This window comes from Oerskovia merdavium, assembly GCF_014836755.1.
In the GTDB taxonomy this organism is placed as follows: Bacteria; Actinomycetota; Actinomycetes; order Actinomycetales; family Cellulomonadaceae; genus Oerskovia; species Oerskovia merdavium.
Genome location: NZ_JACSQF010000017.1, coordinates 1 through 57,671, shown reverse-complemented (window position 1 = coordinate 57,671; position 57,671 = coordinate 1). Strand labels below are relative to the sequence as shown.

Sequence of the window (57,671 nt, the reverse complement as noted above, 5' to 3'; positions counted from 1 at the left end):
GGACCGAGCGTCGTGCGGGCTCCGACGTGCACCGACCCGCCGTCGCTCGCGCTGATGCGGGTGCCCGGGTGGAGCACGGCGCCCTCGCTGACGGCCACGCTCGACATGCCGTCGCACTCCACGACGACCGTCGGGTGGAGTACTGCGCCGACGGCGACCCGAGCCCGAGCCGAGACCCAGACGGCGTCCGGGGCCGAGATGACCACGCCTGCCGCGACGAGTGCGTCGATACCGGCCCTGTCGAGGAAGGGGGCGGAGGGCGGCTGCGGGTCCGTCGGGTCGGTCATGACGAGGACTGTTGCACACCCGCCGGCGAGGCCGGTCGTGCGACCGGTCGCGTGGCGGCATCGCCGGGCCGAGGGGTGACCGAGTCGCTGTCCTCCGGAGGTCGTCGTCCGCACAGCCACCACAATTGTTGTGGCGGCAGAGAAAACACACCCGGGGGTAGGGCCGGGCGCGCCCGACACGCCTGCCCGGCGCACCCGTCCGGCGCACGCTACGCCGCGGCCCGCACCAGCTCCCCGCACGTCAGCTCGACCGCGAGCGTGTTCCCCGCCGGGGCGAGCGGGCACGCCCACGCCGGGTCGTACGCGCACGACGGGTTGTACGCGAAGTTGAGGTCGACGACCAGGGGCGCGTCGCCGTCGGGCACGGGACGGGACGAGGCGGACCCCAGGTCCGCGCCCTTGATCGTGTCCAGGAGGTACCGCCCCCCGCCGTACGTCGCTCGCGACCGGTCCTTGACCGGCACGAACAGACCGCCCCCGTACGACCGCAGCGCCCACACGTCCAGCGACCCCAGCCCGGGCAGGTCGAGGCTCCCGACGCGCTCGAACGGCACCACACCGTCGGTGCCCGTGGGGACGTCGAGCCGCACCGCTGCGGGAGTGCCGCGCGCCGGGTCAGGCACGAGCGGCACCTCGAAACGCATCGCGGCGTCGTACGGACCGACCGGGACCCCGGTGAACGCGGCCCGGTCCTCGGGCAGGAGCGGCGAGGCCGGGTGCTCGGCCAGGAGGTCGTCGCGCGACGCGACCCAGTACTCGTGCGCAGCCGCAGGGTCCTCGACAGCCACGTCGCGGACGCGCGCGTACAGGTGCTGGACGCGACGGCGCCAGTCGACGACGTGCAGCTCGGTGATCATCTGGCCAGCGTGTCAGCCCGGAAGCGCACCGGCACCTCGATCCGACCGCTCGGCCGGCCTAGAAGGTCGGCAAGACCCTCAACCACCCGAACGCGTACCGGAACGGCGAGCTCACCCCGGCCCACAGCACTCCCCACGCCCCCGCGCGGTGTCGGACGGCCTCCACGACGTCGAGGACGAGCGACGCCAGCAGTCCCACGACGAACAGGCCGGCGAACGTCCACACGACGGCGTCCGGGAGATCGAGGAAGAGGGCGACGACGAGCGCGACCGCGGTCGGCAGGCCGACCAGCATCCCCACGAAGGACGACACCGATCCCAGCTTCTCCGTCTCGGTCGGCTCCCGACGGGGCTTCCTGGCCATGACGTCCTCCCCCTGGCCCCGGGTGGCGCCGCGGAGCACAGCCTAGGGGAGCGGCTGCTTCCGGGGGGCAGCGCCAGGTGGGCGCTCAGTGGTGCAGCCGGTAGAACCGGAAGAAGCTGAACCCCTCGATCGGCAGGACCTCCACGCGCTCGAACCCGGCGTCGAACGCGTACCGCTCGAGCGTCGCGGGCCGCATGACCGTGCCCGTGCCGACCGACGGCGACGACGACAGCCCGTCGGGCAGGCACACGAACTGGCTGAACCCGTACATGAGCCGCTCCACCTCGTCCCCCGGCGCGGTGAACTCCTCGGCGACGGCCTCGTCCATGACGACCACGGCGCCGTCGGGCAGGACGGCCCGACGGACCGCCGACAGGACCTCGACCGGACGCGGCATGTCGTGCGTGCACTCGAACGCGAAGGCCGCGTCGAGCGCGATCGAGTCGGGGAGCGTCGCCGCGTCCGCGACCCGGAACGTCACACGGTCCGCGACCCCCGCGGCCTCGGCGTTCGCGCGGGCCATGTCGACCGACGGGGCGTCCACGTCGTACCCGTCGAACCGGGCCTGCGGGTACGCGCGCGCGAGCGCGACGGTCGACCACCCGGCGCCGCAGCCCACGTCCGCGACGCGCGCCGCCGGGCGCGACAGGATCGCGTGCAGGTCCGGTACCTGACCGAGCGCACCCGCGAGCTCGTGCTCGAACCACGGCCTGTTCAGGTCCGCCTGGGCCTCGCGCGCGTCCGCGCCGAGCCGGCCCCACGAGACCCCGCCGCCGTCGCGGTACGCGTCGAGCAGCTCGTCGAACGTGCGCCCCACGGCCGCGAACAACCGGGGCAGAGGTCCCAGGTACGCGAGGCTGTGCTCGTCGGTCAGGACCTCGGCCGGGCCGGGCGGCAGGGCGTAGCGGCGCGCCGAGGCGTCCTCCCCGCGCACACCCGACGGCACGCGCCCAGGAACGACAGCGAGGATCCCCGCGACCGCCTGCCCCTCGAGCCACTCGCGCGCATAGCGCTCCTGCGTGCCCGTCCGCGCGGCCAGCTCGGACGACGTCGCAGGACCGTCCGTCGCGAGCGACCGGTACCAGCCCAGCCGGTCCCCGAGATACACCCCGAAGACCTCGATCGCGCCGAGCGACGACGCGAACAGCCGCTCGGCGAACTCGTCGACCCCCGGGCCGGAGTCCGCAGGGGCGGGGGAGGGGAGCGAGCCGGGCGGTCCTCCGGGTCGTCCGTCGGGGACGCCGACCGGGACCTGCGGTGTCGTGGGCATGACTGCTCCGTCCGTCGAGGACACGGCGTCCACGGTCGTCGTCGACGCGCGGACGCACGGACCACCTCCAGCGTAAATCCGTTGCGCACCCGTGGGAGCATGCACAGCATGCTGGTCACCCTCACGACGACCGCCGGCGCGCCGGCCGGGACCGCCCTGCCCAGGACCGCCCCGCCCGGGGCGGAGACGCCTGCACCGGAGACGCCAGCACCAGAGACGCCCACGACAGCGATGACGGACGCGACCGACCTCGGGTACCTGCTGCACAAGCACCCCGCGCGGGCCCAGTCGTTCGACCTGCCCGTCGGCACGGCGCACGTCTTCTACCCCGAGGCCGAGCCCGCGCGCTGCACGGTCGCGCTGCTCCTCGAGGTCGACCCCGTGGGGATCGTGCGCAACAAGCGGTTCGGTGGCCGCGACGCGTTCTCGCTCGCCCAGTACGTCAACGACCGGCCCTACGCCGCCTCGTCGATGCTCGCGGTCGCGCTCGGCGCAGTGTTCCGCACCGCGATGACAGGCCGCTGCGACTCCCGGCAGGCGCTCGCGGACTCCCCGGTCCCGCTCGAGATCCACGTTCCCGCGCTGCCGTGCCGCGGTGGTGCGCGGCTCGCCGAGCGCCTGTTCGAGCCCCTGGGCTGGACCGTCGTCGCCACGCCCGAGCCGCTCGACCCGACCGTGCCCGAGTGGGGCGACTCGCGCTACGTCGACCTGCGCCTGACCGGGACCGTTCGGCTCGCCGACGCCCTGCACCACCTGTACGTCCTTCTGCCCGTGCTCGACGACGCCAAGCACTACTGGGTCACGGGCGACGAGGTCGACAAGCTGCTGCGCGCGGGCGAGGGGTGGCTCGCCGGTCACCCCGAGCGGGACCAGATCATGCACCGCTACCTCGCGCACCAGCACCGGTACGTCGAGGACGCGACCGACCGCCTCGTGACGCTCGACGGTGGTCCGCTGCCTGCGGACGCCGGGACGGACGCCGGCGCCGAGCCCGGTACCGACGAGACCCCGACCGAGGGCGACGTCCCCGCCGCGGGGAGCGACGCCGTCGGGCAGGAGAAGGCGCCCACGCTCGCCCGGCAGCGCGCCGAGGCCGTGATCGCGGCCCTGCACGAGGTCGGCGCGCGCAGCGTCGTCGACCTCGGGTGCGGCGAGGGCGCCCTCCTGCGTCTCCTCGCCGCCGACCGCCGCTTCACGCGGCTGCTCGGGACCGACGTGGCCGCGCGCGAGCTCGAACGGGCCGCGACGCGCCTCCGTCTCGAGGACGCGAGCGACGCCGAGCGCGAGCGCGTGCAGCTCGTGCAGTCCTCGCTCACGTACCGCGACGAGCGGATCGCGGGCTTCGACGCCGCGGTGCTCATGGAGGTGATCGAGCACGTCGACCCGCCGCGCCTGGGCGCGCTCGAACGGGTCGTGTTCGCCGAGGCCCGGCCGGCGACGGTCGTCGTGACGACGCCCAACGTCGAGTACAACGCGCTGTACCCGACGCTCGAGGAGCACGGCCACCGCCACACGGACCACCGGTTCGAGTGGACGCGCGCCGAGCTCCAGGCGTGGGCCGACGGCGTCGCGCACCGTCACGGGTACGCGGTCACCTTCCGCGACGTCGGACCCGAGGACGTGGGGCCGCGCGGGCTGGGGTCGCCGACGCAGATGGCGCTGTTCGTACGATCGACGGAGGCAGGGGCATGACCGAGGAGCAGCGCGTGACCGACGAGGGACCCCGCGTCCTGACCGTGCCCGAGCTCTCGCTCGTGGTCCTCGTCGGGGTGTCCGGGTCCGGGAAGTCGACGTTCGCGCGCGAACGGTTCGGGCCCTTCGAGGCCGTGTCCTCGGACTTCTGCCGCGGCCTCGTCTCGGGCGACGTCAACGACCAGTCGGCCACGGCCGCGGCGTTCGAGGTGCTCGGCACGATCGTGAGCAAGCGGCTCGAGGCGGGGCACCTGACGGTCGTCGACGCGACGAACGTGCAGTCCGCAGCGCGCAAGAACCTCGTGGCGCTCGCGCGGGCGCACGACGTCCTGCCCGTCGCGATCGTGCTCGACGTGCCCGAGACCGTCGCGATCGAGCGCAACCGCTCCCGCCCCGACCGCGACTTCGGCGACCACGTCGTCAAGCGTCAGCGCCAGGCGCTGCGCTCGTCGCTCAAGTCGCTGAACCGAGAGGGCTTCCGCAAGGTCCACGTGCTGCGCGGCGTCGACGAGATCGCGTCCGCCACGATCTCCCGCGAGCCGCTGCTGAACGACCTCCGCGACCAGACCGGGCCGTTCGACGCGATCGGTGACGTGCACGGCTGCCGCGCCGAGCTCGAGGCCCTGCTGACCACGCTCGGATACGTGATCGAGCGCGACGAGGCCGGCCGTGCGGTCGACGCCGCCCACCCTGAAGGCCGCCGCGCGGTGTTCCTGGGCGACCTCGTCGACCGCGGACCGGACTCGCCGGGCGTCCTGCGCCTCGTCATGGGCATGGTCCGGGCGGGGCACGCGCTCGCCGTACCCGGCAACCACGAGCACAAGCTCGTGCGCGCGCTCGCGGGGCGCAACGTGACCGTCAGCCACGGGCTGGAGACGACGCTCGCACAGCTCGCCGAGGAGCCCGAGGAGTTCCGCAAGGACGTCGAGACGTTCTGCCGTGACCTGGTCTCGCACCTCGTGCTCGACGGCGGGCGGCTCGTGGTCGCGCACGCGGGGCTCAAGGAGTCGTACCACGGGCGCGCGTCGGGGCGGGTGCGCAGCTTCGCGCTCTACGGCGACACCACGGGCGAGACCGACGAGTTCGGGCTGCCCGTGCGCTACCCCTGGGCGAACGAGTACCGCGGCCGGGCCATGGTGCTCTACGGGCACACGCCCACGCCCGAGGCCGAGTGGGTCAACAACACGATGTGCCTCGACACGGGCTGCGTGTTCGGCGGGAAGCTCTCGGCGCTGCGCTACCCCGAGAAGGAGCTCGTCTCGGTACCCGCGGCCGAGGTCTACTACGAGCCCGCGCGCCCGTTCCTGCTGGACGCCGGTACCGACGCGGCGGGCACCGAAGGGGCACAGCCGCAGCGCGATCCCGACGTGCTCGACGTGACAGACGTGCTCGGCCGACGCTCGGTCGTCACGGGCACGCGGGGCAGGATCACGATCCCCGAGGAGAACGCCGCGGGGGCCCTGGAGGTCATGAGCCGGTTCGCGGTCGACCCGCGGGCGCTGCTGTACCTGCCGCCGACCATGAGCCCGGTCGCGACGTCACGGCTCCCCGGCTACCTCGAGCACCCCGACGGCGCGTTCGCGGCGTACTCGGGCGACGGCGTCGGGCAGGTCGTGTGCGAGGAGAAGCACATGGGGTCGCGCGCCGTGGTGCTGGTGTGCCGCGAGGCGTACGGGGCCTCGGCGTGGCGCTTCGGCGTGGACGTCCAGCCGGGAGGGCGCGGGGTCGCGCACACGCGGACGGGACGTCCGCTCTTCTCCGGCCCGACGGCGGAGGCCCTCCTCGAGCGCGTCGCGAAGGCCCTCGACGGGGCCGGGGTGTGGGACGAGCTGGGGGCCGACTGGGTCCTGCTCGACGCCGAGATCCTGCCCTGGTCCGCCAAGGCCGACCAGCTCATCCGCGACCAGTACGCGAGCGTCGGGGCCGCAGCGCGCGCGGTCATGCCGCCCGCGCTCGCGGCGCTCGACGCGGCCGTCGCGCGCGGCGTCGACGTCGAGGGGCTGCGGGCGCGGACGGCGTCGCGCGCCGACGACGCCGAGAGGTACACCGAGGCGTACCGCCGCTACCGGTGGCCCATCGACGGGCTCGACGGCGTGCAGCTCGCCCCCTTCCAGGTGCTCGCGAGCGGGACGAGCGGATCCGGCGAACCGGTCGGTGCCCCCGGCCCGGCCACCCCGGGCGGGGCGACGTACGCGACGCGCGACCACCTGTGGCACCTGGGCATCGCCGACCGCCTGGTCGAGGCCGACCCGGTGCTCTTCCGGCCCACGCGCCGTCTCGTGGTCGACCTCGCGGACGACGCCTCGCGCGCCGAGGGGGTCCGCTGGTGGGAGGAGATGACCGAGGCGGGCGGCGAGGGGATGGTCGTCAAGCCGCTCGCGAACCTCGTGCGCGGGCCCAAGGGGCTCGTCCAGCCGGGGCTCAAGGTCCGCGGCCGCGAGTACCTGCGGATCATCTACGGACCCGAGTACACCCAGGAGCACCACCTGGAGCGGCTCCGGGTCCGGTCGCTGGGCCGCAAGCAGTCGCTCGCGCTGCGCGAGTACGCGCTGGGGCTCGAGGCCGTCGAGCGCGTGGTCGCGGGCGAGCCGCTGTGGCGCGTCCACGAGGTCGTCTTCGCGGTCCTGGCGCTCGAGTCGGAGCCGGTCGACCCGCGGCTCTGAGCAGCCTGGGGAGGGCCGTGACATGGCGGGACCCGCGTGACCTCGAGGTCACGCGGGTCCTGACGGGTCTGTGGGGTCGTGACAGGTCAGCCGGTCAGCCCAGCGTCGCGAACGAGCTGAGCGCGAGCGCGGAGAACAGCGCGATGGCCACGAGGACCGAGCCGGCCACGAGCCAGCCGTTCGCGCGGTCGGACGGGTCGCTCGCCGCGGCCGGGCGACGTGACTGCGGGACGGACGCGTCGTCGTCGGGCAGGGAGGTGGGGCGCGAGCCGTCCGGGCGCTGCGACGAGCGCGCACGGCGCGCGGTCGAGTCGTGGCCGCGGAGTGCGACGCGGATCGGCGTCGAGGTCGTGACCTGCGTGGTCATGCTTCCTCCCCAGGGAAAGTTGGCCGCCCTCGCTGTCGCGGGGCGTGCTACCAGTCTCTGCGGGGCGGGGGTGCGGGCACATCGGTCCTCCGAACCATCCTCGGAGAGGGTCCCGTCCTCCCGGAGGATGACGGGCGCCCGTCGGATGGGGGACATCCCCTCCGGGACGCCCCTGAGGGGCGGGCCCTGGGTGCGCAGCCGACCGGTGCGCGCCGGCCGGGGGCAGGTACCGAGACTACCGCGGGGCGTTTCGCTGGTGGTCGATCCGCTGGAGGTAGCGGATCTCGCGGAACCCCACCGCGACCGCGACGAGCAGCGGGAACCACGCCCACGTGCGGCCTCTGAGCAGCGAGAACAGGCTCACGAGCCCCACCACGGCGCACCCGAGCACGGTCAGGAGGCTCGCCCAGCGGATGTTCTTCATGCGGTCGTCCTCGGTTCGCTCGTGCGGGTCGTCGGTGCGGGCGGTCAGGCCGGGGGAGCGCTGCGCACCGCGAGGACCACGCCCTCGACGCTGCGGACCGCCATGCGCAGCGCGTCGCTGCGCGACGCACCGTCCTCGGTCATGACCGACCAGGCGTTGAACAGTGTCCACCACACGGTGCGCTGGTTCCAGGAGATGGTCAGTGTCGGGTCGAACGTGCCGTCGTCCTGGCCTCGTGCGAACAGCGCGCGCACGGGGGCCTCGGCCGCGTCGCTCTCGGCCCAGAACGCCTCGTCCTCGGCGAGCGAGGCCTCGTGGAACAGCAGCATGTACCAGGGCCCCAGGTCGAAGTACTCGATCACGAGCCGGCGCAGGGCCGCGGCCGGGTCACCGTCCTCGAGCCGGGCCGCGCGGATCGCGGCGCGCGTGCGGTCGAGGGCCTCGGCCCCGACGGCTCGGATGAGGTCCGCGCGCTCGGGGAAGTAGCGGTGCAGGGTGCTGCGGCCGACCTGCGCGGCCTGGGCGACCTCACCGAGCGAGGCCGAGGCGTTGGTGCTGAACACCTCGACGGCCGCGTCGAGGATCGCGCGCCGGGTGCGGGCACGGGCTCCGGTCGCGGGGGCCTCGGGGACCGCAGGCGTCGCGGCGGGAGGAGCGTCGGCGCTCGCCTCGCGCGGCACGGCGGCGGTGTCGCTGGCTGTCACGTGCTCAGCGTATCCGCGAAGCGACGGGACGTCTCTTGTCTGAAATGGGACATGCGTGTTCCACTGGGCGCATGGCCGCCACCGCCCCCGCGTCGACCGACCCGACCCTCGAGAACTCCGGGCCGCCTGAGCCCAAGGGGCCGCTCCTCCCACGCCTCAAGGTCCTGTGGACCTTCGTCAAGCCCCACCGACGCACGCTCGCGCTGGGCCTGGTCCTCGGGCTCGGCACCACGGCCGCGAGCCTCGCGACCCCCATGGTCACCAAGCGCGTCCTCGACACGCTCGGCACCGGGGCCTCGCTCGCGCCGGCCGTCGGGCTGCTGGTCGGGCTCCTGCTCGTGGGGCTCGTCCTGGGCCTGTGGCAGTGGATCCTGCTGGGCACGCTCGCGGAGCGCGTGGTGCTCGACGCCCGCACCTCGATGGTCCGCCGCTTCTTCCGCGCCAAGGTCGGGGCGCTCGGGTCGCGGCCCACCGGAGAGCTCGTCACGCGCGTCACCTCGGACACCGTGCTGCTGCGCGAGGCCGCGTCGTCGAGCATCGTCAACCTCGTCAACGCGGTCGTCGGGCTGGTGGGGACGATCGTCCTCATGGCCGTGCTCGACACGGTCCTGCTCGGCACGACGCTCCTCGCGATCGTCGTCATCGGCGTGCTCGTGGGGTCGCTCATGCCGCGCATCGCCAAGGCCCAGGAGCAGGCCCAGGAGTCGCTCGGACGGCTCGGCGGCGTGCTCGAGGGCGGGCTGCGCGCGCTGCGGACCATCAAGGCGAGCCGCGCCGAGCAGCGCCAGATCGACCGCGTGGTCGACGACGCGCGCGACGCGGCCCGGCACAGCGTCCGGTCGGTGCGCACCGAGGCCGTCGCCTGGACCATCGCGGGCGGCGGCATCCAGCTCGCGATCATCGTGATCCTCGCGCTCGGCGCGTGGCGCGTCGACCAGGGCCTGCTCGCGGTCTCGAGCCTGGTCGCGTTCCTGCTGTACGCGTTCCAGATCGTCGACCCCGTCACGAGCCTCACGCAGAACGTCAGCCAGCTCCAGGCCGGTATCGCGGCCGCGGGCCGCATCCGCGAGGTCGAGGCCATCGAGATCGAGGAGCCCGGGCGGGCCGGCGCCCCTGCCGAGGACGCACCCGGGCGAGGTGCGGCGGGAGGGGGCGTGCCGTCGTCGGGCCGGGGGAGCGCCCTGCCCGACGGCGCCGCGCACCCACCGCGTCTCGCCCACCCCTCCCCGGGCGAGGCGGGCGAGACGCCCGTGCTCGCGTTCCGGGACGTGACCGCGCGCTACCTGCCCGGCGGCGAGCCCGTGGTCCGCGACCTCACGTTCGAGGTGCCCCGGCGCGGTCAGGTCGCGATCGTCGGCCCGTCGGGAGCCGGCAAGACCACCACGTTCTCGCTGCTCCTGCGCTTCCTCCAGCCCGAGTCCGGCACGCTGCTGCTCGACGGTCGGCCCTACGACGGCTACACGTTCGACGAGGTGCGCTCGCGCATCGCGTACGTCGAGCAGGAGACGCCCGTCGTGCCCGGCACGATCCGTGAGAACCTGCGCCTGTCCGACCCCGACGCGACCGAGGACGCCATGTGGGACGCGCTGGCCAAGGTCCGTCTCGACGCCAAGGTCCGCTCGCTCGAGGACGGGCTCGACACCTCGCTCGTCGGGACCACGGTCTCGGGCGGAGAACGCCAGCGCGTGGCCCTCGCCCGGGCCGTGCTGCACGCGCCCGAGGTGCTGCTGCTCGACGAGGCCACCGCACAGGTCGACGGCCTCACCGAGGCCGCGGTCCACGCCGTGATCGAGGACCTGTCGCGCGACCGAGCCGTCGTGACGATCGCGCACCGGCTCTCGACCGTGATCGACGCCGACCAGATCCTCGTCATGGAGGACGGTCGCGTGCGGGCGCGGGACGCACGCCGAGCTGCTCGCCGCCGACGAGCTGTACCGCGACCTCGTGGCCGCGCTGCGGATCTCGACCGAGACGCGGAGCGAGGAACGGGGGACGCCCCGGGTCGAGGCGGGGGCCGGAGGGGTGGTCGAGGCCTGAGGGCGACCGACGCTGCCGGGAGGAGCCGCGCGGACGGACCCTCAGCCCGGCACCGGGCCTCAGCCGAGCTGGGCGAGCCCCTCGGTCGCGATCTTCTCGAACGTCACCTGGTCGGCAGCGAACTGCGAGTCCGCGATGGGCCAGTGCAGCACGATCTCCGTGATGCCCTGGTCGCGGTAGGCAGCCGCGGTCTCGACGAACGCGTCGACCGAGTCGAGCGGCCGGTCGGGCGTGAACCCCGTCAGGAGGATGCGCTCGATGCTGCCCGGGTCTCGCCCCGCCTCGGTGCACGTGGCCTCGAGCCGGGACACCTGGGCGCCGACGGCCCCGCGTGACGCGGCCGGCGTGCCGTCCGTGCCGACGCGGTCGTCGCCGGTCGTGACCCACGCCTGGCCGTACCGCGCCGCGAGGCGCAGGCCGCGAGGACCGGTCGCGGCGATCGCGAACGGGATGCGCGGCTCCTGGACGGGACCCGGGATCGTCCGGGCCTCGTGCGCGCGGTAGTGCCCCTCGTCGTGCGTCACGGCGGGCTCGGTCAGGAGGCGGTCGAGCAGCGCGGTGAAGTCCCGCAGCCGGTCCGCGCGCTCGCGGGCCGACCAGCCCTCGCCCCCCAGGACCGTGGCGTCGAACCCCGTGGTCCCCGCACCGAGACCGAGCGTGACCCGCCCGCCCGAGAGGTCGTCGAGGGTCATGAGGTCCTTGGCGAGCGTCACGGGCTCGCGGAAGTTCGGCGAGGTCACGAGGGTCCCGAGGCGGATCCGCTCCGTGACCCCGGCTGCCGCGGCGAGCGTGGGCAGCGCGCCGAACCACGGGCCGTCGCGGAAGTTGCGCCACGACAGGTGGTCGTACGTGTAGGCCGCGTGGAACCCCAGGTCCTCCGCGCGGCGCCACACGTCGCGCCCCTCGGCCCAGCGGTAGATCGGCAGGATCACGGTGCTCAGTCGCATGCCCCGACCCTACGGTGCCGCGGGCGGCCCGCGCGGTGCGGGGAAGACCGCCGAGGTGTGGTCTGCTGTCCTGAGTCCGATCCACGCATCACCGGAGGTTCCCATGGCCGTCGTCGTCAACGTCTCCCACCGCTACCCGCGCGCCGGGTCGCGCGACGAGCAGCTCGCGGTGGTCCGCGGCGACTGGCCCGTGCCCGAGGTCGACACCCCCGAGGCCTTCGCGGAGTCCGACGACGCCCAGGAGCTCCTCGACGCCGCCGACGTCCTGGTCGCCGCCGCGAGCAACGAGGTCGTCGACGTCCAGCGCATCACGGGGCTCCAGGTCGACGAGGGCGGGCACGTCCGCTTCGAGACCGCCGACGAGCCCGCGCTCGTCGGGCTCGTCGGTCGGCGCCTGCGCGCCGGGGCGGCCTGGGAGCCGGGCGAGAGCTGGCCCGTGAAGCTGGTCGAGGTGTCGCGCGACCTCACGGAGTACCTCGACCTCGCGGCCCCGGCCGAACCGGGCACCCCGGGCGCCGAGGGTGCTGCCGGTGAGGAATCGCGCGCGGCCTCCGACGCGCTGCCCGGTGCGTCCGACCCGACTCCCGCCGGCGTGTCCCGCGACCTCGGTGGCTTCCACCTCTCGCTGACCGACGACGGCGACCTCGTGGTCACCGCTCCGCCGGGCCGCTCGGTGACCGTGGTCGCCGCGCAGATCGGCTGAGTCGCGGCGGGCCCGCGCCCGCCCTCGGCACCCTCGGTGACGTGGCAAGGTGGAGGACATGACGATCGACCTCCGCATCTTCACCGAGCCCCAGCAGGGCGCCACCTACGACGACATCCTCGCGGTCGCACGCGCCTCGGAGGAGCTCGACTTCGACGCGTTCTTCCGTTCCGACCACTACCTCGTCATGGGGGACGGCGACGGGCTCCCGGGCCCGACCGACGCCTGGACCACGCTCGCGGGCCTGGCGCGCGAGACCAGCCGCATCCGCCTGGGCACGCTCGTCACCTCGGCGACCTTCCGCCACCCGGGCGTGCTCGCGATCCAGGTCGCGCAGGTCGACCAGATGTCGGGCGGGCGCATCGAGCTGGGCCTGGGGGCGGGCTGGTTCCCGCAGGAGCACACCGCGTACGGCATCCCGTTCCCGGCCAAGCGGTTCGGGATCCTCGAGGAGCAGCTCGCGGTCATCACGGGGCTGTGGGAGACGCCGGTGGGGGAGAAGTTCAGCTTCGCGGGCGAGCACTACACGCTCACGGACTCGCCGGCGCTGCCCAAGCCCGTCCAGAGCCGCGTCCCGGTGATCGTCGGTGGGCACGGCCCGCGCAGGACCCCGGCGCTCGCGGCGCGCTACGCGACCGAGTTCAACGTCGCGTTCCCCGACCCGGGTGTGCTGGGCGACCGCATCGAGAACGTGCGCGTGGTCTGCCAGGACGCGGGCCGCGACCCCGACGACCTGATCTACTCGGCGGCGTTCGTGGTGTGCGTGGGCAAGGACGAGGCGGACTTCCGTCGTCGCGCCGCGGCGATCGGTCGTGACCCGGAGGAGCTGCGGACCAACGGCATCGCGGGCACCGTGGCCGAGGCCGCGGACAAGCTCGCGGCCACGAGCGAGGACGGCGCGACCCGCTTCTACCTGCAGGTCCTGGACCTCGCGGACCTCGACCACCTCGAGCTCATCGCGCGGGAGGTCAGGCCGCAGCTGAGCTGAGCGCGCCACCCCGCCCGACGGCGGAGCGCACCTTCTCCGGGCAGGTGCGCTCCGCCGTCGGGCGTCCTGGGTGGTCGGTGACCCGAGCGAGGGGTGGTGGGACGGGGCTGTCCACGGCGTACCGGCCGTTCACGGAGCGTGCGTACCGGGCAGTACCCTTCCCTTCGGCACTTCACCAAAACTTCACGAACGGAGCCCCCCCCATGGCAGCACTCGGCTGGAAGATCCACGGAGACGGGAAGCGCGTCGAGCCCGGCGCCGTGGTCAGCACCGACGAGCGCCTGAGCTGGCCTCGCACGATCGGGATCGGCATGCAGCACGTCGTCGCGATGTTCGGCGCGACGTTCCTCGTCCCGCTCCTGACGGGCTTCTCTCCGGCGACCACGCTGTTCTTCTCGGCGATCGGGACCATCGGGTTCCTGCTCATCACGCGCAACCGGCTCCCCAGCTACCTCGGGTCGAGCTTCGCGTTCATCGCCCCGATCACCGCGGCGAGCTCGTCGGGTGGCCAGTCCGTCGCGGTCGGCGGGATCCTCGTCACGGGTCTGGTGCTCGCGCTCATCGGCGTCGTGGTGCACTTCGCGGGCCCGCGCTGGATCGACGTGACCATGCCGCCCATCGTGACCGGCACGATCGTCGCGCTCATCGGCCTCAACCTGGCACCCGCCGCGTGGAACAACTTCAAGGTGTTCCCCGTGACGGCGTTCGTCACCCTCGCCTCGATCATCCTCATCACGGTGCTCTTCAAGGGCATCATCGGTCGTCTCGCGATCCTGCTCGGCGTGATCATCGGCTACGTCGTCGCGACGATCCGCGGCGAGGTCGACTTCGCCCCGGTGTCCGACGCCACGTGGTTCGGTCTGCCCGAGTTCGTGACCCCGACGTTCGACGTCGCCGTCCTGGGGCTGTTCGTCCCGGTCGTGCTGGTGCTCGTGGCGGAGAACGTGGGCCACGTGAAGTCGGTCGCGGCCATGACGGGCAAGAACCTCGACGACCTCACGGGCCGTGCGCTCTTCGCCGACGGTCTCGCGACGACGTTCGCGGGGATCGGCGGCGGTTCGGGCACCACGACGTACGCCGAGAACATCGGGGTCATGGCCGCGACGCGCGTCTACTCGACCGCGGCCTACTGGGTCGCGGGCGCGACGGCCCTGGTCCTGAGCATGTCGCCCAAGTTCGGTGCGCTCATCGCGACCATCCCCGCGGGGGTCCTGGGCGGGGCGACGACCATGCTCTACGGCATGATCGGCATCCTGGGTGCGCGCATCTGGGTGCAGAACAAGGTCGACTTCTCCGACCCGGTCAACCTCACGACCGCGGCCGTCCCGCTGATCGTCGGCATCGCGAACTTCACCTGGGTCATCGGCGACGTGACGTTCGAGGGCATCGCCCTCGGTACGGCGTCGGCCCTCGTGATTTATCACGTGATGCGCAACATCGCGCGGTGGCGCGGGACGTCGCAGGAGCCCGCGAGCCCGGCCTCGGTGCCGGGCGGCGAGGAGATGGCAGACCGCTGACCGAGCGCTGACTGACCGCTGGGCGCCGCCGCTCGCGGTGGACCTGGTGCGCACGCGGGTGACCCGCCCGCGAGATGCGGCTGACGGGGGTCTGGGAGAGATCCTGACCCCCGTCAGCCGCATCTCGTGCGAGGCGGGTGGGACGGCGCCCGAGGAGTCTCGTACGGCCCCGGAGGTCACGGCGCTCGGCACCCCACGAGTCGGAGCGTCGAGGGGCTAGAGCTTGAGCCCCAGCACGTAGCCCTGCGGCACCACCAGTCGCTCGAAGCCGAGGTGCTCGTAGAACCCGATCGCCGACGCGTTGGTCTCCGAGACCCCCAGGTGCACGCCCTGGACACCGCGCTCGCGCAGCGCGTCGAACAAGGTCTCGAGGAGTCGCCGACCGTTGCCCCCTCCCTGCGCCTGCGGGAGGAGGTCCACGTGCAGGTGGGCCGGGTACAGGTCCACCACGTCCTGCTCCGCGGTCCCGGGCGAGTGGATCTGTGCGACGAGCCCGGCGTCCGGGGACTCGGCCGGGAAGGAGTCGAGCGGGTACCGCTCGCGAAGCGTCGGCCACCACTCGCGCTCGCAGCGTGCCTCGAACTCGCGGGTGTCCGCAGCGCCGATCACGTACCCGACCGCTCCCGTGCCGTCGTCGACCACGAACGCCAGGTCCGGCTCGAGCGCCAGGTACGCACCGAGGTAGACCTCACCGAGCAGACGCGGGTCGCGGTACCTCGCGGTCGCGTCGCCGCCGTCGGCCCCCGTCCGCAGGCAGATGTCGTACAGGCGGTCGACCTCGGCGAGGTCGGTGACGCGAGCGGGGCGCAGTGGGAGCGAGGCCATCGTGGGAGCGACCGTTCAGGAGCAGGGACGAATCAAAGACCGGGCCAGACAGTAGTGCCGAACCCTGTGCGGGGCCAGCGCATCGGCGGGGGCCGGCGCAGGGCCCGGCGTCAGCCTTCTGCCGGGGCTTCCTCGGCGGGGACCTCTTCGGCAGGGACGTCTGCGGCGGGCACGGGCGGCACGTAGGCAGCCCGCGGGGTGAGGGTCTCGACCGCCACGCAGTCCTTGCGGCTCTCGAGCGGGACCGCTCCGTCGAGACCGACGAGCTCTTCGTCGACCAGGTTCTCGAAGTTCTTGCCGAGGACCACGTCGACCGTGGCGTCGGCCCGGTCGTCGAGGACGAGGATCGGGGACGGGTAGTGGGCCGCGAGCGTGTAGGCCTGAGCCACCCCTGCCAGTCCGTACGAGATCTGCGTGGCGTCCTGCGTGATGTTCTTGCCGGCGGTGTCCTCGAGGTCTCCCAGCAGGACGACCGTGAAACCGCGGTTGGTGAGGATCTCCTGGTTCGCGGCGCCCAGGCCGCCCTTCCCGGTGCCGTTGAAGACGCGGACCTGGACGTCGGTGTACGCGACGGGCAGCGTGCCCTCCGGCAGGCAGGGAGGCTTGACGTCGGCGAGCTCGTCGTCGACCTGGATGGTGGTGAAGCCCTTGTCGAAGGGGGCGTCGACCGCGCCCGTGTACACGGCCAGCGCGCCGATGCCGGTGATGACCAGGAAGGCGACGAGCAACCCGAAGATCACGGCCTGGCGTTCGTGCATGCGCCGTCGTCGGACGGTACGGGAGGTGTCGGGGCCGGGCTGCGTGGTCACGCCAGCAACCTACCCGACCGCAGGGGCGTTGAGCATGAGCACACGGGCGTGCAGGATCGCGCGTTGCTGCAGAGCCGCCCGGACGGCACGGTGGAGCCCGTCCTCGAGGTAGAGGACACCCTGGTACTCGACGACGTGCGCGAAGAGGTCTCCGTAGAACGTCGAGTCCTCCGAAAGGAGCGTCTCCAGGTTCAAGGTGCCCTTGGTCGTGACGAGCTCGTCGAGCCGCACCTGCCGGGGCGGGACGCTCGACCAGTCCTTGGGCGTCACCAACCCGTGATCGGGGTACGGGCGCCCCTCGCCGACGGCCTTGAAGATCATGCGGGCCAGTCTAGGGCGGGGGCCGAGCGCCCGGCGCTGGATGTCCCGCGGTGGCCCACAACTCCACAGGCCCCGCACATCCTGCCCGGGCGCGGGCCAGGTTTCGCGCCGCTCACGCCGCTCACGCCGCTCACGTCGCGCTCACGCACCGCTCACGTCCCGACGCCCGAACCCGACGTAGGCGACCGCGAAGAGCGCCGCGGCCACAGCCGTGAGCGCGAGCACCGGGCCGAGGGCGAACGGGTCGAGCGGGACCTGGGGAACGTGGGTGAAGGGCGACAGGTCGCGGACCCACTGCGGCAGGCCCAGCAGCTCGCCCAGCTGCCCGACGACGAGCACGAACGTCACCACGCCCCAGCCCAGCGCGACGAGCCGCGGCCACCACCCGTAGAGGACCAGCACGAGGCCCGCGACGACGAGCGCTGCCGGGACCTGCACGAGCCCGGCCCCGACGGCGTCCGCGAACGCGTCGCCCCACCCGCCCGACACCAGCGCGTGCCCCAGGCCCATCGTGAGCCCCGACCACAGCGGGACCGCGACCACGCCGACGACCGTCAGGACGACCGAGGCCGACAGGTAGCGATTCCGTGAGACCCCGGTCGCGAGGACCAGCTCGGCCCGTCCGGACGTCTCCTCGGCGTGCAGCCGGGAGATCGAGGTCACCGCGAACGCCGCGGCCGCGATCCCGACGAACCCCATGATCGCGACCTGGAAGACCTGGGCGAGCGCACCTGCCCCGCCGAGCTGCTCGATGATCTGCTGCATCTGCGGCGACGACCCCGCGATGTCGTCGACCGAGTCCAGGAGGAACCCAACGAGCAGGCAGTAGGCGCCCACGCCCAGAGCCCACGAGGCGACGCCCGGGAGCTGGATCCTGCGCGCGATCGCGAGGGGGCTCGTCAACGAGGCCGACCCGGCGGGCCCCGGGCGCGGTTGCACGAGCCCCGCGCCGAGGTCGCGGCCGAGCGACGTGCGCGCCGCGACCGCCACGCACACGACGAACAGCGCGAGGCACAGCAGCGCGGGTCCGACGGCGTTCGCGCCGAACGGGTCGATCTCCTGGACCCAGCCCACGGGCGAGACCCAGTGCAGCCAGTCGGCAGACGGCTCGATGTCGGCCACGCCGCGCAGCGCGTACCCCGCGACGAGCAGCAGCACGCCGATCGTGTTCGCGGTCCGCGAGGACGTCGCGACCTGTGCACAGACCGCCCCGATCCCGGTCCCTGCCAGGCCGAGCGCCGCGAACTGGAGGCCGAACGCGACGGACGAGGCGCCGTCGGCTCCTTGGGCCACGAACATCGCGGCCATGAGCGCTCCCGTGAGGACCGACATCCCGGCCGCGACGAGGACACCCGTCGCGAGCGGTGCCAGCGACCCCACGTGCGCCGCGCGCACGAGCTCGAGCCGTCCGGTCTCCTCCTCCTTCCGCGTGTGGCGCACCACGGTGAGCACCGCGAGCACGCCCAGGACGAGGATCATGAAGAGACCCACGCGCCACGCCGTGGTCGAGGCGACCGACCCGGTGTGCTCGAGCGGGCCCAGCAGCGCCAGGAACGCACTGTTGGTGCCCATGCTCGCGGCGAGCTCGTCGCGCTCGGCCTGCGTCCCGTAGACGGTCGCGACCGACGAGTACGTCACGGCGACCATGAGCAGCACGACGGCGACGTACACGGGCAGGACGACCCGGTCGCGCCGCAGCGCGAGCCGCACGAGCGACCCCGTCCCGGCGAGCGCGTGGTGCAGCGACAGGGGCGGGCTTCCCACGCGGAGGGGCGCGGCGGCCGCAGGGTCGGCGGGTGCGAGCGCGGTCATCGCTCGGCCCCGCCCTCGAGCAGGGCGAGCTCGTCGCCGTACTGCCGCAGGAACAGCTCCTCGAGCGAGGGCGGCTCGATCGTCAGGCCGTGCGGCTCGAGGTCCGCGAGGGCGCGCGTGACCTGGGGGAGCGCGTCGTCGTCGACGTGGAAGGTCAGGTGCGACCCGTCGACGGTGAGGTCGTGCACGCCGTCGAGCGCATCGAGCGCATCGAGCGCGGCGGTCGAGGTGGCTCCCGGACCGACGGTCACGACGACCTTGGAGCGCGTGAGGTGGCGCAGCTCGCGCAGCGTCCCGGACTGCACGGCCCGGCCGCTGCGGATGATCGTGACGGTGTCGCACAGCGCCTCGACCTCGGCCAGGATGTGGCTCGACAGCAGGACCGACGTGCCGCGCGCGGTCGCCTCGCGCACGCAGTCCTGGAAGACGGCCTCCATGATCGGGTCGAGGCCCGACGTCGGCTCGTCGAGCACGAGCAGCTCCGCGTCGGCGCTCAGCGCCGCGACCAGCGCGACCTTCTGCCGGTTGCCCTTGGAGTAGGTCCCGGTCTTCTTGGTCGGGTCGAGCTCGAACCGCTCGAGCATGCGGGCCTTGCGGCGTTCGTCGACGGCCGCGCCGCGCAGGCGCAGCAGCAGGTCGATCGTCTCGCCGCCCGAGAGCTGGGGCCACAGCGTGACGTCGCCCGGGACGTAGGCGAGGCGTCGGTGCAGGGAGACGGCGTCACGGAACGGGTCGCCGCCCAGCAGGGTCGCGGTGCCCGAGTCGGGGCGCAGGAGACCGAGCAGGACGCGGAGGGTCGTGGACTTCCCGGCGCCGTTGGGTCCCAGGAAGCCTGCGACCTCTCCGGCGCGGACGGTCAGGTCCAGGCCGTCGAGCGCCTGGGTGGTGCCGAAGGACTTGCGCAGGTCGTGGATCTCGACGGCCGGTCCGCGGGTCGTGGCGGGGTCGGAGGTCGTGCGTGCTGTCGTGGTCATGGTTCCTCGTCGGGGAGGCGTGGGCTGGGAGGGAGAGCCGGTGCGGGCCGTCGTCGAGCGGGGGACGTTCGTGCCCGACGGCGTCGCTCGCCTCGGCGAGCGGGCGGCGGTCTCGTCGGGGTACCGGGGGACCGCACGCGCTACGGGGCCGGTGCTGCGGAGGCCTGCTCGTCGGGGGGCGGCTCGGCGTACCGGAGGTACGCGTCGAGGAGCGTGCGGTCGGTCAGGAAGCCCTCGGTGAAGAGCTCGATCGAGGGCAGGCCCATGCGGTCGACATAGGCACGGACGATCGCGCCCGTGTCGGTGGGGTCCTCGGGCGGGTGCAGCGTGAGGTCGAGGAGGATCGTCCCGAGGGACTGCGTGACGAGGTACTGCGCTCGCGCGGTCTCGTCGAGCGAGGGCCTGATGGTGCCGGCGGCGACGCCGTCGGCGATGTACGCGGCGGCGTCCTCGACCATGCTCTCGACGAACGAGCGGGCGAGGTCGCCGCCCTCCTGGAGGCTGCGCAGCACGTAGCCGAGGACCGGGCCGTACTCCTCGACCGACGAGAGCTGTGCGAGGACGTCCATGGGGCTGCCTCGGGAGCCCGTCTCGTCGCCCAGGACGTTGCGCTTGTTCTCCCGGATCAGGACGAGGACGTGCTCGTCGCAAGCTCGCCGCAGGCCGTCCTTCGAGCCGAAGTGATGGATGACGAGGCCCGCGCTGACCCCGGCGTCGGCGGCGAGCGTGCGCAGCAGGACGCGGAAGCCCCCGCTCGCGAAGCGGGCCAGGGCCGCGTCGCGGATGCGAGCGCGGGCCGTGAGGTCCGAAGGGTCGTGCGCGGGGCCTGCCGCGTCGACCGCCGGGGTGCGCGATGGTACTGAACGCATGTTCAACACGCTAGACACCTGTTCAGCCCGTCACGAGAGGGACAGGCGTCAGGAAGTCGTCAAGGTCGACTGGGATGCGGGTCCGTCGCAGGGATGACGACCGAGCCCGTGCGTGAGGGGGCGCATCAGGGACGGACCAGGGGAACCCCTGATGTGCGGGTGTCGGCCCCCGGCGTACCGTCGAAACATGAGCCACATCCTCGCCAGACCGCGCCGCGGTGCCGTGATCGCCGGTGTCTGCGCCGGCCTCGCCCGACGCTTCGACATCAGCCCGACGCTGGTCCGCGTGCTCGCGGTCGCGTCCTGCATCCTGCCGGGACCGCAGATCCTCCTGTACATCGTGCTGTGGATCGTCCTGCCCCGGGACCCGGAGTGAACCGACCCTGACGAGAAGAGGTCCGTCGTGACCTCGCTCCGAGGGTTTTGTCCAGTGCCGCAGCATCGTGGCACCATCCGAGGGTGCGCTCCCACCCGGCTCGAACCGCCCTGCTGCCCCTTGCCCTCGGCCTCGTCGTCGCGGCGCTCGCGGGATGCGCCTCGTCGGCGTCGCCCGTCGCCACCGCCGTCGAGACCCCGGCGGCTCCGGCCGCAGGTCCCGCTCCCACGTTCGACAGCGCGACGGCCGAGGGATCGCTGCTGCTGACCGCGGCATCGGAGCTCGACGAGGCGATCCTGCCCGCGGGCTTCCGCTACGTCGAGACCGTCGACATCGACCTCTCGGGGTCCACGAGCTCGATCTACGTCCAGGGGCAGCCCGAGGAGCAGGGCCCTGGTCTGTACGTGTACGCGGTCCCGGAAGGGGTCGACGTCGAGTACCTGGGCGACGACTGGGCGCCCGAGCCGGTCCCCGAGCTCTCGGGCGACCTGGCCGTGACCGTGGTGTCCGACCCGGAGGGGCAGGATCGCTCGGTCGTGTCGATCGAGGCACCCCCTGCCGGGACGGTACGGCTCATCGGCGACGGCCTGGTCCGTGACGAGCTGATCGGGATGGCGGGGCGGCTGCTCGACAGCCTCGGCGACGCGGGCTGACGTCTCGACCGCTCGGCGCCGGCTCTGGAGCCGGGCGCCTCGTCCACCTGCGCGGGTGAACGACGAAGGGCCCGCAGCGCACGCTGCGGGCCCTTCGGTCTGCGGAGGATGGGGGATTCGAACCCCCGAGGGCTTTTAACCCAACACGCTTTCCAAGCGTGCGCCATAGGCCACTAGGCGAATCCTCCGTGCTGCAGCGTCGACCCACGCGGGGCGTCAGGCAGCGTGTCGAGAATACCGGACGGACGCCCAGCGACCGAATCGGCCCGTCGGCGCTCGATCCCTGGCCGTTCTGGGGTCGTTCCGTGGCCGGGCCGCGGACGGCAGGGTGGCATGTGCCGGGGGCCGGTTTCTGACGACCGCCCGTCCTGGGCTAGGCTGGGTCCAGACCCCTCGTGCGGCACTATCTCACTGAACTCCCCCAGGGCCGGAAGGCAGCAAGGGCAGGTGGGCTCTGGTGGGTGCACGGGGGGTCCTTGCATGTCCGGACCCGGCCGCGGTCCGTTCCGGACCGAGGCTCGAGCGTTCCCGACGGCGCCGCTCGCCTCGCACGGCCGGGTGTGGCCTGTGCCACACAGGCGTGGTTGAAAAGCGGCAAAACAGCCCAAAGTGGGCGCCGCGGACCAAGATGCGGACGAAAATCCGTCCAGCATCTGGAATATCGACCGATGCGGTGGTTTTGGAGCGCCGAGCGTGCGCATCATGGAGCCATGACCCGCCCCACGAGCACCGAGCTCACGACGCACCGCGCAGCCTCCTGCTGCCGAATGTCGTGTCGCTCCGTCCTGCGTGGCGCCGGTCGAATGTGCTGTCAGCGCTGACCTGACCCCAGCACCGCACCACCAGCCACGAGTGCAGCCCGGAGACGACCGGAGCCCGCGCCGAAGCGCCCCGCACCTCCCTTCCTGACCACCGACCACCGGTGACGTGTCTTCGCGACCCGTGACCCGCCGTCGGGCAGGAGGACGTTCCACCCGTCACCCCCGTCACCACCACGACGCCCCCCACGGACGCCCTGCGACAACAGCCGGCGCCGTCACCGGAAGGACAGACCATGCTCCGCAAGAACTTCACCCTCGCTGCGATCGCGGCCACCGCAGCCCTCACGCTCGGAGCGTGCGCCACGACCCCCACCGACAGCGGTGCCTCGGCAGGCAGCACCGACGACGTCGTCAAGATCGGCGTGGTCGGCGCGGCCGACGACAAGTGGGCCGTGTTCGAGAAGGTCGCCGAGGAAGAGGGCCTGAACATCGAGATCGTCGACTTCGGCGACTACCAGCAGGCCAACCCGGCGCTCGCGCAGGACCAGATCGACCTCAACCAGTTCCAGCACCTGCAGTTCCTCGCGGGCTACAACGTCGAGGCCGGCGACGACCTCCAGCCCATCGGCGCCACCGCGGTCTACCCGCTCGCGCTCTACTCGTCCAAGCACACGGCGCTCGAGGACATCCCTGCGGGCGGCGAGATCGCGGTCCCGAACGACGCGACCAACCTCGCCCGCGCGCTCCTCGTCCTCCAGGAGGCGGGGCTCATCGAGCTCAAGGACGGCGGCAGCTCGCTGTCGACCGAGGCCGACGTGCTCCCGTCCTCGAAGGTCAAGGTCACCCCGGTCGACGCCGCGCAGACCGCGATCTCGCTCCAGTCTGTCGACGGCGCGATCATCAACAACGACTTCCTCGAGGACGCCGGCCTGGCCCCTGAGGACGCACTGTTCCAGGACGACCCCGACTCCGCGGCCTCCGAGCCCTACATCAACGTGTGGGTCGCCCGCGCTGCGGACAAGGACGACGAGACGCTCCTGAAGATCGCCGCCCTCTCGCAGAACGAAGAGGTCATCGCCGCAGAGAAGAAGGCCTCGGGCGGCACCGCGGTCATCAAGGACAACTCGCCGGCCGAGCTCCAGGAGATCCTCGCGGGGATCGAGGAGAACTACCGCGCCCAGGGCTGACCCCTCGGCGTGAGCCACCGGTGCCCGACGACGTCCCCCGACGTCGTCGGGCACCGGCGCGCTCCCGCCCGGGCGATGCGCACGCTGCTCTCGCCCGGGAGGCCCGGTGCCTGTTGGATAGGAGCTGTCCGCACGCGTCGGCCGCACGGCAACCAGACCGCAGCCCCCACCGCACCACGTCGGCTCACGGCTCTCACGAGGAGCCCGGCCGCCCCACCCCCGCACGAGAGGTTCCTCCGTGAGCACCACCTCGGACACGATGGTCCGCTTCCGCGACGTGACGAAGGTCTTCGGGACCGGTTCGTCCGCCGTGGCGGCCGTCGACGGCGTCACCCTGGACATCGAGGCGGGTGAGATCTTCGGCGTCATCGGCTACTCGGGCGCGGGCAAGAGCACGCTCGTCCGGCTCATCAACGCGCTCGAGCCCGTCACGTCGGGCAGCGTCGTGGTCGACGGGGACGAGGTGAGCGCACTCTCCGAGCGTGAGCTGCGCCCCGTGCGCGCGAGCATCGGCATGATCTTCCAGCAGTTCAACCTGCTGTCCTCGCGGACCGTCGCCGGGAACGTGGCCTACGCGCTCAAGGTCGCGGGCTGGGACAAGCCGCGGCGCGAGGCGCGCGTCGCCGAGCTCCTCGAGTTCGTGGGTCTCTCCGACAAGGCCGGGGCGTACCCGTCGCAGCTCTCGGGCGGGCAGAAGCAGCGCGTCGGCATCGCGCGCGCGCTCGCCACCTCGCCCAAGCTCCTGCTCGCGGACGAGGCGACGAGCGCCCTCGACCCCGAGACGACGCGCGACGTCCTCGCGCTCCTGCGCCGCGTCAACGCCGAGCTCGGCGTGACGATCGTCGTCATCACGCACGAGATGGACGTCGTGCGCTCAACCTGCCACCGCGTCGCGGTCATGGAGCACGGCAAGGTCGTCGAGGTCGGCGAGGTCTACGACGTGTTCTCCTCGCCCCAGGCCACCGCGACCAAGAAGTTCGTCGGGACGGCGCTGCGCGACCGTCCCGGCCCCGAGGCGCTCGAACGCCTGCGTCGCCGGCACCCGGGACGCCTCGTGACGGTCGGCGTCCACGAGGACGGGACCTCGGGTGCGAGCCTGACCCGGCTCCTGCGCGAGCACGGGCTCGACGGCTCCGTGGTGTTCGGCGGGATCTCCGAGATCGGGGAGCGGCCCTTCGGCTCGCTCACGCTCGAGCTCGCGGGCGACGACGCCACGATCTCGGCGTTCCTCACCGAGCTCGCGACGACCACCGACGTCGTCGACCTCGGGACCGCCGCCGACCCGCGCGACGACCCGCGCGTCGTCGCCGGGGCGAGCGACGAGTCGGGCGAGGGGGACAGCGCGACCGGTGCCCCGCCGTCGGGCCGGGTCGACGAACCGGACCCGCGCGACGCCTGGCAGAGCGAGAGGTGGCCCGGGACGGGCAGCACCGGGACCTCGGGGCTCGGTCGCCCCGGCACGCAGGGAACCCAGCCCGGTGACTTCGGCACCGAGCCCGGCACGTTCGGAGGCGCGCGATGAACCGCGACTGGTCCACCCTGTGGCCGATCCTGCTGTCCTCGCTCGGCGAGACGCTCTACATGGTCTCGATCGCGCTCCTCGCAGGCGGGCTCGGCGGCCTGGTCCTGGGGCTCGCGCTCTACTGCACGCGCAAGGGCAACCTGCTGGCGAACACCGTGGTGTTCAACGTCCTCAACGTGCTCGTCAACATCGTGCGACCCATCCCGTTCATCATCTTCCTGACGATGATCTACCCCGTGACGCTCGCGGTCGTCGGGACGACGATCGGCACCGAGGCGTTCATCCTGCCGCTGTCGGTCATGACGGCTTTCGGGACCTCGCGCATCGTCGAGCAGAACCTCGTGAGCATCGACCCGGGCGTGGTCGAGGCCGCGCGCGCCATGGGTGCCTCGCCCTGGCGGATCATCCGGACCGTGCTCATCCCCGAGGCGCTCGCGCCGCTCATCCTGGGCTACACGTTCATCTTCGTGGCCGTGATCGACATGTCGGCCATGGCCGGCTACATCGGCGGTGGCGGCCTCGGCGACTTCGCGATCCGTTACGGCTACCAGCGGTACAACTGGGCCGTGACGGCCGTGACGGTCCTCGTCATCATCGTGATCGTGCAGGTCGTGCAGTTCTTCGGCAACTGGCTCGCGCGCAAGGTCCTGAGGCGCTGACGCACCGCCCGTGGCGGGACGACTCGCGCGCGGCGGGTCCCCGGGCAGCGCGCCCGGGGACCCGCTGTGCGGGCTGTCAGCCACGCCGTCTAGAGTTGCCGGGGTGAGCACCGCCCTGTACCGCCGCTACCGGCCAGAGACCTTCGCCGAGGTCATCGGGCAGGACCACGTCACCGGACCCCTGCGGCAGGCACTGCGCAGCGGACGCGTGAACCACGCCTACCTCTTCTCGGGCCCTCGTGGCTGCGGCAAGACGACCTCGGCGCGCATCCTCGCCCGCACGCTGAACTGTGCGCGCAACACCGAGGAGACGCCCATCGACACCCCCTGCGGGGAGTGCTCGTCGTGCATCGAGCTCGCACGTGGCGGCTCGGGCAGCCTCGACGTCATCGAGATCGACGCGGCCTCGCACAACGGTGTCGACGACGCCCGTGAGCTCCGGGAGCGCGCGACCTTCGCGCCCGCCCGGGACCGGTACAAGATCTTCATCCTCGACGAGGCCCACATGGTCACGCCGCAGGGCTTCAACGCGCTCCTCAAGCTGGTCGAGGAGCCGCCGCCCCACGTGAAGTTCATCTTCGCGACCACGGAGCCGGACAAGGTCATCGGGACCATCCGCTCGCGCACGCACCACTACCCCTTCCGCCTGGTCCCGCCGGACGTCCTGGGCCCGTACCTCGAGCAGCTCTGCGCTGCGGAGGGCGTGACGATCGGGACCGGCGTCGTGCCGCTCGTCGTGCGCTCGGGCGGCGGCTCGGTGCGTGACTCGCTGTCCGTCATGGACCAACTCATCGCGGGCGCCGAGGCCGGGAACGTCGACTACGAGCGCGCCGTGGACCTCCTGGGCTTCACGCACGCCTCGCTGCTCGACGACGTCGTGGAGGCCCTCGCGGCCCGCGACGGCGCGAGCATCTTCCGGGTCGTCGAGCAGATCATCACCACGGGGCACGAGCCGCGCCGCTTCGTCGAGGACCTGCTCGAGCGCCTGCGCGACCTCATCGTCATCTCGGTCTCGGGCGGTGCCGCGGACGCGGTGCTGCGCGACGTCCCGTCCGACCAGCTCGAACGCATGAAGGCCCAGGCCCAGAACCTCGGGGCGGCCGAGCTGTCGCGTGCGGCAGACCTGGTCAACGCGGCGCTCACCGAGATGAGCGGCGCCACGTCGCCGCGCCTGCACCTCGAGCTCCTGTGCGCGCGCCTCCTGCTCCCCGGCGTGGACGACGGCGCAGCGGGGCTCGCGGCGCGCATCGACCGGTTGGAGCGGGGCGGCCTGGGCACCGGCGGCCTCGCGCCCGTCGCGTCCCCACCGCGGTCCGGCGGCCCCGAGGGGCTCGTCGCCGCACCGCCGCGGAGCCCGCGGGTCGAGGAGGACGTCACCCCCGTCGCGCCCGCCAACGGGCTGAGCGGGGCCGCGGCCGCACGAGCCGCGCTCCAGGCGCGCAAGAGCGGGGAGGGGGCTGCTGCTCCTGGTGTGCCTGCTGCTCCGCCCGTTCCTGCCGTGCCTGCTGTGGCGGCGCCGACCGCTCCTGTGGTCGCGGTGCCGTCCGCTCCTGTGGTCGCGGTGCCGTCCGTACCTGCGGTCGCGGTGCCAGCCGAGGCCGCCCCTCAGGCGGACGAGCCCGTCCGCTCGAGCGAGGCGGTCGCCCCGGCGACCGACGACCGGCCGGTCGTGGTACCCGTCGGTGACGCGCACGCCGAGCCGGCGGAGTCGGTGCGAGTCGGTGCAGAGATCCCCGAGGACCACGCGGCACCGGTCGCCGAGCACGCATCCGGCCTCGTCGAGCCCGCAGGTGATGCGGCGCCTGCGGCTGCCCTCGGCGCGGAATCCGCCGCCGCGGAGCCCGTCGACGCGGGGCCGGAGCGAGGTGCGCCCCGCGCAGCCGCTGCTCCTGCACCGGTCGTCGAGCCCGTCTCGCCCGCCGGGGAGGCTCCTGCCCAGCCCGAGGTCACAGCGCCTTCGCCCGGTCCCGGACAGGCCTCGAACCACGCCGACGCGCTCAGCACCGACGCGCTGCGTCGTCGCTGGCCCGAGGTCCTCCAGACCCTCAGCACGAGCCGAGTCACGTGGTCCCTCGTGAGCGCCAACGCGCAGGTCGGCGAGCTCACGTCGGACACGCTGTACCTCGCGTTCCAGACGCCGGCCCTCGCGCGGACCTTCTCCACCTCCCGGCACACGGGGGCGGTCCAGGAGGCCGTCTACCAGACGCTCGGGTTCCAGGTCCGGGTCGAGGCCCGCCTCGACGAGGGCGGCGGCCCGGTGCCGAGCGCGCCGGCGCCTGCCGCGCCCCCGGCTCCACGTCACGACGACCCGTCCGTCGCAGGAGCGTCGGCCCCGGCCGACGTGCCCGCGCACGAGGTCTCCGGCGGGTCCGGTGCGTCGGGCTCGGGCGGGAACGGGTCCTCCGGGGCGCCGTCCCCGGCCTCCGACCCCGTGGGCACCGTCGCTGCGCCGACGACCGCGAGTGGCCCCGGTGTCCCGCACCACACGGGCGAAGCCGCCTTGCAGCACGAGCAGCGGAGCAGCGTCGCGGTCCAGGAACGCCCGGCTCCCGTGACCGCTCCTCCCGTACCTGCTCCCGAGGCGCCCGTGGTCGAGCCCCCGGTCGTCAACGCGGCCGACGAGGCCTGGCTCGCGGGAGCCTCCATGACCGAGCCGCCCGCGGACTTCGACGAGGGCCCGGAACCGCCGCCCGTGGACGTGAGGCGAGCGGCGCCGTCGGGCAACCGGCAGACGCTGCGCGCGCCCGCCGCGCCCAGCGCCCCGACCCCCGCCCCCGCGGGACCGCCGCCCGGCGTCCGCGAGTCACGTCGCCAGACGCTCGAGCGTCAGGCCGCCGAGCAGAAGGCTCGGCAGTCCTCGGCCCGCGTCACGACCTCGATCGAGGACGACTCGCCCTCGGACGACGACCCCGACCTGGCGTCGTCGGGACTGGTCGGAGCGCCCCTCGTCGCGCAGCTCCTGGGCGGCGTCGTGATCGACGAGACCATCGACACCGGGCTCTGACGTGAGTCCCCGCGGTGAGCTCCACCACGTCGAGCTCTGGGTCGAGGACCTCGACACCGCGGAGAGCTCGTGGGCGTGGCTGCTCGACGAGCTCGGCTACACGCGCTTCCAGACGTGGGCCACGGGGCAGAGCTGGCTGCGCGGCGCGACGTACATCGTGCTCGAGGCGAGCCCCGCGGTCCGTGGCAAGGGGCACGACCGCATGCGCCCCGGGGTCAACCACCTGGCGTTCACGGGCGGCCGGCGCAGCGAGGTCGACGACCTCGTGACCCGCGCTGCCGAGCACGGGTGGAGCCTCATGTTCGCCGACGCCCACCCGTACGCGGGCGGGCCCGACCACTACGCGGCCTACCTCGAGAACGAGGACGGCTTCGAGGTCGAGATCGTCGCGGACGAGACCTGAGCGGACCCGCACGGGCGACAGCCGCGCGCCGCCTCCGGGGCGGCTCCGAGCGTGGGCGGCGCCACGTAGGCTGGGGACGTGTATGAAGGCGCGGTCCAGGACCTGATCGACGAGCTCGGCCGACTCCCCGGGGTCGGCCCCAAGAGTGCCCAACGCATCGCGTTCCACCTCCTCGCAGCCGACGCCGCGGACGTGCGTCGGCTCACCGACGCGCTGACCGAGGTCAAGCTGCGCGTGCGCTTCTGCGAGGTCTGCGGCAACGTGGCTGAGGGCGAGCGGTGCCGCATCTGCCTCGACCCCCGGCGCTCGGCCGCAGTGATCTGCGTCGTCGAGGAGCCCAAGGACGTCGTCGCGATCGAGCGCACGCGTGAGTTCCGGGGCAAGTACCACGTGCTCGGCGGGGCCATCAACCCCATGGACAACGTGGGTCCCGACGACCTGCGCATCCGTGAGCTGCTCACGCGACTGGCCGACGGCGAGGTGCAGGAGGTCATCCTCGCGACCGACCCCAACGTCGAGGGCGAGGCCACGGCCACCTACCTCACGCGCATGCTGTCCCCGATGGGCCTGCGGGTCACCCGCCTCGCGTCCGGGCTGCCCGTGGGTGGAGACTTGGAGTACGCGGACGAGGTCACGCTGGGGCGGGCCTTCGAGGGACGGAGAGTCGTCAGTGGTTGAGATCAGCGAGGCACTGGGGTCCGACCTCCGGTCGGTCGCCGCGTCCGTGTCCGCCGAGGCCCGCACCTTCCTGACCACCACGGCGGAGGTCGCGTCGGGCGCAGCCCCCGAGGCCGCGATCCCGCTCCTGCTGCTCGCCACGTCGGACATGCTCGCGGCCGGGGCGCGCCTCGGCGCCATGATGGACGTCGTCCCGGACGAGCGCTTCGAGCCCGATGCCGGCCCCGAGACCGACCTCGACCCGCTGCGCGAGGCGCTCGCGCAGCTCCTCGACGGTCTGGACGAGTACCCGGAGATCGTCGACCCCGTGCTGGGCGCCGTCGTCGGGCAGGCGTTCGTGTCCGGGGACATCGCGTGCATCGCCGAGGCGCTCGCCAAGGGGCTCCAGCACTACGACTCGGGCCAGGAGCTCGAGGCGCTGTGGTGGTGGCAGTTCTCCTACCTGTCCCTGTGGGGAGAGCGCGCGGCGAGCGCGCTGCGCGTCCTGCAGATGGTGCTCGCGCACCTGCGCCTCGACGTCGAGGACGACGTCGCGGCCGAGGCGGAGTACGACGCGCTGCAGTCCTGACCGGGTGAGCACCGGGGCGCCAGCACCCGGGTGACCTCTCCGCCGTCGTGCAAGACTGCCGTGTGACCTGGGACCTCGCCGCGACGCTTCCTCTCGTGGCGCACGCGCCGCTCGCCGCGGGCGACGGGATCGTGCTGCCCGGGTCGGGCGGTCTCGAGCTCGACCTCCTGACGATCTCCCTCCTGGTCCTCGCCGGCCTGACCGCCGGATGGATCGACGCCGTGGTCGGTGGGGGAGGGCTCGTCCAGCTCCCCGCGCTGCTGCTCGTGCCGGGCATCAGCCCGGTCCAGGCCCTCGCGACCAACAAGCTCGCGAGCATCATGGGCACCTCGGTGAGCGCCACGACCTACTACCGGCGGGTGGGCCCCGACCTGCGGACCGCGGGGCCCATGGCGATCGCGGCCCTGTTCGGCGCGATCGGCGGCGCAGCGCTCGCGTCGAAGATCCCCGCCGAGCTGTTCAAGCCGATCATCCTCGTGGTCCTGATCGCGGTGGCCGTCTACACGATCGCCAAGCCCCGGCTCGGGCACACGACGAACCTGCGCTGGGAAGGCAACGGGCACCGGTGGGCCGCGGCCGGGATCGGGCTCGTGATCGGGTTCTACGACGGGCTGCTCGGCCCCGGGACGGGGACGTTCTTCGTCATCTCGCTCGTGAGCATCCTCGGGTACGCGTTCCTGCCCGCCTCGGCGCTCGCGAAGATCGCCAACTTCGCGACCAACGCGGGCGCACTCATCTTCTTCGTCCCGTACGGGGCGGTGCTGTGGGGGCTGGGGCTCGCGATCGGGGCCGCGAACCTGCTGGGCGCGTACATCGGGGCGCGCATGGCAGTGGCCAAGGGCAGCGGGTTCGTGCGGGTCGTCTTCGTGGTCGTCGTGGGGGCACTCATCTGCAAGCTCGGGTACGACGTCGTCACGAGCCTCGGGGAGTGACGGTGCGAGGGGCGGGGTCCGGTCCAGAGGGGGATGCGGACGGAGCCCCGCGGCCAGGGCCGCGGCGTATGGTCCGATCGGAGACGGGTGGCTACTCGCCTGATCTCGATCTGCCTGGCACGCACGACGACCCACCTCGTGCGCGGGCGGGGGAGGGGGAACCCGACCCGGTCCGTGTCGACCCCTCCGGCGTGACCGGCCCGTTCGGGCGACCCCGACCCCGGCCTCAGCGCCGGGGTCTGGCGCTGGGGCGGCTGATCGCCGGGGTGCTCGTCGCGTTCGTGGGGTACGTCCTGGTGGCGATCCCCGCCATGATCACCTACGACGTGGGGATGGACGGATACGGCTACTACTGCGAGACGGGGATGTTCGTCGAAGCGGATCTGGCCTGTTTCGGCGATCCCACGCCTGCCACCGAGGCGTTCGCGTGGCTCGTGGCGATGGTCACCGTGCCTGCCGCGCTCGGGATCCTCGTCGCCTGGCCGCGGAGGCGGGGACTCCTCCTGCTGTTTCTGGCGTGCGCGGCGCTCGGGCTGTACGCCTACCTCGTGCTGGTCAAAGCGCGCACCTGACCGGGCCGCCGGCCTGACCACCGGCTTGGCTGCCTGTCTGACCAACGGAGCTGATCGCCGAGAACGAGGTTGCGGTCGTTCTCGGGCTCAGGACGACCACAACCTCGTGCCCGGCACCCCGGTCACCTAGGGTCGCCACCATGCACCTTCGCACGCAGGCCGTCGTCCTCGATCTCGACGGGACGCTCCTCGACCACGAAGGGGCCGCACGGGCTGCGCTCGCGGCCTGGCTGCCAGGCCTCGGGGTCGAGGTCACCGCCGGGCTGGTCGACGCGTGGTTCGCCGCAGAGGAGGAGCACTTCTCCGCCTGGCGCGCGGGGGAGATCGACTTCGCCGAGCAACGGCGCCGTCGGCTCCGTGACGTGCTGCCGCTCGCGGGCCTCGAGGGGGGATCCGATGATGGCCTCGATCAGGTCTTCGCCGGCTATGTCGCGCACTACGAGGCGTCGTGGACCGCGTTCCCCGACGTCGAACCTATGCTCGCAGCGTTGCGGGCCCGGAATGTCCCGCTGGCCGTCCTGACCAACGGGACCGAGGACCAGCAGCACGCCAAGCTTCGCGCCGTGGGTCTGGACGGGCGGGTCGGGTCAGTGTTCACGGCCGAGGGGCTGGGAGTGGCCAAGCCCGCACGTGCGAGCTATGTGCAGGTCTGCGCCGCGCTGGGGGTCGTGCCGGAGGAGGCCCTGCACGTCGGGGACCGGTACGACCTCGATGTCGTGGCCGCCCGTGCGGCCGGGCTGCAGGCCGTCCACCTGGACCGGGACGGCCGCGGGCCGTTCGACGAGCCCGAGCGCATCGTGTCTCTCGCCGAGCTGCCGGGGTACCTCGGGTGGTGAGGCCCAGCCGCCGGGTCGGGCCGGGTGGTTGCCGGCGGCTGCCGAGCACGAGGTTGCGGTCGTTCTCAGGGTCAGAACGACTGCAACCTCGTGCTCGGCACCCGGTAGCCAGCATCCCCGCAGGTCAGCGACCGGCACCGACCCGGACCGCCCGCATCCTGAGCCCCCTCCCGCCGCTCACGGGCCCCGGGCTATCATCGACCGACTCGTAAAACACCCGGCGGGCCGTTGAGAGAGACGGAGGCCGGCGACGTAACGGAGCAGGCTAGTGGCACTTGTCGTGCAGAAATATGGTGGCTCGTCGGTAGCTGATGCGGAGAGCATCAAGCGGGTGGCGAAGCGCATCGCAGAGACCAAGCGGGCCGGACATGACGTGGTCGTCGTGGTCTCGGCCATGGGTGACACGACGGACGAGCTCATCGATCTCGCCCAGCAGGTCACCCCCCTTCCCCCCCAGCGCGAGATGGACATCCTGCTCACAGCAGGTGAGCGCATCTCGATGTCGTTGCTGGCGATGGCGATCAACAACCTCGGCGTCAAGGCCAAGTCGTTCACGGGCCAGCAGGCCGGCGTGATCACGGACGCCGTGCACGGCAAGGCGCACATCGTCGACGTCGTGCCGCACCGCATCCGCGAGACGGTCGAGAAGGGCTCGGTCGCGATCGTCGCCGGGTTCCAGGGCGTCACGCAGAGCACCAACGACGTGACGACCCTCGGTCGCGGCGGCTCGGACACCACGGCGGTCGCGCTCGCGGCCGGCCTGGGCGCCGACGTGTGCGAGATCTACACCGACGTCGACGGCGTGTTCACCGCGGACCCGCGCATCGTGCCGACGGCCCGCAAGATCGACCGCATCTCCTACGAGGAGATGCTCGACATGGCGGCGAGCGGGGCCAAGGTCCTGGTGCTGCGCTGCGTCGAGTACGCGCGCCGCTACGGCGTGCCCATCCACGTCCGTTCGTCGTTCTCGACGAAGCCGGGGACCATCGTGTCGAACGACGCGCGCCCCGTGCCCAACGTCCCCCAGCAGGCTCCCGGCCACCCGGCCGACAACGAGGCAGAGGTCATCATGGAAGATCCGATCATCTCGGGCGTCGCGCACGACCGCAGCGAGGCCAAGATCACCGTCGTGGGCGTCCCGGACGTCCCGGGCACGGCCGCCCGCATCTTCGAGGTCGTGGCCGGTGCCGGCGCGAACATCGACATGATCGTCCAGAACGTCTCGGTCGCGGCCACGGGCCTGACCGACATCTCGTTCACGCTCCCCATGGACGACGGCGCGCTCGCGACCACGGCCCTGGACGCCGTGCGCGAGGAGATCGGTTTCGCGTCGCTCCAGTACGACGACCAGATCGGCAAGGTCTCGCTCATCGGTGCAGGCATGAAGTCGAGCCCGGGCGTGTCCGCGCGCCTGTTCGGTGCGCTGCGTGACGCGGGCATCAACATCGAGATGATCACGACGTCCGAGATCCGCATCTCGGTCGTCACGCGGGCCGACAGCCTCGACGACGCGGTGCGGGCCATCCACACCGCGTTCGAGCTGGACGGCGAGAGCGAAGCAGTCGTCTACGCCGGCACCGGCCGTTGAGCGAGGAGAGCACCATGAGCAACCAGAACTCTGCCGGCCTCGTCGTCGGCGTCGTCGGGGCGACCGGTCAGGTCGGCGCCGTCATGCGCCGTCTGCTCGAGGAGCGTGACTTCCCCGTCGCGCAGATCCGCTACTTCGCCTCGGCCCGCTCCGCGGGCAGCACGCTGCCCTGGAAGGGCGAGGACGTCGTGGTCGAGGACGCGGCCACGGCCGACGTGTCGGGCCTCGACATCGCCCTGTTCTCCGCGGGCGGTGCGACCGCCAAGGCGCAGGCCGAGCGCTATGCCGCCGCGGGCGTCGTCGTGATCGACAACTCCTCGGCGTGGCGCATGGACCCGGACGTCCCGCTCGTCGTGTCCGAGGTCAACCCGGAAGCGATCCACGAGGCGCGCAAGGGCATCATCGCGAACCCGAACTGCACCACGATGGCCGCGATGCCGGTCCTCAAGCCGCTCGCTGACGAGGCAGGCCTCGAGCGCCTGATCGTCGCGACGTACCAGGCGGTCTCGGGAGCGGGACTGGCCGGCGCGGCCGAGCTCCGCGACCAGGCGGTCGCAGGGGCCGAGCAGGACCTCACGGGTCTGGTGCACTCGGGCAGCGCGGTCACGTTCCCCGCACCGGACAAGTTCCCGCGCAACATCGCGTTCAACGTGGTGCCGCTCGCCGGGTCGATCGTCGACGACGGCGAGGAGGAGACCGACGAGGAGAAGAAGCTCCGCAACGAGTCGCGCAAGATCCTGGGCCTTCCCGACCTCCTGGTCGCGGGCACGTGCGTGCGCGTCCCGGTCTTCACGGGGCACTCGCTCGCGATCCACGCCGAGTTCGCTCAGGCCATCACCCCGGACCGCGCGCGCGAGCTGCTCGCGTCGGCCCCGGGCGTCGAGCTCTCGGACGTCCCCAACCCGCTCGAGGCCGCGGGTGCCGACCCGTCGTTCGTGGGCCGCATCCGCACCGACCAGAGCGTGCCGGGCGGTCGCGGCCTGGTGCTGTTCGTCTCGAACGACAACCTCCGCAAGGGTGCCGCGCTCAACGCGGTGCAGGTCGCGGAGCTGGTCGCGGCAGACCTCACGAGCAAGGCCGCTGCCTCGGCCTGACTCGTGCTGCCGGGAAGGGCGGGGGCTGTGGCTCCCGCCCGTCCCGCTGGTCCGGAGACGGACCAGGCATCGCGGTGGCCGACGGCGCCCCTCACCTTCCGGTGGGCGGGCGCCGTCGGGCTGTGCGGACCTCGTCCCGCCCCTCGGGACGCCCTGCGACGGCTCGCGGCCCCCCTCACCGCAGCGGCGGCTCGCACGGGAGCCGTTGCGCGCGCCGAACCGCCTGACGCCCGACAGACTCGGGGGAGACCCGCGCCTCCCGTGCGCCGGGCGCGACGCGGAGGTGCCTCCCGTGACCAACCCCCAGCTCCCTGCTCCTGTCCCTGCACCGGACCCCGAGCCGCAGCCCGTGCTGTACCAGCTCACGACGTCGGCGGAGTTCCTCGTGGTGAGCTCCACGGGGAGCCCTGAGGCGGACGCGACGCTGCTCGGTGTCGCCTCCGACGTCAACGGTCTGGTGCGCTCGGTCGGGTTCCGGCAGGGGCGGGCCGAGCTGTCGTGCGTCGTGGGCCTCGGGTCGAGCTTCTGGGACCGCGTGCGCCCTGCAGGTGCGCCGCGTCCCGCGCACCTGCACCCGCTCAGGGCGCTGGCCGGCGCACGCCACACGGCCCCGTCGACCCCGGGCGACGTGCTCTTCCACCTTCGCGCCGACCGGGCGGACCTGACGTTCGAGCTGGCCCGCCAGATCATGCGTGCGCTGGGAGACGCGGTGGTCGTCGAGGACTCGACCACGGGCTTCCGGTACTTCGACTCGCGCGACCTCCTGGGCTTCGTCGACGGGACGGAGAACCCGACGGGCCGGGCGGCCCCCGAGGCCGCGCTGGTCGTGGACGAGCCGGACTTCGTGGGCGGGAGCTACGTCGTGGTGCAGAAGTACGTGCACGACCTCGACGCGTGGAACGGGCTGAGCACCGAGGAGCAGGAGAAGGTGATCGGGCGGACCAAGCTCGACGACATCGAGCTCGACGACGACGTCAAGCCCAGCAACTCGCACGTCGCGCTCAACGTGATCGAGGACGAGAACGGCGAGGAGCTCGCGATCCTGCGCGACAACATGCCGTTCGGCGACGCGGGCGCGGGCGAGTTCGGGACGTACTACATCGCGTACGCGAAGGACCCCGGGGTGACCGAGCTCATGCTGCACCGCATGTTCATCGGCGAGCCCGAGGGAAACACCGACCGGATCCTCGAGGTGTCCACGGCCCTGACGGGGTCGTTGTTCTTCGTGCCGTCGCTCGACCTGCTCGAGAGCCTCGCGGACGGCGAGGTCGAGCAGCAGCCCGAGAGCGGGGCGGTGGCGGTCGGGTCGTGAGGGACGGACCGATCGCCGCCGAGAAGTGAGCTGTGGCCCCTGATCCCGCCGGATCAGGGGCCACAGCTCAGTTCTCGACGGGCGGTGGCCGGTCCGCGTCATGCGCACGGCCGCCAGATCTGAGCCTCGCGGGTACGCTCGCCCGGTGGACCACGAGACCGACCTCGCCGACGCCCGCCAGGAGTACGCGGACGCGGTGCTCGCGCTCGTCGCGGCGATCCCGGCCGGGCGGGCCATGACCTACGGGCTCGTCGCGGAGATCGTCGCGGAGTCGCTCGGCCGGGGCGGACCGCGCCAGGTGGGCCAGGTGCTCGCGCGCTCCGACGGCGACGGGCCCGGTGACGCGGAGCTGCCGTGGTGGCGCGTGGTCAACGCCGCGGGATCCCCGCCGGCCCATCACCTGACGACCGCGCTCACGAACCTGCGGGCCGAGGGATGTCCTCTGCGGCCGGGCGGCGAGCGCGTCGACCTGCGCAGGGCGGTCTGGTTCCCGGAACAGCCCCCTGCTTCCCGCTGAGTGGGGGCCCTTGTGCGACACGCCGGGCGTGTCCCACCAGAGCTCCGCACTCAGCGGTGCATGAGGGTCAAGCGAGCAGCCCCGCGACGGTACGCACCGCCGTCGGGTCCCCCTGGACCAGGAGCGTCGTGACAGCGGTACGGCGCCACGCCTCGAGGTCGTGGGCGATCTTGGCCTCGGGTCCCACGAGCGCGACGTCCTCGACGAGGGCCGTCGGGACGGCCGCGACGGCCTCGGCCTTGCGGCCCGCGAGGTAGTGCGCCTGGATCTCGTCGCACGCGTCCGAGTAGCCGAGCCGGTCGAGCGCGTCCCGGTGGAAGTTCGCGCCCTTGGCGCCCATGCCGCCCACGTAGAGCGCGATGAAGGGGCGTACCTTGTCGGCGGCCTCCTCGACGTCGTCGGCCACCACGACCGGGACGGTCGCCGAGACCTCGAAACCGGCGGCGGGGGAGCGCCCGTCCGAGCGCTTGGCGAAGCCCTCGTCGAGCAGCCCGCGGAACAGGGGGTCCATGCGCGGGCTGTAGAACAGGGGCAGCCAGCCGTCCGCGACCTCGGCTGCGAGCGAGATGTTCTTGGGGCCCTCGGCCGCGAGGTGGATCGGGATCTCGGGGCGCAGCGGGTGCACGGTCGAGCGCAGCGCCTTGCCGAGCCCCGTGGTGCCCTCGCCCGTGAGGGGGAGCTGGTAGAACTGGCCGTCGTACGTGACGGGGCCCTGGCGTGCGATCACCTCGCGCACGATCTCGATGTACTCGCGCGTACGCGCCAGCGGGCGGGGATAGGGCTGGCCGTACCAGCCCTCGACGACCTGTGGGCCGGAGACTCCCAGCCCGAGGATCGCGCGCCCGCCCGAGAGGTGATCGAGCGTCAGGGCGGCCATGGCGGTCGCGGTGGGGGTGCGTGCGGACATCTGCGCGACCGCGGTCCCGAGCCGGATGCGTGAGGTGTGCGAGCCCCACCAGGCGAGCGGGGTGAAGGCGTCCGAGCCGTAGGCCTCGGCCGTCCAGACCGAGTCGACGCCGAGGCGGTCCGCGGCGACGATCGCCTCCTGGATGCCGGGCGGGGGTCCGGCGGACCAGTAGCCGGTGTGGATGCCGATGCGCATGGCGTTCTCCTCGTGTGTTCCTCGGCGCTGAGGTGCGGACGGGTCCGCGGGCTCGACGTGCGTCGAGCGAGGTTCCTAGGACCGGGAGTCCTGGGAACCGCGGCTCAATCTACCGTGCCCGACGGCGAGCACCCGCACGGGAGCCCGGCCCGCCGCGCGTCGTGGCCGGTCGGTGGCGCGACCCGTTCCCGAGCAGCACAGGAGGGGCGGCGCACGTGGCGCCTCCCCTCCTGTGGTCGGCCGGGTGGCCGCCTTCCGTCAGATCACGTACTCGATGAGCAGCGACGGGTCCTCGGCGGGCTCGGCAGGTGCTGCGACGGGCTGCGGGACGCGGTTGCGGGCCGGGACCCCCACGGCCACCGACCCTGCGGGCACGTCCTTGACCACCACGGCATTGGCGCCGACCTGGACGTCGTCACCGACCCAGACCGGACCGAGGATCTTGGCCCCGGCTCCCACGACCACCCGGTCGCCCAGGGTCGGGTGCCGCTTGCCGCGCTTCATCGAGCGACCGCCCAGGGTCGACCCGTGGAAGAGCAGCACGTCGTCCCCCACGACCGCCGTCTCCCCGATGACCACACCCATGCCGTGGTCGATGAACAGGCGACGCCCGATCTTGGCTCCCGGATGGATCTCCACGCCGGTCGCCGCGCGCGCGACCTGGGCGATGATCCGAGCGGGCAGACGAAGCGCCGGCTCGCGCCACATGCGGTGCGTGAGCCGGTACGCCCACACGGCGTGCAGGCCCGGGTAGATGAGCGCGACCTCGAAGCCGTTCCGCGCCGCGGGATCGCGGTGCCGAGCGGCCTCGAGGTCCTCCCTGAGGACTCTCAGGAAGCGTCGCAGGGGACTGGGAGGTCTCATCAGTCCAGCAGGTCGGCGTACAGCACGGAGGTCAGGTAGCGCTCACCGAACGACGGGATGATCACGACGATCAGCTTGCCGGCGTTCTCCGGACGCTCGGCGAGACGCAGGGCGGCGGCGATCGCGGCACCGGACGAGATGCCCACGAGCAGGCCCTCCTCCTTGGCGGCACGACGCGCGTACTCGACCGCGGTCTCGGCGTTGATGTCGATGACCTCGTCGTAGACGCTCGTGTCGAGGATCTCGGGCACGAAGTTCGCGCCGATGCCCTGGATCTTGTGGGGGCCGGGGGCGCCGCCGTTGAGGATCGCGGACTCCTCGGGCTCGACCGCGACGATCTGGACGCTCGGCTTGCGCTCCTTGAGGACCTGACCGACCCCGGTGATGGTGCCGCCGGTGCCGATGCCGGCCACCACGATGTCGACCTCGCCGTCGGTGTCGGCCCAGATCTCCTCGGCCGTGGTGGCGCGGTGGATCGCCGGGTTGGCCTCGTTGGCGAACTGGCGCGCCAGGATGGCGCCCTCGCGCTCGGCCACGATCTCGTCGGCCTTGTTGACCGCACCCTTCATGCCCTCGGAGCCCGGCGTGAGGATGAGCTCGGCGCCGAACGCGCGCAGCAGCGCGCGGCGCTCCTTCGACATGGTCTCGGGCATCGTCAGGACGATGTCGTAGCCGCGGGCCGCGCCGACCATGGCCAGGGCGATGCCCGTGTTGCCCGAGGTCGCCTCGACGACGGTGCCGCCCGGCTTGAGCTCACCGGAGGCCTCGGCCGCGTCGATGATCGCGACGCCGATGCGGTCCTTGACCGAGTTCGCGGGGTTGTAGAACTCGAGCTTGCCCACGACCGTGGCGCCGACGCCCTCGGTGAGCTTGTTCAGGCGGACGAGGGGCGTGTTGCCGACGAGCTTCGTGACGTCGTCGTAGATGCGTGCCATGACTTCCTCTTCATCGTTGGTGGCCTGCGGCGAGAGCCGGGGCCGAGGGGGGATCAGCGGGAGCTGCCTGGGGTGGCACGGGGCTGCGACGGGGCAGGGGACGCGCCACTGGGCCTGTCGTCGGGTGGAGCGTCTCCGGGGAGGGGACGCTCTAGCGACAGGTGGGGCCCGGACAACAGGACAGGACGCGCGCGGGGGTGCTCACCGCGGGGGAGGAGCCGGCGTGACGCGTGGTCATGATCGCTCTCCTCGTCCTGTGTCGTCGTTGCCCGCAGTCGCGGCCCGCGCCGTGGTTCGGCGTGGTGCCCTGCGGAGTCATGGTGCCTGGCCCGAGGCTATCGGCCCGTGCACCGCGCTGCAACGGTGTCTCATCCCCGACCCGACCTGCCGGGGGTGAAGTCGGGGAGTCCCGCCGGTCGTGCCGGTGGCACCTGTGCGTGACGGCGGGTGGCGACCGGCCGCAGCCGCGCGTCGCAGGCGGCTCCGCCGGGAGACGACGACGGCGGCCCTGGAGATCCAGGGCCGCCGTCGTGGTGCGGAGCGGATGACGGGAATCGAACCCGCGTGATCAGTTTGGAAGACTGAGGCTCTACCATTGAGCTACATCCGCGCAGAAGAGCCCGCCATGGTGGCGAGGTCTGCGGCGCTACCTTAGCAAATGTCCGGCAGTCCTCGGGTCACCGATCCGTCCGTGGGCACGGACAGGTCGCGGCGTCCGGTATGCGCAGCGCGTGGGGCGACCGTTCGAGATAGCTCGCGAGCGCGCTGCCCGTACCCCACCAGTCGCCGGTGATCACAGGGATCGTCGTGCCGTCCACACCGACGACCACGAACCCGCCGCTGGTGTCCTCGAGCCCCACGAGGTCCTCGTCCCGGACGTTGACGCTCAGGTCCGGACCCACTACCCCGATCGCGTCCTGCGAGAGCACGAGCCTCGCTCCGCGCGGTATGCCCCGGAAGGGCTTCGGTCGAAAGGTCCGGCCGTTCAGCGGCGGGGGCGGTGGGTCCGCGAGAACCAGGCCCAACGAGGCGAGCTGGGGTTCGAACCGCTGGTCGGTCTCGTCCGCGAGCAGGACCAGCAGGGTGGGAAGAGCGTCCGCGAGCCATCCCCTCACGTCGGCCGCAGAGGTCGCGGCGACGTGCGCTCGTTCCTCGGTGACCGGGACGACGGTGCGTCCGAGCAGCGCTCGTGCGGCATCCTCGTGGGCGCGGGCGACCACCCAGCCCGGGTGGTCGAGGAGGGCGAGCGCCCGACGGCGTCCCCGCTCGAGGACGTCCTCGGGAACGCCCTCGGCGGCCACCTGCCGCAGCACGCGGACCACGAGGAGCGCGGCGTGCGCTGCGTCGTCGTCGATCGCGTCGCAGGTGAACGAGACCTGTGTGCTGTCCGTGTCGATGTCCTGGGTGTCGACCTCCGCCGTGTAGGCGAGCTGGTCCCGGGTGCGGACCTGCTCGTGCAGCAGGACGTCGAGGACGTTGACGCCGACCGCGTGGCGCGGGTCCGACCGCGAGGTGAGGAACGACACGCTGAGCGGGGCGCCCTGACGCCGCACGAACCCGGGAGTGACGAGGGGCAGCAGCGTGGCGGGACCGCGCGGCGCCGCAGGGCGCTCCGCCGACGGGAGCTGCGTGAGGTCGATGTCGTCGGGGGCCGGGCCGGTGAGGACGAGCACGGCGTTCTCCCGCACCAGGTGCTGCCGCGCGAACCGCAGGACCTCGCTCACGGTCAGGAAGCAGCGGCTCGGCGGGTCGATCGCACCCAGCCCCTCGCTCCGGACGCCGAGGCGCTCGCGGACCGCGAGCAGCGACGGGTGCGGGCTCCAGGAGCGCAGCTCGTGGTCGATGATCCGCTTCTCGGCCAGCACCTCCTCGTCCGTGAGCGACTCGAGCGAGCCGATCGCGACGGCTATCCGCTCCAGGACGTCCTTCACGACGTCGGGTCCACCGTGCACCTCGAACGACAGGTGGTGCGGAGCGGTCGTCGCGTTGGTCTCCACGTCCGTGGGACCGAGCCTGCGCATCACGAGGTGCTCGACGAGATGGGCTGCGCCGCCCCGGGCGAACGACTCGTCGAGCCGTCCCGTGCCGAAGACGAGGAACCCGGACGTCAGGTCCTGGTCGGGCAGCCGGACCTCGGGCACCCTGCGGTGCACGGTGGACCGTGGGGTGTCGGGATGCGTCACGGAAGTGCCTCTCGGGTCGTCTCGGTGGCGCATTTCTACCACGGCGACCCCGTACACTTGCCGAGAGCTCGTCGCCCTCGACGGCCCGTGAGGGGTCGTCGGGCTCCTGGTGACGTCGACGGGGTGTGGCGCAGGTTGGTAGCGCGTCCGCTTTGGGAGCGGAAGGTCGCAGGTTCAAATCCTGTCACCCCGACGAGCGTGAGGGCCCCCGTCCGTTCGATGGACGGGGGCCCTCGCCGTCGTTCCCGGCGAACCGATGCCCACGAGGTGTGGCGTACCATGGACGGGTTGTCCGTGCGCCCTTCCGGTCGGAGCCCTTCGAGGCCCCTGGCCGCACCGCTCGAGGCGACGCGATCGACCAGGCGCCCAGCGCCTGCCCGATCGATGAACGTTCGAACAGGTCCCGCTGCAACCGGCGGGACATGCACGCACCCCGTTGCCGCACGTCGGCTCCCCGATCAGTTGGAGATCATCGAAGTGAAGAGCGCCGTCGAGACCCTGGACCCCACCAAGGTCAAGTTGACCGTCGAGGTGGAGTACGACGAGCTCAAGCCGAGCATCGACCACGCCTACAAGCACATCGCGGAGCAGGTGAACGTCCCCGGTTTCCGCAAGGGCAAGATCCCCGCGCGCATCATCGACCAGCGCGTCGGTCGTGCTGCCGTGCTCGAGCACGCCATCAACGACGGTCTGTCCGGCTTCTACCGCCAGGCCGTCAACGAGACGGGCATCCGCCCGCTCGGCCAGCCCGACGTCGAGGTCACCGAGGTGCCGCTCGACGCCGAGGGCTCGCTGCACTTCACGGCCACGGTCGAGGTCCGCCCGGAGATCGAGATCCCCGCGCTCGACTCCGTGCAGCTCACGGTCGAGGCCGCCGAGGTCTCGGACGAGGACGTCGCTGAGCGCCTCGACGCGCTGCGCGAGCGTTTCGGCACGCTGGTCGGCGTCGACCGCCCCGCGGCCGAGGGCGACTTCGTCGTCATCGACCTCAAGGCCGTCATCGGCGACGAGGAGATCGACTCGGTCTCCGGCATCAGCTACCAGATCGGCTCGGGCAACATGCTCGAGGGCCTCGACGAGGCGCTCACGGGCCTCTCGGCCGGCGAGACCACGACCTTCAAGGCGCCGCTCGCGGGCGGCGACCACGAGGGCAAGGAGTCCGAGGTCACCGTCACGGCCACCTCGGTCAAGCAGCGCGACCTCCCCGAGGCCGACGACGAGTTCGCCGAGCTCGCGTCCGAGTTCGACACGATCGAGGAGCTCAAGGCGGACCTGCGCGAGCAGGTCGCGAGCATCAAGACCTCGAACCAGGCCGTCGAGGCGCGCGACGCCCTCGTCAAGCACCTCGTCGAGAACACCGAGATCCCCGTGCCCCAGGGCGCCGTCGAGGCAGAGGTGCACCGTCACCTCGAGTCCGAGGGTCGTCTCGAGGACGACGCGCACCGTGCCGAGGTCGTCGTCGACGCGACCAACGCGCTCAAGAACCAGATCCTCCTCGACACGCTCGCCGAGCAGCTGAAGATCAAGGTCGCCCAGAACGAGCTCCTGGACTACCTCGTCAACGCCTCGCGCCAGTACGGCATGGACCCGAACGAGTTCATCCAGTCGCTCGACCAGGGCGGCCAGATCCCCGCCATGGTCGGCGAGGTCGCACGCTCCAAGTCGCTCGCCGTGGCCCTGCGCCAGGTCGAGGTCAAGGACTCCGAGGGCAACGTCGTGGACCTGAGCGAGTTCATCGGCTCGGACGAAGAGGACGCTGCTGCTGACGCCGCGGCCGCCGCTGCGGGCGAGGACGTCACCGGCATCACCGACGATGAGGGCATCGAGGTCGTCTCCGAGGACGAGGCAGCAGCCGACAAGGCCTGATCTCCCCGAGGAGCGGCTCACCGAGCTGCCCGAGAAGGCCCCCACCTCCTGACGGAGGTGGGGGCCTTCGTCGTACCGGCGCGCCGACGGGCGGTCGGCCCTTCCGGATGTCACCGCCGGGCGGTAGATTGCCGCGATCGAGGCCTCGCAGGAACGTCATGGCGGGCACGATCCGTCATCGTCCTTCGGCCGTTCGCGGCCGCTCTCCGGGGGAGCCCTCCATGCCGCGTCGTCAACCGTCTCTCGAGCTGTGCTTCGCGTCGGTCCGTGTCCCGTCCGGGGAGGACGCCGAGGTCGCCCGTCTGCGGCTCGCGGACGTCCTGCGGGGCGCAGGGATCGTCGGTGCGACGATCGAGGGCAGGCACGTCGGGGCCTCCGACTGGGTCGTCGCGAAGTTCCTGGCGGCCTCCGCGAAGGACGGCCCTCGGCCCGTCGCGGTCCGACGTGCACCTGCCGGCGCCACGGTAGGCGCCGACCGCGACGAGGATTGGCTCCTGTCGGACCCGGAGACGGGGTGGGCGCTGGTCGCCACCTCCGGGACCCCGTGGCTCCACCGGACCCTCGAGGCGGCGTTCGGCGACGTCCGGGTCGGCACGGTCCTCTCGTTCGACGAGGGGCCGTTCCCGGACAGCGCAGGGATGCTGTCGGTCGGCCTCGAGCACCGGGACGTGGTCGTGGCCGACTTCCCACCGCACGAGTCGGCCATGCTCGCGCACACCGCGCGGATCCCGGTGCGGTTCGCGACGGTCCCCGCGAGCGGAACGACCCGCGCGACCACGATCGTGACCGGGCTGGAGTCCACCGAGGACGTGTCTCGAGTCGCGTTCTGGCCGACCAAGGGGCCGGTGCTCCACCTGTGGGTCAACGGCGGTTGGTCCGGGTTTCTCGTGGTGGCGGGCAAGGCCGTCGTCGGGCACGAGTTCGGGCCCGGGTGGGTGGCGCTCGACCCGACGCGGCCTGACGGCGAAGGCGACGACGAGTCGATCGCCGACGTCGTGCTCGACGAGATCATGGTCGAGCCGAGCGACCCCGACGCGGTCGCTTCCGCTCTCGGGCTCGACGAGGCGCGAGCCGAGGCCTTGCGGCAGCTCCTTGCCACGAAGGACCCCGCTGACCCTCTGGACCAGCTCGCCGCGATCCTGGCGCTCCCGGCCGAGGTGCTGGCGGCCCTGCGCGGTCAGGTCCGGCTCGACGAGCTGCCAGGTGCTGTCGTGGAGCACCCCCGGTCGTTCCTCCGATCGGCCATGGCGGACAGCGCGACCGGGGCGGACGATCCGCTCGCGAGGAGGCTCGGCGCCGCCGGGCTGGACCTCGAGGGTGCTCGTCGCCGCAAGCCGTGGTGGTTCCTCACGTGGCAGATCCTCGCCATCCCCATCATCGGTGGGGTCTCCGTCGCGATGTTCACGTACTTCGACAGCCCTGCGCGGGGCTGGTTCTTCGCCGTGCTCTGCGTGCTCAACGCTGCGTGGGCGTTCTGGCCGCGGAACCCTGGCGGAGCCCCGAGCGACACCCGGGGCGCGTGATCGGGGCCCGGTGAGCGGCGTCGTCGGGCAGCGGGGGCGCCCTTCCTGCGCCGACAGCGAAAACCCCGGATATCGGGACGGTTTCCGCTCCCTGCCCGCGTTAGGGTCACAGCAACGGTGACTCCGTCGACGACGGACGAGCCGACCAGCCGCGACGTTCGAGCGTCGCGAGCGACGAGGGAACGACGAAGGAGATGGACGTGAGCGATCAGTTTCCGGTGGCACGAGCCGAGGGGCCGGGACTCGGCCTGAACGACTCCATCTACAACCGGCTGCTCAAGGAGCGCATCATCTGGCTGGGCTCGGAGGTGCGCGACGAGAACGCGAACGCCATCTGCGCCCAGATGATGCTGCTCGCGGCCGAGGACCCTGAGAAGGACATCTGGCTCTACATCAACTCGCCCGGCGGGTCGATCACGGCCGGCATGGCGATCTACGACACCATGCAGTACATCCAGCCCGACGTCGCGACCATCGCGATGGGCATGGCGGCCTCGATGGGTCAGTTCCTGCTCTCCTCGGGCACCAAGGGCAAGCGCTACGCGACGCCCCACGCCCGCGTCATGATGCACCAGCCCTCGGGCGGCATCGGCGGCACGGCGACCGACGTGCGCATCAACGCGCAGCTCATCATGCACATGAAGAAGGTCCTCTCCGAGCTGACGGCCGAGCAGACCGGCCAGCCCCTCGAGAAGATCCTCAAGGACAACGACCGCGACAGCTGGTTCACGGCTCCCGAGGCCCTCGAGTACGGCTTCATCGACCACGTCGTGACGAACGCTTCGTCGGTCACGGGTGGCGGCGGCACGACGAGCAGCTGAGCTCGCCGAGAACCCGCCCACACGTCCACGACCCCACCCGAGGAGACACCTTGAGCTACTCAGCCAGCCAGGAATCGCAGTACATCTCGACCGCTCAGCGCCTCGCGGGCGCCGGCGCAGGCGGCGGCATCGCGCTCCCGCACGGCGCGCCGTCCTCGCGCTACGTGCTCCCGCAGTTCGAGGAGCGCACGGCCTACGGCTTCAAGCGCCAGGACCCCTACACCAAGCTCTTCGAGGACCGCATCATCTTCCTGGGTGTCCAGGTCGACGACGCCTCGGCGGACGACGTCATGGCGCAGCTCCTGGTCCTGGAGAGCCAGGACCCGGACCGCGACATCATCCTGTACATCAACTCGCCCGGTGGCTCGTTCACGGCCATGACGGCGCTGTACGACACCATGCAGTACATCAAGCCGCAGATCCAGACCGTGTGCCTGGGGCAGGCCGCCTCGGCCGCCGCGGTGCTGCTCGCGGCGGGCCAGCCCGGCAAGCGCCTCGCGCTCCCCAACGCCCGCGTGCTGATCCACCAGCCCGCGATGGAGGGCGGCGGCTACGCGCAGGCCTCGGACATCGAGATCCACGCGAACGAGCTCATCCGCATGCGCGAGTGGCTCGAGGACACCCTGGCCATGCACTCGGGTCGTGACGTCGAGCAGGTCCGCGAGGACATCGAGCGCGACAAGATCCTCACGGCCAAGCAGGCCCTGGAGTACGGCCTGGTCGACCAGGTCCTGGAGAGCCGCAAGCCGGTCATCCAGAACAAGCCCTGATCGGGACAATTCCTCCCGACCCACCGGGGTGCCCGGCTGACAACGGGCCCCCGGTGGTGTGCAATGGGGTGTAGGTCGGCAGGTGCCGTCCGGACCACCGGGTCATCGACACCGGCGGAGCAGCAAGACCGAGGCTAGGAGGCTCGTAGTGGCTCGGATCGGAGATGGTGCGGACCTGCTGAAGTGTTCCTTCTGCGGTAAGTCCCAGAAGCAGGTCAAGAAGCTCATCGCGGGTCCCGGCGTGTACATCTGCGACGAGTGCATCGAGCTCTGCAACGAGATCATCGAGGAAGAGCTGTCGGAAGCGGCCGAGCTGGGGCTCGTGGAGCTCCCCAAGCCGCGAGAGATCTTCGACTTCCTCGAGCAGTACATCATCGGCCAGGACGCCGCCAAGCGAGCGCTGGCCGTCGCCGTGTACAACCACTACAAGCGGATCCAGGCAGGCGAGACGGCCCGCCCGTCGGACGACTCCCAGGTGGAGATCGCCAAGTCCAACATCCTGCTGATCGGTCCCACGGGGACCGGCAAGACCTACCTCGCCCAGACGCTCGCGAAGATGCTCAACGTGCCGTTCGCGATCGCGGACGCCACGGCGCTCACCGAGGCCGGCTACGTCGGCGAGGACGTGGAGAACATCCTCCTCAAGCTCATCCAGGCCGCCGACTACGACGTCAAGAAGGCCGAGACGGGCATCATCTACATCGACGAGGTCGACAAGGTCGCCCGCAAGTCGGAGAACCCCTCGATCACCCGTGACGTGTCGGGAGAGGGCGTCCAGCAGGCCCTGCTGAAGATCATCGAGGGCACCACGGCGTCGGTGCCGCCCCAGGGTGGGCGCAAGCACCCGCACCAGGAGTTCATCCAGATCGACACGACGAACGTCCTGTTCATCGTGGCCGGCGCGTTCGCCGGGCTCGACGAGATCGTCGCGACCCGCTCGCGCAAGCGCGGCGTGGGCTTCGGTGCCCCCATGGACACGCACGAGGAGGCGGACCTCTTCGCCGAGGTGCGCCCCGAGGACCTGCAGAAGTACGGGCTCATCCCCGAGTTCATCGGTCGTCTGCCGATCATCACGTCGGTCGCCAAGCTCGACACCGACGCCCTGGTACGCATCCTGACCGAGCCGCGCAACGCTCTGGTCAAGCAGTACCAGCGCATGTTCCAGATCGACGGGGTCGAGCTCGAGTTCGAGGACGACGCGATCGCGGCCATCGCGGACCAGGCGCTCCTGCGGGGGACCGGTGCCCGCGGGCTGCGCGCGATCATGGAGGAGGTCCTCCAGCAGGTCATGTTCGACGTCCCGAGCCGCGACGACGTCGAACGCGTGGTCATCACGCGCGAGGCCGTGCTCGACAACGTGAACCCGACGCTGATCCCGCGCACGGCGATCAAGCGGGCGCCGCGCGAGCGGAGCGCCTGACCGGCGCCGCACCTGCCTGCCTACGACGAAGGGCCCCGGCCGGGGGGGGCGGGGCCGTGGGGTCCGGGCCCTTCGTCGTACGGCAGCGGCCGTGGTCGGGCCGACCAGGGGACCGACGGCCGGGCGGGGAGCCGGGCCGTCGGGGCGGGTCAGGCCTCGACCGACACCTGCGACCCGTACAGGTCGTCGATCGTGGTCGAGAAGTCCTTGAGGACCAGCCCGCGCTTGACCTTGAGCGACGGGGTCAGGTAGCCGTTGTGCTCGGTGAAGTCGGTCGTCAGCACCTGGATCTTGCGGATCGACTCGGCCCGCGAGACGGCCTCGTTGGCGCGGGTCACGGCGCGGTCCAGGGCCGCGAGGACCGTGGGGTCCGCGGCGGCCGTCGCGACGTCCATGGCGGGCAGGCCGTGCGTCGAGAGCCATCCCGGGAGCATCTCGGGGTCGAGCGTGACCAGGGCGCCGATGAACGGGCGCTGGTCGCCGACCACGACGACCTGGCTCACGAGCGGGTGGGCGCGCAGTCGGTCCTCGAGCTGGGCCGGGGCGACGTTCTTGCCGCCCGCGGTCACGATGATCTCCTTCTTGCGACCCGTGATCCGCAGGTAGCCGTCGGAGTCGATCGAGGCGAGGTCGCCCGTGCGGAACCAGCCGTCCTGGAGGACCTCGGCCGTCAGGTCGGGCTGGTTGTGGTACCCGCGGAAGACGTGGTCGCCCCGGACGAGCAGCTCGCCGTCGGGGTCGACCTTGATCGCCGTGCCGGGGAACGCGGGGCCCACGGTGCCGATCTTGAGCCGGCCGGGCAGGTTCACCGCGGTCGGGGCCGTGGTCTCGGTCAGGCCGTAGCCCTCGAGGATCGTCAGACCGACCCCGCGGAAGAAGTGACCGAGGCGCTCGCCGAGCGGGGCCCCTCCCGAGATCGAGTGCGTGAGGTCGCCGCCGAGCGCGGCGCGCATCGTCGTGAACACCAGGCGGTCGGCCACCGCGTGCTGAGCCTTGAGCACGACCGAGGGGCCGGACGGCTTGTCGAGGGCGCGCGAGTAGGTGATGGCGACCTTCGCGGCCCAGTGGAAGATGCGGCGCTTCGCTCCCGCGCCGGCCTTCTGCTCGGCCGCGTTGTAGACCTTCTCGAACACGCGGGGGACCGCGAGCAGGAACGTCGGCTTGTACGTGCCCAGGTCCGGCACGAGCTGCTTGATGTCGGCCGAGTGCGCGAGGACCGCGGTGGGCGACGCGATGCACACGACCTGGATGAAGCGCGCGAACACGTGCGCCAGGGGCAGGAACAGGAGCGTGCGGGCGTCGGGCGTCGCGACGATCTCGCCGAGGCCCTGGACCCCGTTGCGCGCGAGGTGCACGAAGTTCAGGTGCGTGAGCTCGACGCCCTTGGGGCGCCCCGTGGCGCCCGACGTGTAGATGATGGTCGCGAGGTCGTCACGTCCCGTGCCCGCGCGGCGCGCGTCGATCTCGGTGCGCTCGACCGCGGAGCCGGCGGCCTGCAGGTCGGCCACCGCGCCGTCGTCGAGCACGAGGACGTCCCGCAGGAGGGGGAGCCGCTCGCGGACGCTCGCCACGACCTGCGCGTGCGCGGACGTCTCGACCACGACGAGGCTCACCTCGGAGTCGGACAGGATCCACTCGACCTGGTCGGCCGAGGACGTCTCGTAGACCGGGATGGGGACGGCCCCTGCGGCCCAGATCGCGAAGTCGAGCAGCGTCCACTCGTAGCGCGTGCGCGACATGATCGCGACACGGTCTCCTGCGGCGACGCCGCGCGCGACCAGGCCGCGGGCGACCGCGATCACCTCGTCGTCGAAGGCTCGAGCGGTGACGGGCTGCCAGGGGCCGCCCTGCGTGAGGCGTCGCTCGATCACCGCGTCGTCACCGGACCGCTCCGCGCGGTCGGTGAGAAGGGTGCTGATGCTGCTGGTGGCCGGTACCTCGACGAGGCTCGGCGACGCGAATTCGGTCATGTCTACTCTCCGGTGAGTGGTGGGGCAAGGACCGACTTTACTGTGTACCCGGCGTCTCATGTTCTTCCGGCCGTGCTCCCGGTGGCTCGCGGGTGCCTAGGATCGACGGATGACCGAGCCCCACGCCGACGGCACGCAGGTGCCGCCCGTGCCCCCCGAGATCCTCACCCTCCGCCAGAGCATCGACAACATCGACGCCGCGCTGGTCCACCTCCTCGCCGAGCGGTTCAAGTTCACGCGCCGCGTGGGTGAGCTCAAGGCCCAGGGTGGACTCCCGCCCGCGGACCCCGCAAGGGACCAGCAGCAGATCGACCGCCTGACCGGCATCGCCGAGGCCTCGGGTCTCGACCCGGCGTTCGCCGAGCAGTTCCGCGAGTTCATCGTGAGCGAGGTCATCCGCCACCACCGCAGCATCGCCGAGGCGCACCAGGGCGAGGCGCCCGTGCTGGACACCTACTCCTGAGGCGTCCTCCGAGGCGTGCGGCGCGGGCCTCGCAGGTGCCCCCCGCCTGCCTCGCGGAGGCCTTCCGGTGGGCTTCCAGGGAGCTTCGGAGGCGCGGCGTCGGACGTGGCGCGCCATCCGGGGACGCGACGTGGGCGCGGCTGCGGGCCCAGGCCGGGGCACGAGCCCGGGTCGCGAGCCCGGGTCGCGAGCCCGGACGGTCGCCCCCGGTGGCGGTCGCTGGGCCCGTGCACCAGGCTGGTGAGGACATCGGGGCGGTCGGCCTCCGACCGTCCCTCCGACGATGGATGTCTAGAGGTGCCTGCATGAAGATCGACTGGCTCAAGCCCCTGCTCGGCCACCCCGGCCCCTTCGCGACCGTCTACCTCGACGCGACGCGTTCCAACGAGGCGGGTGATCGCGAGGTCGAGAACCGGTGGAAGGGCGTGCGCCGAGCCCTCGCGAACGCGGGAGCGCCGGCAAGCATCATCGACGAGCTCGAGGAGTCCGTCACCCTGCCCACGAGGATGCCCGGACCGCACGGCCGCGTCCTCATCGCCGACGAGGAGGGGGTCCTCGTCGACCGCGTGCTGAAGGACCCGCCCGCGGTGACCAAGGGCCTCTGGGGCCCGGTCCCCGCGCTGCTGCAGGCCGCCCGGGCGGCCGACGAGTCCGTGGACTACGTCCGCGTCGTGGTCGACCGTCAGGGGGCGGACATCACCTGGTCGGTCGCCGGTGGGCACCTGCCCTACGGCGACGCCGAGTCCGTGGAGGGCGGGCACGACGTCATCAACAAGGTCCGCACGGGCGGGCTGTCGCACAAGCGGATCGAGACGCGGGCCGAGGACTCGTGGGACCGCAACGCCGAGGCGGTGGCAGCCGAGCTCGACCGACAGGTCCTCGAGCACCGTCCCGAGCTGATCCTCATCACGGGAGACGTCCGGGCGGTCCCGCTCGTGCGGGCGGCGCTCACCAAGGCCACCGACGAGCTCGTGGTCGAGGTCGCGGGGGGCGGCCGGGGACCCGGCATCAACGAGGCGGCGTTCGAGGCCAAGGTCGCGGACGCGCTCGCGAGCTTCCGTGAGCGTCGCCGCGAGTCCGTGCTCGCCGAGTTCCGCCAGGAGCAGGGCCGCGAGGCCGCCGCGGTGACCTCGCTCGAGGACGTGGTCGCCGTGCTGTCGCGCGGGCAGGTCAAGGAGCTCATCCTGGCCGACGAGTACGGCCAGGACACCGAGCTCGACGGGCGCACGCTGTGGATCGGGCCGAGCCCGCTGCACATTGGTTCCGCGCGCACGGACATCACGGACCTGGGCGTGAGCGAGGGGATCGAGGAGCTGCCCGCGACGGTGGCTCTGGTCCGCGCGGCGATCGGCCAGGACGCGGGCCTCACGTTCTCGCCCGACGGGAGCGTCGACCTCATCGAGGGCGTCGGGGCCACGCTGCGGTGGAACGACGACGGGACGCCCAACGAGGTGGCCGCGACCATGTCGGGAGACGACAAGAGGCTCCGGGGAGAGATCGTCTGACCCCGGTCTGACGGACGACGCAGGGCCCCGACCGCACGGGCGGTCGGGGCCCTGCGTCGTGCTGCGTGGGGGAGCGTCAGCCGCGGTTGCGGACCTCGGGCTCACCGAGCTCCGAGTGCACGACGACGATCCCGCCCTGGACGGCCGGGTCGCCCTGGCCCTCGGCGGCCTCGACGACGTCGAACGACCCGGTCACGCGACCGGCGCCGCGGACGTCGAACTCGGCGGCCCGGACGCCCTCGATCGCGGCGGCCGGGACGGCGAGCTCGGCTGCGAGGATCGGGGTGCGCATGGACACCTTGGCCTCGGACTTGACCTTGCGCAGCGCGGCCAGCGCATGCCCGGCTGCCGTCAGGACCGCGGGGTCGGCGTCGCCCGCACCGGCACGCAGACCTGCTGACGTGGGCCACGGCGCGCGGTGCACCGAACCCGTGCGCCACCACGACCACACCTCTTCGGTCGCGAACGGCAGGTACGGCGCGAACAGACGCAGGAGGGTGTCGAGAGCCAGGGCGAGCGCGACGCGAGCCGACTGCGTCTCGGACGTGACGTCGTCGGGCCCGGCTCCGGCGCCGTAGGCGCGGTCCTTGACGAGCTCGAGGTAGTCGTCGCAGAACGTCCAGAAGAACGTCTCCGAGAGCTCCAGGGCCCGCGTGTGGTCGTAGCCCTCGAGCGCCTCGGTCGCGCGGTCCACGACGTCGGCAAGGCCCGCGAGCATCGCCCGGTCGATCGGCTCGGTCACGAGGGCCGGGTCGAGCGTGATCTCGCTGCCGCCGAACGACAGCGCGAACTTGGACGCGTTGAGGACCTTGATCGCGAGGCGGCGGCCGATCTTCATCTGGCCGACCTCGAACGCCGCGTCGGTGCCGAGGCGCGCCGAGGCCGCCCAGTAGCGGACCGCGTCCGAGCCGTGCTCCTCGAGCAGACCCATGGGCGTCACGACGTTGCCCTTGGACTTGGACATCTTCTTGCGGTCGGGGTCCAGGATCCAGCCCGAGATCGCGGCGTTGGTCCAGGGCAGCGAGCCGTGCTCGAGGTGCGAGCGGACGACCGTGGAGAAGAGCCACGTGCGGATGATGTCCTGGCCCTGGGGGCGCAGGTCCATGGGGAAGACGCGCGCGAACAGGTCCGGGTCCGACTCCCAGCCACCCGCGATCTGCGGGGTCAGCGACGAGGTGGCCCAGGTGTCCATGACGTCGGGCTCGCCCACGAACCCACCGGGCACGCCACGCTGCTCGGCCGTGTAGCCGGCCGGGACGTCCGAGGACGGGTCGATCGGCAGGAGCGCCTCGTCGGGGACGATCGGGTGCTCGTAGTCGGTCTCGCCCGACTCCAGGACGGGGTACCACAGCGGGATGGCGACGCCGAAGAAGCGCTGGCGCGAGACGAGCCAGTCGCCGTTGAGGCCACCCACCCAGTTCTCGTAGCGCACCTGCATGAACTCGGGGTGGAACTTGAGCTCGCGCCCGCGCTCGAGCAGCTCCTCGCGCAGCGGCACGTCGCGCCCGCCGTTGCGGATGTACCACTGGCGCGAGGTGACGATCTCGAGGGGCTTGTCGCCCTTCTCGAAGAAGTTCGCCTTGCGCTGGGTCGCGACGGGCTCGCCGTCCAGGTCGCCCGTCTCGCGCAGCGCGTCGACCACGGCCGCGCGGGCCGAGAACGTCGTCTTGCCCGCGATCTCCTCGAACAGCGCGACCGCACGCTCGGACGTGAGCCACGCCGGCGTCTCGCGCGTGATGCGCCCGTCGCGGTTGATGATCGAGCGCGTGGGGAGCTGGAGCTCGCGCCACCACTGGACATCGGTCAGGTCACCGAAGGTGCAGCACATCGCGATGCCCGCGCCCTTGTCCATCTGCGCGGCGGGGTGCGCCAGGACGGGAACCTCGACGTCGAACAGGGGGGACGTGACCGTGGTGCCGAACAGGCCCTGGTAGCGCTCGTCGTCGGGGTGCGCGATGAGCGCGACGCAGGCCGCGAGCAGCTCGGGGCGCGTGGTCTCGATGTAGACCTTCTCGCCGCCGGGCGCGTGGAACGCGACCTTGTGGAAGTGGCCGGGGTAGTCGCGCGCCTCGAGCTCGGCCTGCGCCACGGCCGTCTGGAACGTGACGTCCCACAGGCCCGGGGCCTCGGACTGGTACGCCTCGCCGCGCGAGAGGTTCCGCAGGAACGCCTTCTGCGCCACGATACGGGCCGGGACTCCGATGGTCTGGTAGTGGTGCGACCAGTCGACCGACAGGCCCAGGCGGCGCCACAGCTCCTCGAACTGGACCTCGTCCTCGGCCGTCAGGCGCTCGCACAGCTCGACGAAGTTGCGTCGCGAGACGGGCTGCTGGTCGGCGGCCTTGACGCTCTTGCCCTCGGCTCCCTGGAGCGGGGGCTCGTAGCCCTCGACGTAGGGCAGCGTCGGGTCGCAGCGCACGCCGTAATAGTTCTGCACGCGGCGCTCGGTCGGCAGGCCGTTGTCGTCCCAGCCCATGGGGTAGAAGACCTCGCGCCCGCGCATGCGCTGGAAGCGCGCGACGACGTCGGTGTGCGTGTAGGAGAAGACGTGCCCGACGTGCAGCGAGCCCGAGACCGTGGGCGGCGGGGTGTCGATCGAGTAGACCTGCTCGCGGGTCTTGGAGCGGTCGAACGCGTAGGTGCCCTGTTCCTTCCAGGCGGCGTCGAACTTGGCCTCGAGGCCGTCGAGGCTCACCTTGTCCGGTACCTCTCCGACCACGGCACGGACTACCTCGGTGCCCTCGACGGGGGCGGGTGCGGCGGCGGTCGGGGAGGCGGGTGCGGGCGTGGTGCCCTCGGCGGGTGAACTCATGGTCGACATTCTCCCAGAATCTCCGGGGCGTCCGTAAAACGGCCGCTCACCGGACGGGACGGGCGCGACGGAACGCTCGACGGAGGGGGGCGGGGGTCCCCGTCGCCCCCCGGAGGCGCCTCCGGGTGAGGGCCCGTCGAGTTTTCCCGAATGAACAAAGGTCCAAGGTCCCTGGTTGGCTAGGTCATCGACTCGTAACCTTCAAGCAAAGGCGTGGGCGTACGTGGGTGCGCCCTGTCTCCCCGCCGCCTTCTGCGAGGCCCGACCTTGGAGTAGCACATGACACTGATCGACAGCGCGGCCGTGCGCGACGCCGGCGTCCTTCCCGCCGGCATCCCCGCAGGCATGGTCCTTCCCCCCGCTGTCCAGGCCGCCCTGGACGCGTGCGCGAACATCATCGTCCCCTCGTCCCGCGAGGAGCTCTACCAGCTGTCGCTCGGCCCTCAGGGTGGGCCGAGGTTCACGGTCGAGTACGACGTGTTCGGCACGCTCGTCCCCGAGGCCGAGGTCGTCCGGTGCAAGAACGGCATCGCGGTGAACTATCCCGAGGACTACATGCGTCGCCGTGACCCGGACTGCATGCGCATCGCCGACGACCTGCCGACCGACAAGCCGCGCTACCGCGACGTGTTCGGCGCCGAGTTCGACGCGGTCAAGGCCGAGACCCTCGACTGGCTCGCGGGCCAGGACCTCGTCGTCGTGCCCTTCAAGGCCGGCGGCCTCACGCACGGCTACCCGTCGCTCGCGATCTGCCCGGTCAACTCGGCCTTCTTCGCCCTGACCCTCGTGGACCTGCAGGGCTGGGTCACGTTCGACGAGCTCGGCCCGTTCGAGCCGCGCTCGATCCTCTACGTCGCCCCACCCTTCCGGCACACCCACTTCGAGGGCCGCCAGGTCGTGGTCCACGACCGCTCCGAGACGCTGCACGAGGTCTTCGCCTACAACCTGTACCCGGGACCCAGCGCCAAGAAGGGCGTGTTCTCGGTGCTCCTCGACGTCGGCGAGCAGGAGGGGTGGGTCACCGCGCACGCGTCCTCGGTCCGGGTCACGACCCCCTACGAGAACGAGACCGTGATCATGCACGAGGGCGCCTCGGGCGGCGGCAAGTCCGAGATGTGCCAGGAGATCCGCCGCCAGGAGGACGGGCGCATCCTGCTGGGCACGAACGTCGTGACCGACGAGCCCTACGTCATCAACCTGGGCGAGACGAGCGCCCTGGACCCCGTGACCGACGACATGACCCTCTGCCACGTCGACCTGCAGACCGGTGACGGGCGGCTCGTGGTCGCCGACGCCGAGGACGGGTGGTTCGTGCGCGTCGACAACCTCACGGGCTACGGCCAGGACGCGCACCTCGAGCGGGCCTGCATCCACCCCGACCAGCCGCTCGTCTTCTTCAACATCGACGGCGTGCCCGACGCGACCGTGCTGCCCTGGGAGCACACGCTCGACTCGACGGGCAAGCGCTGCCCCAACCCGCGCGTGGTCGTGCCCCGCCACCTCCTGACCGACGTCACGGGGGCCGAGGAGGTCGACGTGCGCACCTTCGGCGCCCGGATGCCGGCCTGCACCCGCGACAACCCGACCTACGGGATCATGGGCATGATGCACATCGTGCCGCCGTCGCTCGCGTGGATCTGGCGGCTCATCGCTCCGCGCGGGGACAAGAACCCGTCGATCGGCGAGTCCAAGACCGCGACCGACAAGCTGGCGCACGGCGGCATGGTCGCCGAGGGCGTGGGATCGTACTGGCCCTTCTCGACCGGCACCAAGGTCGCGGCCGCGAACCTGCTGCTGCGCCAGCTCGTCGACATGGACCGGACCCGCTACGTGCTCACGCCCAACCAGCACATCGGGGCGTACAAGGTCGACTTCGCGGCCGAGTGGCTCACGCGCGAGTACCTCGCGCGCCGCGGTGGCGGCAAGATCCGCACCGAGGAGCTGACCCCCTCGCGGTGCCCCCTGTTCGGGTACACGCTCCAGGAGATGAAGATCGACGGGCAGCTCGTGCGCCCGACGTTCCTCCGGCCCGAGATGCAGTCCCAGGTGGGCGTCGAGGCCTACGACGAGGGGGCCAGGATCATCACGGACTTCTTCAAGAGCGAGCTGCAGCAGTTCCTCACCGACGACCTGGACCCCCTGGGACGCCAGATCATCGAGGTGTGCCTGCGCGACGGATCGGTCGAGGAGTACGCCGCGCTCACCCCGCTGTTCACCTGATCGAGGCCCGCTGAGAAGAGGACGGGCCCCCCGGCCCCCCCGCCCGGGGCGGCCCGTGGTCGTCGTGCCCGTGCGGGCGACGGACAGGCACGGGCAGGGGGTCGGGTGACCGGCCGGGGCGCCCG

The 57,671-nt window shown here is 72.1% G+C and carries 49 protein-coding genes, 3 tRNA genes, 1 other RNA gene and 1 pseudogene (1 of these 54 running past the window's edge); 32 read left to right on the top strand and 22 right to left on the bottom strand.

Features of this window, described 5'->3' with window-relative positions; translation table 11 throughout:
- The 4 genes from H9641_RS15460 to H9641_RS15445 form a co-directional block, all read right to left on the bottom strand.
- Positions 1-287 carry the 5' portion of a hypothetical protein gene (locus H9641_RS15460; protein ID WP_191805325.1) on the bottom strand. Its footprint begins 316 nt before the window's first position, so the window shows 287 of its 603 coding nt (coding positions 1-287); its start codon is at positions 285-287; the stop codon falls past the left edge of the window.
- 209 nt (positions 288-496) lie between these two features.
- The gene (locus H9641_RS15455) at positions 497-1,144 is read right to left on the bottom strand and encodes a DUF1684 domain-containing protein (RefSeq protein WP_191805323.1); all 648 of its coding nucleotides are present in this window, start codon (positions 1,142-1,144) and stop codon (positions 497-499) included.
- A gap of 58 nt (positions 1,145-1,202) precedes the next feature.
- Entirely contained in the window at positions 1,203-1,508 is a 306-nt protein-coding gene (locus tag H9641_RS15450; RefSeq protein ID WP_191805321.1) for a hypothetical protein, read from the bottom strand.
- Positions 1,509-1,593: 85 nt separating this feature from the next.
- Complete coding sequence (locus tag H9641_RS15445; RefSeq protein WP_191805319.1) at positions 1,594-2,778, bottom strand: class I SAM-dependent methyltransferase; 1,185 nt, start codon at positions 2,776-2,778, stop codon at positions 1,594-1,596.
- 231 nt (positions 2,779-3,009) lie between these two features.
- Here H9641_RS15445 and H9641_RS15440 point away from each other — a divergent pair, with 231 nt between their 5' ends.
- A complete protein-coding gene (locus H9641_RS15440; RefSeq protein ID WP_191805360.1) occupies positions 3,010-4,470 on the top strand; it encodes a 3' terminal RNA ribose 2'-O-methyltransferase Hen1 in 1,461 nt (486 codons plus the stop codon).
- Positions 4,467-7,133: a polynucleotide kinase-phosphatase gene (locus H9641_RS15435; RefSeq protein ID WP_191805317.1), complete on the top strand. Its 2,667-nt coding sequence runs from the start codon at positions 4,467-4,469 to the stop codon at positions 7,131-7,133. Before H9641_RS15440 ends, H9641_RS15435 begins: the two co-directional genes overlap by 4 nt.
- A gap of 94 nt (positions 7,134-7,227) precedes the next feature.
- On the opposite strand, the gene H9641_RS15430 is transcribed toward H9641_RS15435, so the two are convergent.
- The 3 genes from H9641_RS15430 to H9641_RS15420 all read right to left on the bottom strand — a co-directional run bounded on the left by H9641_RS15430 (position 7,228) and on the right by H9641_RS15420 (position 8,628).
- Positions 7,228-7,500 (bottom strand): hypothetical protein, encoded by a 273-nt coding sequence (locus tag H9641_RS15430; RefSeq protein WP_191805315.1) that lies wholly within the window; start codon positions 7,498-7,500, stop codon positions 7,228-7,230.
- Positions 7,501-7,735: 235 nt separating this feature from the next.
- Positions 7,736-7,924, bottom strand: a complete 189-nt coding sequence (locus H9641_RS15425; protein ID WP_191805313.1) for a hypothetical protein — start codon at positions 7,922-7,924, stop codon at positions 7,736-7,738.
- Positions 7,925-7,968: 44 nt separating this feature from the next.
- On the bottom strand, positions 7,969-8,628 hold the full coding sequence (locus H9641_RS15420) for a TetR/AcrR family transcriptional regulator (protein WP_191805311.1): 660 nt from the start codon (positions 8,626-8,628) through the stop codon (positions 7,969-7,971).
- A 44-nt stretch (positions 8,629-8,672) separates the two neighbouring features.
- On the opposite strand from H9641_RS15420, the pseudogene H9641_RS15415 reads away from it, so the two are divergent.
- A pseudogene (locus H9641_RS15415) lies at positions 8,673-10,316 on the top strand (ABC transporter ATP-binding protein); the annotation flags it as partial.
- A gap of 408 nt (positions 10,317-10,724) precedes the next feature.
- Here the strand turns inward: H9641_RS15415 and H9641_RS15410 are convergent.
- A complete protein-coding gene (locus H9641_RS15410) occupies positions 10,725-11,612 on the bottom strand; it encodes an LLM class flavin-dependent oxidoreductase (RefSeq protein ID WP_191805309.1) in 888 nt (295 codons plus the stop codon).
- A gap of 103 nt (positions 11,613-11,715) precedes the next feature.
- Between H9641_RS15410 and H9641_RS15405 the strand changes: the two genes are divergently transcribed.
- The 3 genes from H9641_RS15405 (at position 11,716) to H9641_RS15395 (ending at position 14,820) form a co-directional block, all read left to right on the top strand.
- On the top strand, positions 11,716-12,315 hold the full coding sequence (locus tag H9641_RS15405; protein ID WP_191805307.1) for a hypothetical protein: 600 nt from the start codon (positions 11,716-11,718) through the stop codon (positions 12,313-12,315).
- Between the two features lie 64 nt (positions 12,316-12,379).
- Positions 12,380-13,303, top strand: coding sequence for an LLM class F420-dependent oxidoreductase (locus H9641_RS15400; protein WP_318244632.1), 924 nt, complete (start codon positions 12,380-12,382; stop codon positions 13,301-13,303).
- Positions 13,304-13,506: 203 nt separating this feature from the next.
- Positions 13,507-14,820 carry a uracil-xanthine permease family protein gene (locus H9641_RS15395; protein WP_191805303.1) on the top strand — a complete coding sequence of 438 codons (1,314 nt, stop codon included), beginning with the start codon at positions 13,507-13,509 and terminating at the stop codon, positions 14,818-14,820.
- Positions 14,821-15,036: 216 nt separating this feature from the next.
- On the opposite strand, the gene H9641_RS15390 is transcribed toward H9641_RS15395, so the two are convergent.
- From H9641_RS15390 to H9641_RS15365, 6 genes are all read right to left on the bottom strand, one after another.
- Complete coding sequence (locus H9641_RS15390) at positions 15,037-15,645, bottom strand: GNAT family N-acetyltransferase (RefSeq protein WP_191805301.1); 609 nt, start codon at positions 15,643-15,645, stop codon at positions 15,037-15,039.
- 110 nt (positions 15,646-15,755) lie between these two features.
- Complete coding sequence (locus tag H9641_RS15385) at positions 15,756-16,454, bottom strand: LytR C-terminal domain-containing protein (protein WP_318244626.1); 699 nt, start codon at positions 16,452-16,454, stop codon at positions 15,756-15,758.
- 9 nt (positions 16,455-16,463) lie between these two features.
- Positions 16,464-16,775, bottom strand: coding sequence for a type II toxin-antitoxin system VapB family antitoxin (locus tag H9641_RS15380; protein WP_056645031.1), 312 nt, complete (start codon positions 16,773-16,775; stop codon positions 16,464-16,466).
- 141 nt (positions 16,776-16,916) lie between these two features.
- On the bottom strand, positions 16,917-18,587 hold the full coding sequence (locus tag H9641_RS15375) for an ABC transporter permease (protein ID WP_191805299.1): 1,671 nt from the start codon (positions 18,585-18,587) through the stop codon (positions 16,917-16,919).
- Complete coding sequence (locus H9641_RS15370; RefSeq protein ID WP_191805297.1) at positions 18,584-19,561, bottom strand: ABC transporter ATP-binding protein; 978 nt, start codon at positions 19,559-19,561, stop codon at positions 18,584-18,586. Before H9641_RS15370 ends, H9641_RS15375 begins: the two co-directional genes overlap by 4 nt.
- Before the next feature lie 140 nt (positions 19,562-19,701).
- Positions 19,702-20,430 (bottom strand): TetR/AcrR family transcriptional regulator, encoded by a 729-nt coding sequence (locus tag H9641_RS15365; RefSeq protein ID WP_191805295.1) that lies wholly within the window; start codon positions 20,428-20,430, stop codon positions 19,702-19,704.
- Positions 20,431-20,617: 187 nt separating this feature from the next.
- Here H9641_RS15365 and H9641_RS15360 point away from each other — a divergent pair, with 187 nt between their 5' ends.
- On the top strand, positions 20,618-20,806 hold the full coding sequence (locus H9641_RS15360) for a PspC domain-containing protein (RefSeq protein WP_056645039.1): 189 nt from the start codon (positions 20,618-20,620) through the stop codon (positions 20,804-20,806).
- A gap of 83 nt (positions 20,807-20,889) precedes the next feature.
- Positions 20,890-21,459: a hypothetical protein gene (locus tag H9641_RS15355; RefSeq protein WP_191805293.1), complete on the top strand. Its 570-nt coding sequence runs from the start codon at positions 20,890-20,892 to the stop codon at positions 21,457-21,459.
- A 102-nt stretch (positions 21,460-21,561) separates the two neighbouring features.
- Here the strand turns inward: H9641_RS15355 and H9641_RS15350 are convergent.
- Positions 21,562-21,647 (bottom strand) — tRNA-Ser (locus H9641_RS15350).
- Positions 21,648-21,843: 196 nt separating this feature from the next.
- Here H9641_RS15350 and ffs point away from each other — a divergent pair.
- The 15 genes from ffs (at position 21,844) to H9641_RS15275 (ending at position 37,092) form a co-directional block, all read left to right on the top strand.
- Positions 21,844-21,940: signal recognition particle sRNA small type (ffs, locus tag H9641_RS15345), an RNA gene on the top strand.
- A 573-nt stretch (positions 21,941-22,513) separates the two neighbouring features.
- Entirely contained in the window at positions 22,514-23,407 is an 894-nt protein-coding gene (locus tag H9641_RS15340) for a MetQ/NlpA family ABC transporter substrate-binding protein (RefSeq protein ID WP_191805291.1), read from the top strand.
- A gap of 238 nt (positions 23,408-23,645) precedes the next feature.
- On the top strand, positions 23,646-24,929 hold the full coding sequence (locus H9641_RS15335) for a methionine ABC transporter ATP-binding protein (protein WP_404821956.1): 1,284 nt from the start codon (positions 23,646-23,648) through the stop codon (positions 24,927-24,929).
- Positions 24,926-25,588 carry a methionine ABC transporter permease gene (locus tag H9641_RS15330; RefSeq protein ID WP_191805289.1) on the top strand — a complete coding sequence of 221 codons (663 nt, stop codon included), beginning with the start codon at positions 24,926-24,928 and terminating at the stop codon, positions 25,586-25,588. The genes H9641_RS15335 and H9641_RS15330 overlap by 4 nt, the downstream gene beginning before the upstream one ends.
- Before the next feature lie 103 nt (positions 25,589-25,691).
- On the top strand, positions 25,692-28,592 hold the full coding sequence (locus H9641_RS15325) for a DNA polymerase III subunit gamma and tau (RefSeq protein WP_191805287.1): 2,901 nt from the start codon (positions 25,692-25,694) through the stop codon (positions 28,590-28,592).
- A 1-nt stretch (position 28,593) separates the two neighbouring features.
- Positions 28,594-28,995, top strand: coding sequence for a VOC family protein (locus H9641_RS15320; RefSeq protein ID WP_191805285.1), 402 nt, complete (start codon positions 28,594-28,596; stop codon positions 28,993-28,995).
- Positions 28,996-29,073: 78 nt separating this feature from the next.
- Positions 29,074-29,673 carry a recombination mediator RecR gene (gene recR, locus H9641_RS15315; RefSeq protein ID WP_191805283.1) on the top strand — a complete coding sequence of 200 codons (600 nt, stop codon included), beginning with the start codon at positions 29,074-29,076 and terminating at the stop codon, positions 29,671-29,673.
- Positions 29,666-30,241 (top strand): DUF5063 domain-containing protein, encoded by a 576-nt coding sequence (locus tag H9641_RS15310; RefSeq protein ID WP_191805281.1) that lies wholly within the window; start codon positions 29,666-29,668, stop codon positions 30,239-30,241. Before recR ends, H9641_RS15310 begins: the two co-directional genes overlap by 8 nt.
- A gap of 134 nt (positions 30,242-30,375) precedes the next feature.
- Positions 30,376-31,173, top strand: coding sequence for a TSUP family transporter (locus H9641_RS15305; protein ID WP_191805357.1), 798 nt, complete (start codon positions 30,376-30,378; stop codon positions 31,171-31,173).
- A 191-nt stretch (positions 31,174-31,364) separates the two neighbouring features.
- Positions 31,365-31,745: a hypothetical protein gene (locus H9641_RS15300; protein WP_191805279.1), complete on the top strand. Its 381-nt coding sequence runs from the start codon at positions 31,365-31,367 to the stop codon at positions 31,743-31,745.
- 140 nt (positions 31,746-31,885) lie between these two features.
- Entirely contained in the window at positions 31,886-32,581 is a 696-nt protein-coding gene (locus H9641_RS15295; protein WP_191805277.1) for an HAD family hydrolase, read from the top strand.
- A gap of 268 nt (positions 32,582-32,849) precedes the next feature.
- Positions 32,850-34,169 (top strand): aspartate kinase, encoded by a 1,320-nt coding sequence (locus tag H9641_RS15290; protein ID WP_191805275.1) that lies wholly within the window; start codon positions 32,850-32,852, stop codon positions 34,167-34,169.
- Positions 34,170-34,183: 14 nt separating this feature from the next.
- Positions 34,184-35,263, top strand: a complete 1,080-nt coding sequence (locus H9641_RS15285) for an aspartate-semialdehyde dehydrogenase (RefSeq protein WP_191805273.1) — start codon at positions 34,184-34,186, stop codon at positions 35,261-35,263.
- 292 nt (positions 35,264-35,555) lie between these two features.
- Positions 35,556-36,575, top strand: a complete 1,020-nt coding sequence (locus H9641_RS15280; RefSeq protein WP_191805271.1) for a Dyp-type peroxidase — start codon at positions 35,556-35,558, stop codon at positions 36,573-36,575.
- A 145-nt stretch (positions 36,576-36,720) separates the two neighbouring features.
- Positions 36,721-37,092 (top strand): MGMT family protein, encoded by a 372-nt coding sequence (locus H9641_RS15275; RefSeq protein WP_318244625.1) that lies wholly within the window; start codon positions 36,721-36,723, stop codon positions 37,090-37,092.
- Between the two features lie 67 nt (positions 37,093-37,159).
- Here H9641_RS15275 and H9641_RS15270 read toward each other — a convergent pair whose 3' ends face one another.
- The 5 genes from H9641_RS15270 to H9641_RS15250 all read right to left on the bottom strand — a co-directional run bounded on the left by H9641_RS15270 (position 37,160) and on the right by H9641_RS15250 (position 42,176).
- Positions 37,160-38,194 (bottom strand): LLM class F420-dependent oxidoreductase, encoded by a 1,035-nt coding sequence (locus H9641_RS15270; protein ID WP_191805267.1) that lies wholly within the window; start codon positions 38,192-38,194, stop codon positions 37,160-37,162.
- Positions 38,195-38,452: 258 nt separating this feature from the next.
- Positions 38,453-39,058 (bottom strand): serine O-acetyltransferase EpsC, encoded by a 606-nt coding sequence (gene epsC / locus H9641_RS15265; RefSeq protein WP_191805265.1) that lies wholly within the window; start codon positions 39,056-39,058, stop codon positions 38,453-38,455.
- Entirely contained in the window at positions 39,058-39,993 is a 936-nt protein-coding gene (gene cysK, locus H9641_RS15260) for a cysteine synthase A (protein ID WP_191805263.1), read from the bottom strand. The genes epsC and cysK overlap by 1 nt, the downstream gene beginning before the upstream one ends.
- Positions 39,994-40,532: 539 nt before the next feature.
- Positions 40,533-40,603 (bottom strand) — tRNA-Gly (locus H9641_RS15255).
- Positions 40,604-40,670: 67 nt separating this feature from the next.
- The gene (locus tag H9641_RS15250) at positions 40,671-42,176 is read right to left on the bottom strand and encodes an insulinase family protein (RefSeq protein WP_191805262.1); all 1,506 of its coding nucleotides are present in this window, start codon (positions 42,174-42,176) and stop codon (positions 40,671-40,673) included.
- Between the two features lie 119 nt (positions 42,177-42,295).
- On the opposite strand from H9641_RS15250, the gene H9641_RS15245 reads away from it, so the two are divergent.
- From H9641_RS15245 to clpX, 6 genes are all read left to right on the top strand, one after another.
- Positions 42,296-42,369 (top strand) — tRNA-Pro (locus tag H9641_RS15245).
- A gap of 284 nt (positions 42,370-42,653) precedes the next feature.
- Positions 42,654-44,042: a trigger factor gene (gene tig / locus H9641_RS15240; RefSeq protein WP_191805260.1), complete on the top strand. Its 1,389-nt coding sequence runs from the start codon at positions 42,654-42,656 to the stop codon at positions 44,040-44,042.
- 221 nt (positions 44,043-44,263) lie between these two features.
- Entirely contained in the window at positions 44,264-45,565 is a 1,302-nt protein-coding gene (locus H9641_RS15235) for a hypothetical protein (RefSeq protein ID WP_191805258.1), read from the top strand.
- Positions 45,566-45,765: 200 nt separating this feature from the next.
- Positions 45,766-46,386 carry an ATP-dependent Clp protease proteolytic subunit gene (locus H9641_RS15230; protein WP_369800567.1) on the top strand — a complete coding sequence of 207 codons (621 nt, stop codon included), beginning with the start codon at positions 45,766-45,768 and terminating at the stop codon, positions 46,384-46,386.
- Between the two features lie 50 nt (positions 46,387-46,436).
- Entirely contained in the window at positions 46,437-47,156 is a 720-nt protein-coding gene (locus H9641_RS15225; RefSeq protein WP_082608699.1) for an ATP-dependent Clp protease proteolytic subunit, read from the top strand.
- 148 nt (positions 47,157-47,304) lie between these two features.
- Positions 47,305-48,576, top strand: coding sequence for an ATP-dependent Clp protease ATP-binding subunit ClpX (clpX, locus tag H9641_RS15220; RefSeq protein WP_056648595.1), 1,272 nt, complete (start codon positions 47,305-47,307; stop codon positions 48,574-48,576).
- 149 nt (positions 48,577-48,725) lie between these two features.
- Here clpX and H9641_RS15215 read toward each other — a convergent pair whose 3' ends face one another.
- On the bottom strand, positions 48,726-50,546 hold the full coding sequence (locus H9641_RS15215) for an AMP-dependent synthetase/ligase (protein WP_191805256.1): 1,821 nt from the start codon (positions 50,544-50,546) through the stop codon (positions 48,726-48,728).
- A gap of 109 nt (positions 50,547-50,655) precedes the next feature.
- Between H9641_RS15215 and H9641_RS15210 the strand changes: the two genes are divergently transcribed.
- Together H9641_RS15210 and H9641_RS15205 are read left to right on the top strand one after the other, a co-directional pair.
- Positions 50,656-51,009 carry a chorismate mutase gene (locus H9641_RS15210; protein ID WP_056762152.1) on the top strand — a complete coding sequence of 118 codons (354 nt, stop codon included), beginning with the start codon at positions 50,656-50,658 and terminating at the stop codon, positions 51,007-51,009.
- 305 nt (positions 51,010-51,314) lie between these two features.
- Positions 51,315-52,514 carry a baeRF2 domain-containing protein gene (locus tag H9641_RS15205; RefSeq protein ID WP_191805254.1) on the top strand — a complete coding sequence of 400 codons (1,200 nt, stop codon included), beginning with the start codon at positions 51,315-51,317 and terminating at the stop codon, positions 52,512-52,514.
- Between the two features lie 76 nt (positions 52,515-52,590).
- Here H9641_RS15205 and valS read toward each other — a convergent pair whose 3' ends face one another.
- Positions 52,591-55,326, bottom strand: coding sequence for a valine--tRNA ligase (gene valS, locus H9641_RS15200; protein ID WP_191805252.1), 2,736 nt, complete (start codon positions 55,324-55,326; stop codon positions 52,591-52,593).
- A 345-nt stretch (positions 55,327-55,671) separates the two neighbouring features.
- Between valS and H9641_RS15195 the strand changes: the two genes are divergently transcribed.
- The gene (locus H9641_RS15195; RefSeq protein WP_404821957.1) at positions 55,672-57,546 is read left to right on the top strand and encodes a DUF4914 family protein; all 1,875 of its coding nucleotides are present in this window, start codon (positions 55,672-55,674) and stop codon (positions 57,544-57,546) included.
- The last annotated feature ends 125 nt before the right edge of the window (positions 57,547-57,671 follow it).

Bases quoted from the DNA above. Each gene is read 5' to 3' on its own strand.
- H9641_RS15455 (WP_191805323.1), bottom strand. From the start codon at position 1,144: ATGATCACCGAGCTGCACGTCGTCGACTGGCGCCGTCGCGTCCAGCAC.
- H9641_RS15450 (WP_191805321.1), bottom strand. From the start codon at position 1,508: ATGGCCAGGAAGCCCCGTCGGGAGCCGACCGAGACGGAGAAGCTGGGA.
- H9641_RS15445 (WP_191805319.1), bottom strand. From the start codon at position 2,778: ATGCCCACGACACCGCAGGTCCCGGTCGGCGTCCCCGACGGACGACCC.
- H9641_RS15440 (WP_191805360.1), top strand. From the start codon at position 3,010: ATGACGGACGCGACCGACCTCGGGTACCTGCTGCACAAGCACCCCGCG.
- H9641_RS15435 (WP_191805317.1), top strand. From the start codon at position 4,467: ATGACCGAGGAGCAGCGCGTGACCGACGAGGGACCCCGCGTCCTGACC.
- H9641_RS15430 (WP_191805315.1), bottom strand. From the start codon at position 7,500: ATGACCACGCAGGTCACGACCTCGACGCCGATCCGCGTCGCACTCCGC.
- H9641_RS15425 (WP_191805313.1), bottom strand. From the start codon at position 7,924: ATGAAGAACATCCGCTGGGCGAGCCTCCTGACCGTGCTCGGGTGCGCC.
- H9641_RS15410 (WP_191805309.1), bottom strand. From the start codon at position 11,612: ATGCGACTGAGCACCGTGATCCTGCCGATCTACCGCTGGGCCGAGGGG.
- H9641_RS15405 (WP_191805307.1), top strand. From the start codon at position 11,716: ATGGCCGTCGTCGTCAACGTCTCCCACCGCTACCCGCGCGCCGGGTCG.
- H9641_RS15395 (WP_191805303.1), top strand. From the start codon at position 13,507: ATGGCAGCACTCGGCTGGAAGATCCACGGAGACGGGAAGCGCGTCGAG.
- H9641_RS15390 (WP_191805301.1), bottom strand. From the start codon at position 15,645: ATGGCCTCGCTCCCACTGCGCCCCGCTCGCGTCACCGACCTCGCCGAG.
- H9641_RS15380 (WP_056645031.1), bottom strand. From the start codon at position 16,775: ATGATCTTCAAGGCCGTCGGCGAGGGGCGCCCGTACCCCGATCACGGG.
- H9641_RS15375 (WP_191805299.1), bottom strand. From the start codon at position 18,587: ATGACCGCGCTCGCACCCGCCGACCCTGCGGCCGCCGCGCCCCTCCGC.
- H9641_RS15370 (WP_191805297.1), bottom strand. From the start codon at position 19,561: ATGACCACGACAGCACGCACGACCTCCGACCCCGCCACGACCCGCGGA.
- H9641_RS15365 (WP_191805295.1), bottom strand. From the start codon at position 20,430: ATGCGTTCAGTACCATCGCGCACCCCGGCGGTCGACGCGGCAGGCCCC.
- H9641_RS15360 (WP_056645039.1), top strand. From the start codon at position 20,618: ATGAGCCACATCCTCGCCAGACCGCGCCGCGGTGCCGTGATCGCCGGT.
- H9641_RS15340 (WP_191805291.1), top strand. From the start codon at position 22,514: ATGCTCCGCAAGAACTTCACCCTCGCTGCGATCGCGGCCACCGCAGCC.
- H9641_RS15330 (WP_191805289.1), top strand. From the start codon at position 24,926: ATGAACCGCGACTGGTCCACCCTGTGGCCGATCCTGCTGTCCTCGCTC.
- H9641_RS15295 (WP_191805277.1), top strand. From the start codon at position 31,886: ATGCACCTTCGCACGCAGGCCGTCGTCCTCGATCTCGACGGGACGCTC.
- H9641_RS15285 (WP_191805273.1), top strand. From the start codon at position 34,184: ATGAGCAACCAGAACTCTGCCGGCCTCGTCGTCGGCGTCGTCGGGGCG.
- H9641_RS15270 (WP_191805267.1), bottom strand. From the start codon at position 38,194: ATGCGCATCGGCATCCACACCGGCTACTGGTCCGCCGGACCCCCGCCC.
- epsC (WP_191805265.1), bottom strand. From the start codon at position 39,058: ATGAGACCTCCCAGTCCCCTGCGACGCTTCCTGAGAGTCCTCAGGGAG.
- cysK (WP_191805263.1), bottom strand. From the start codon at position 39,993: ATGGCACGCATCTACGACGACGTCACGAAGCTCGTCGGCAACACGCCC.
- H9641_RS15235 (WP_191805258.1), top strand. From the start codon at position 44,264: ATGCCGCGTCGTCAACCGTCTCTCGAGCTGTGCTTCGCGTCGGTCCGT.
- H9641_RS15215 (WP_191805256.1), bottom strand. From the start codon at position 50,546: ATGACCGAATTCGCGTCGCCGAGCCTCGTCGAGGTACCGGCCACCAGC.
- H9641_RS15210 (WP_056762152.1), top strand. From the start codon at position 50,656: ATGACCGAGCCCCACGCCGACGGCACGCAGGTGCCGCCCGTGCCCCCC.
- H9641_RS15205 (WP_191805254.1), top strand. From the start codon at position 51,315: ATGAAGATCGACTGGCTCAAGCCCCTGCTCGGCCACCCCGGCCCCTTC.
- valS (WP_191805252.1), bottom strand. From the start codon at position 55,326: ATGAGTTCACCCGCCGAGGGCACCACGCCCGCACCCGCCTCCCCGACC.
- H9641_RS15195 (WP_404821957.1), top strand. From the start codon at position 55,672: ATGGTCCTTCCCCCCGCTGTCCAGGCCGCCCTGGACGCGTGCGCGAAC.